This is a genomic window from Kitasatospora sp. NPDC043950 (assembly GCF_056435345.1).
Genome location: NZ_JBWKER010000008.1, coordinates 30,944 through 80,667 on the forward strand (window position 1 = coordinate 30,944; position 49,724 = coordinate 80,667).

51 protein-coding genes, 2 tRNA genes and 1 other RNA gene are annotated in these 49,724 nt (G+C 73.4%); 29 read left to right on the forward strand and 25 right to left on the reverse strand.

The window, feature by feature from the left end:
• Nucleotides 1-319 precede the first annotated feature (319 nt).
• From AC07BF_RS07585 to AC07BF_RS07600, 4 genes are all read left to right on the forward strand, one after another.
• On the forward strand, nt 320-1,189 hold the full coding sequence (locus AC07BF_RS07585; RefSeq protein ID WP_363632450.1) for a sphingomyelin phosphodiesterase: 870 nt from the start codon (nt 320-322) through the stop codon (nt 1,187-1,189).
• A gap of 82 nt (nt 1,190-1,271) precedes the next feature.
• A complete protein-coding gene (locus tag AC07BF_RS07590; RefSeq protein ID WP_478333070.1) occupies nt 1,272-2,435 on the forward strand; it encodes a hypothetical protein in 1,164 nt (387 codons plus the stop codon).
• Nucleotides 2,436-2,694: 259 nt separating this feature from the next.
• A complete protein-coding gene (locus AC07BF_RS07595; RefSeq protein ID WP_478333071.1) occupies nt 2,695-3,234 on the forward strand; it encodes a hypothetical protein in 540 nt (179 codons plus the stop codon).
• 81 nt (nt 3,235-3,315) lie between these two features.
• The gene (locus AC07BF_RS07600; RefSeq protein ID WP_400810407.1) at nt 3,316-4,083 is read left to right on the forward strand and encodes a 2OG-Fe(II) oxygenase; all 768 of its coding nucleotides are present in this window, start codon (nt 3,316-3,318) and stop codon (nt 4,081-4,083) included.
• Nucleotides 4,084-4,096: 13 nt separating this feature from the next.
• Here the strand turns inward: AC07BF_RS07600 and AC07BF_RS07605 are convergent, their stop codons facing one another.
• Nucleotides 4,097-4,669 (reverse strand): SMI1/KNR4 family protein, encoded by a 573-nt coding sequence (locus AC07BF_RS07605; protein WP_363587829.1) that lies wholly within the window; start codon nt 4,667-4,669, stop codon nt 4,097-4,099.
• Nucleotides 4,670-4,832: 163 nt separating this feature from the next.
• Between AC07BF_RS07605 and AC07BF_RS07610 the strand changes: the two genes are divergently transcribed.
• Nucleotides 4,833-5,573, forward strand: coding sequence for a hypothetical protein (locus AC07BF_RS07610; RefSeq protein WP_478333072.1), 741 nt, complete (start codon nt 4,833-4,835; stop codon nt 5,571-5,573).
• Nucleotides 5,574-5,582: 9 nt separating this feature from the next.
• Entirely contained in the window at nt 5,583-6,032 is a 450-nt protein-coding gene (locus tag AC07BF_RS07615; protein WP_400986825.1) for a hypothetical protein, read from the forward strand.
• A gap of 49 nt (nt 6,033-6,081) precedes the next feature.
• Here the strand turns inward: AC07BF_RS07615 and AC07BF_RS07620 are convergent, their stop codons facing one another.
• On the reverse strand, nt 6,082-6,825 hold the full coding sequence (locus tag AC07BF_RS07620) for a class I SAM-dependent methyltransferase (RefSeq protein WP_478333073.1): 744 nt from the start codon (nt 6,823-6,825) through the stop codon (nt 6,082-6,084).
• A gap of 262 nt (nt 6,826-7,087) precedes the next feature.
• On the opposite strand from AC07BF_RS07620, the gene AC07BF_RS07625 reads away from it, so the two are divergent.
• The gene (locus AC07BF_RS07625; protein WP_363587821.1) at nt 7,088-7,402 is read left to right on the forward strand and encodes a hypothetical protein; all 315 of its coding nucleotides are present in this window, start codon (nt 7,088-7,090) and stop codon (nt 7,400-7,402) included.
• Here AC07BF_RS07625 and AC07BF_RS07630 read toward each other — a convergent pair.
• Nucleotides 7,386-7,877, reverse strand: coding sequence for a GPI anchored serine-threonine rich family protein (locus AC07BF_RS07630; RefSeq protein WP_363587819.1), 492 nt, complete (start codon nt 7,875-7,877; stop codon nt 7,386-7,388). The two genes, AC07BF_RS07625 and AC07BF_RS07630, sit on opposite strands and share 17 nt — an antisense overlap.
• A gap of 240 nt (nt 7,878-8,117) precedes the next feature.
• Between AC07BF_RS07630 and AC07BF_RS07635 the strand changes: the two genes are divergently transcribed.
• The 3 genes from AC07BF_RS07635 to AC07BF_RS07645 all read left to right on the forward strand — a co-directional run bounded on the left by AC07BF_RS07635 (nt 8,118) and on the right by AC07BF_RS07645 (nt 11,032).
• Nucleotides 8,118-8,390 (forward strand): hypothetical protein, encoded by a 273-nt coding sequence (locus tag AC07BF_RS07635; protein WP_478333074.1) that lies wholly within the window; start codon nt 8,118-8,120, stop codon nt 8,388-8,390.
• A gap of 156 nt (nt 8,391-8,546) precedes the next feature.
• Nucleotides 8,547-10,499: a S9 family peptidase gene (locus AC07BF_RS07640; RefSeq protein ID WP_478333075.1), complete on the forward strand. Its 1,953-nt coding sequence runs from the start codon at nt 8,547-8,549 to the stop codon at nt 10,497-10,499.
• Nucleotides 10,496-11,032, forward strand: a complete 537-nt coding sequence (locus AC07BF_RS07645; RefSeq protein WP_478333076.1) for a hypothetical protein — start codon at nt 10,496-10,498, stop codon at nt 11,030-11,032. The genes AC07BF_RS07640 and AC07BF_RS07645 overlap by 4 nt, the downstream gene beginning before the upstream one ends.
• Nucleotides 11,033-11,118: 86 nt before the next feature.
• Here AC07BF_RS07645 and AC07BF_RS07650 read toward each other — a convergent pair whose 3' ends face one another.
• From AC07BF_RS07650 to ffs, 10 genes are all read right to left on the reverse strand, one after another.
• Nucleotides 11,119-11,910, reverse strand: a complete 792-nt coding sequence (locus tag AC07BF_RS07650; RefSeq protein WP_363579720.1) for an SURF1 family protein — start codon at nt 11,908-11,910, stop codon at nt 11,119-11,121.
• A gap of 167 nt (nt 11,911-12,077) precedes the next feature.
• Entirely contained in the window at nt 12,078-13,265 is a 1,188-nt protein-coding gene (locus tag AC07BF_RS07655; protein ID WP_478333077.1) for a hypothetical protein, read from the reverse strand.
• Entirely contained in the window at nt 13,258-13,803 is a 546-nt protein-coding gene (locus tag AC07BF_RS07660) for a SigE family RNA polymerase sigma factor (protein WP_063348653.1), read from the reverse strand. Before AC07BF_RS07660 ends, AC07BF_RS07655 begins: the two co-directional genes overlap by 8 nt.
• A gap of 392 nt (nt 13,804-14,195) precedes the next feature.
• Nucleotides 14,196-15,275: an aspartate-semialdehyde dehydrogenase gene (locus AC07BF_RS07665; RefSeq protein ID WP_363579723.1), complete on the reverse strand. Its 1,080-nt coding sequence runs from the start codon at nt 15,273-15,275 to the stop codon at nt 14,196-14,198.
• Complete coding sequence (locus tag AC07BF_RS07670) at nt 15,272-16,552, reverse strand: aspartate kinase (RefSeq protein WP_063348651.1); 1,281 nt, start codon at nt 16,550-16,552, stop codon at nt 15,272-15,274. Before AC07BF_RS07670 ends, AC07BF_RS07665 begins: the two co-directional genes overlap by 4 nt.
• Nucleotides 16,553-16,977: 425 nt before the next feature.
• Entirely contained in the window at nt 16,978-17,727 is a 750-nt protein-coding gene (locus AC07BF_RS07675; RefSeq protein WP_363579724.1) for a DUF5063 domain-containing protein, read from the reverse strand.
• Nucleotides 17,720-18,319, reverse strand: a complete 600-nt coding sequence (recR, locus tag AC07BF_RS07680) for a recombination mediator RecR (RefSeq protein ID WP_363579725.1) — start codon at nt 18,317-18,319, stop codon at nt 17,720-17,722. Before recR ends, AC07BF_RS07675 begins: the two co-directional genes overlap by 8 nt.
• A 181-nt stretch (nt 18,320-18,500) precedes the next feature.
• Nucleotides 18,501-18,839 (reverse strand): YbaB/EbfC family nucleoid-associated protein, encoded by a 339-nt coding sequence (locus AC07BF_RS07685; protein WP_063348649.1) that lies wholly within the window; start codon nt 18,837-18,839, stop codon nt 18,501-18,503.
• A gap of 121 nt (nt 18,840-18,960) precedes the next feature.
• Nucleotides 18,961-21,141, reverse strand: a complete 2,181-nt coding sequence (locus AC07BF_RS07690) for a DNA polymerase III subunit gamma and tau (protein WP_478333078.1) — start codon at nt 21,139-21,141, stop codon at nt 18,961-18,963.
• 88 nt (nt 21,142-21,229) lie between these two features.
• Nucleotides 21,230-21,326, reverse strand: an RNA gene (ffs, locus tag AC07BF_RS07695) — signal recognition particle sRNA small type.
• Nucleotides 21,327-21,433: 107 nt separating this feature from the next.
• On the opposite strand from ffs, the gene AC07BF_RS07700 reads away from it, so the two are divergent.
• Nucleotides 21,434-21,518, forward strand: a tRNA-Ser gene (locus AC07BF_RS07700).
• A gap of 92 nt (nt 21,519-21,610) precedes the next feature.
• Here AC07BF_RS07700 and AC07BF_RS07705 read toward each other — a convergent pair.
• Nucleotides 21,611-22,759 carry a TerD family protein gene (locus AC07BF_RS07705; RefSeq protein ID WP_363579741.1) on the reverse strand — a complete coding sequence of 383 codons (1,149 nt, stop codon included), beginning with the start codon at nt 22,757-22,759 and terminating at the stop codon, nt 21,611-21,613.
• Nucleotides 22,760-23,290: 531 nt separating this feature from the next.
• Between AC07BF_RS07705 and AC07BF_RS07710 the strand changes: the two genes are divergently transcribed.
• The gene (locus tag AC07BF_RS07710) at nt 23,291-23,479 is read left to right on the forward strand and encodes a hypothetical protein (RefSeq protein WP_478333079.1); all 189 of its coding nucleotides are present in this window, start codon (nt 23,291-23,293) and stop codon (nt 23,477-23,479) included.
• Nucleotides 23,480-23,722: 243 nt separating this feature from the next.
• Nucleotides 23,723-24,214 carry a hypothetical protein gene (locus AC07BF_RS07715; RefSeq protein WP_363579742.1) on the forward strand — a complete coding sequence of 164 codons (492 nt, stop codon included), beginning with the start codon at nt 23,723-23,725 and terminating at the stop codon, nt 24,212-24,214.
• Between the two features lie 49 nt (nt 24,215-24,263).
• On the opposite strand, the gene AC07BF_RS07720 is transcribed toward AC07BF_RS07715, so the two are convergent.
• A complete protein-coding gene (locus tag AC07BF_RS07720) occupies nt 24,264-25,223 on the reverse strand; it encodes an aldo/keto reductase (protein ID WP_478317299.1) in 960 nt (319 codons plus the stop codon).
• 165 nt (nt 25,224-25,388) lie between these two features.
• Between AC07BF_RS07720 and AC07BF_RS07725 the strand changes: the two genes are divergently transcribed.
• Entirely contained in the window at nt 25,389-25,805 is a 417-nt protein-coding gene (locus tag AC07BF_RS07725; RefSeq protein ID WP_363579744.1) for a VOC family protein, read from the forward strand.
• A gap of 1 nt (nt 25,806) precedes the next feature.
• Here AC07BF_RS07725 and AC07BF_RS07730 read toward each other — a convergent pair whose 3' ends face one another.
• Both AC07BF_RS07730 and AC07BF_RS07735 read right to left on the reverse strand, forming a co-directional pair.
• A complete protein-coding gene (locus AC07BF_RS07730) occupies nt 25,807-26,514 on the reverse strand; it encodes a helix-turn-helix domain-containing protein (RefSeq protein ID WP_363579745.1) in 708 nt (235 codons plus the stop codon).
• Between the two features lie 109 nt (nt 26,515-26,623).
• The gene (locus AC07BF_RS07735) at nt 26,624-28,147 is read right to left on the reverse strand and encodes an MFS transporter (protein ID WP_400989045.1); all 1,524 of its coding nucleotides are present in this window, start codon (nt 28,145-28,147) and stop codon (nt 26,624-26,626) included.
• A 215-nt stretch (nt 28,148-28,362) separates the two neighbouring features.
• On the opposite strand from AC07BF_RS07735, the gene AC07BF_RS07740 reads away from it, so the two are divergent.
• A complete protein-coding gene (locus tag AC07BF_RS07740) occupies nt 28,363-29,115 on the forward strand; it encodes a TetR/AcrR family transcriptional regulator (protein ID WP_478317298.1) in 753 nt (250 codons plus the stop codon).
• Between the two features lie 7 nt (nt 29,116-29,122).
• On the opposite strand, the gene AC07BF_RS07745 is transcribed toward AC07BF_RS07740, so the two are convergent.
• Nucleotides 29,123-29,896, reverse strand: a complete 774-nt coding sequence (locus AC07BF_RS07745) for an isocitrate lyase/PEP mutase family protein (protein ID WP_478317297.1) — start codon at nt 29,894-29,896, stop codon at nt 29,123-29,125.
• Complete coding sequence (locus AC07BF_RS07750; protein WP_400843079.1) at nt 29,893-30,054, reverse strand: hypothetical protein; 162 nt, start codon at nt 30,052-30,054, stop codon at nt 29,893-29,895. The genes AC07BF_RS07745 and AC07BF_RS07750 overlap by 4 nt, the downstream gene beginning before the upstream one ends.
• Nucleotides 30,055-30,231: 177 nt before the next feature.
• Between AC07BF_RS07750 and AC07BF_RS07755 the strand changes: the two genes are divergently transcribed.
• Complete coding sequence (locus AC07BF_RS07755; RefSeq protein WP_363627836.1) at nt 30,232-30,918, forward strand: ArsR/SmtB family transcription factor; 687 nt, start codon at nt 30,232-30,234, stop codon at nt 30,916-30,918.
• A 171-nt stretch (nt 30,919-31,089) separates the two neighbouring features.
• On the opposite strand, the gene AC07BF_RS07760 is transcribed toward AC07BF_RS07755, so the two are convergent.
• Nucleotides 31,090-31,887 carry a VOC family protein gene (locus AC07BF_RS07760; RefSeq protein ID WP_478333080.1) on the reverse strand — a complete coding sequence of 266 codons (798 nt, stop codon included), beginning with the start codon at nt 31,885-31,887 and terminating at the stop codon, nt 31,090-31,092.
• Between the two features lie 140 nt (nt 31,888-32,027).
• A complete protein-coding gene (locus AC07BF_RS07765) occupies nt 32,028-34,430 on the reverse strand; it encodes a terpene synthase family protein (protein WP_400843086.1) in 2,403 nt (800 codons plus the stop codon).
• A gap of 345 nt (nt 34,431-34,775) precedes the next feature.
• On the opposite strand from AC07BF_RS07765, the gene AC07BF_RS07770 reads away from it, so the two are divergent.
• A complete protein-coding gene (locus AC07BF_RS07770; RefSeq protein WP_350876398.1) occupies nt 34,776-35,411 on the forward strand; it encodes an HhH-GPD-type base excision DNA repair protein in 636 nt (211 codons plus the stop codon).
• Nucleotides 35,412-35,544: 133 nt separating this feature from the next.
• On the opposite strand, the gene AC07BF_RS07775 is transcribed toward AC07BF_RS07770, so the two are convergent.
• Entirely contained in the window at nt 35,545-37,065 is a 1,521-nt protein-coding gene (locus AC07BF_RS07775; protein WP_400989053.1) for an MFS transporter, read from the reverse strand.
• A gap of 150 nt (nt 37,066-37,215) precedes the next feature.
• Here AC07BF_RS07775 and AC07BF_RS07780 point away from each other — a divergent pair, with 150 nt between their 5' ends.
• Entirely contained in the window at nt 37,216-38,181 is a 966-nt protein-coding gene (locus AC07BF_RS07780) for a helix-turn-helix transcriptional regulator (RefSeq protein ID WP_478317329.1), read from the forward strand.
• Nucleotides 38,182-38,723: 542 nt separating this feature from the next.
• Here AC07BF_RS07780 and AC07BF_RS07785 read toward each other — a convergent pair.
• On the reverse strand, nt 38,724-39,242 hold the full coding sequence (locus tag AC07BF_RS07785; protein WP_363579754.1) for a YbhB/YbcL family Raf kinase inhibitor-like protein: 519 nt from the start codon (nt 39,240-39,242) through the stop codon (nt 38,724-38,726).
• 264 nt (nt 39,243-39,506) lie between these two features.
• On the opposite strand from AC07BF_RS07785, the gene AC07BF_RS07790 reads away from it, so the two are divergent.
• Nucleotides 39,507-40,673, forward strand: a complete 1,167-nt coding sequence (locus AC07BF_RS07790; protein WP_478333081.1) for a hypothetical protein — start codon at nt 39,507-39,509, stop codon at nt 40,671-40,673.
• 31 nt (nt 40,674-40,704) lie between these two features.
• Here AC07BF_RS07790 and AC07BF_RS07795 read toward each other — a convergent pair whose 3' ends face one another.
• Nucleotides 40,705-42,270: a helicase HerA-like domain-containing protein gene (locus AC07BF_RS07795; RefSeq protein ID WP_363619500.1), complete on the reverse strand. Its 1,566-nt coding sequence runs from the start codon at nt 42,268-42,270 to the stop codon at nt 40,705-40,707.
• Nucleotides 42,271-42,472: 202 nt separating this feature from the next.
• Between AC07BF_RS07795 and AC07BF_RS07800 the strand changes: the two genes are divergently transcribed.
• Both AC07BF_RS07800 and AC07BF_RS07805 read left to right on the forward strand, forming a co-directional pair.
• Nucleotides 42,473-42,769, forward strand: coding sequence for a type II toxin-antitoxin system VapB family antitoxin (locus tag AC07BF_RS07800; protein ID WP_063348635.1), 297 nt, complete (start codon nt 42,473-42,475; stop codon nt 42,767-42,769).
• Between the two features lie 253 nt (nt 42,770-43,022).
• Nucleotides 43,023-43,703, forward strand: coding sequence for a LytR C-terminal domain-containing protein (locus AC07BF_RS07805; RefSeq protein ID WP_363579930.1), 681 nt, complete (start codon nt 43,023-43,025; stop codon nt 43,701-43,703).
• A 77-nt stretch (nt 43,704-43,780) separates the two neighbouring features.
• Here AC07BF_RS07805 and upp read toward each other — a convergent pair whose 3' ends face one another.
• Nucleotides 43,781-44,416 (reverse strand): uracil phosphoribosyltransferase, encoded by a 636-nt coding sequence (gene upp / locus AC07BF_RS07810; protein ID WP_350876411.1) that lies wholly within the window; start codon nt 44,414-44,416, stop codon nt 43,781-43,783.
• A gap of 164 nt (nt 44,417-44,580) precedes the next feature.
• On the opposite strand from upp, the gene AC07BF_RS07815 reads away from it, so the two are divergent.
• From AC07BF_RS07815 to AC07BF_RS07850, 8 genes are all read left to right on the forward strand, one after another.
• The gene (locus tag AC07BF_RS07815; protein WP_063348632.1) at nt 44,581-44,817 is read left to right on the forward strand and encodes a hypothetical protein; all 237 of its coding nucleotides are present in this window, start codon (nt 44,581-44,583) and stop codon (nt 44,815-44,817) included.
• A 303-nt stretch (nt 44,818-45,120) separates the two neighbouring features.
• Complete coding sequence (locus AC07BF_RS07820; protein WP_363579757.1) at nt 45,121-45,657, forward strand: tRNA adenosine deaminase-associated protein; 537 nt, start codon at nt 45,121-45,123, stop codon at nt 45,655-45,657.
• Between the two features lie 51 nt (nt 45,658-45,708).
• Entirely contained in the window at nt 45,709-46,236 is a 528-nt protein-coding gene (gene tadA, locus AC07BF_RS07825) for a tRNA adenosine(34) deaminase TadA (RefSeq protein WP_363627840.1), read from the forward strand.
• 93 nt (nt 46,237-46,329) lie between these two features.
• Nucleotides 46,330-46,416, forward strand: a tRNA-Ser gene (locus tag AC07BF_RS07830).
• Between the two features lie 452 nt (nt 46,417-46,868).
• Nucleotides 46,869-47,033, forward strand: coding sequence for a hypothetical protein (locus AC07BF_RS07835; protein ID WP_167745863.1), 165 nt, complete (start codon nt 46,869-46,871; stop codon nt 47,031-47,033).
• A 92-nt stretch (nt 47,034-47,125) separates the two neighbouring features.
• The gene (locus AC07BF_RS07840; RefSeq protein ID WP_063348630.1) at nt 47,126-47,419 is read left to right on the forward strand and encodes a Dabb family protein; all 294 of its coding nucleotides are present in this window, start codon (nt 47,126-47,128) and stop codon (nt 47,417-47,419) included.
• Between the two features lie 338 nt (nt 47,420-47,757).
• Nucleotides 47,758-48,540: an RNA polymerase sigma factor SigF gene (locus tag AC07BF_RS07845; RefSeq protein ID WP_244293642.1), complete on the forward strand. Its 783-nt coding sequence runs from the start codon at nt 47,758-47,760 to the stop codon at nt 48,538-48,540.
• Nucleotides 48,541-48,684: 144 nt separating this feature from the next.
• Entirely contained in the window at nt 48,685-49,578 is an 894-nt protein-coding gene (locus AC07BF_RS07850) for an RNA polymerase sigma factor SigF (protein WP_363579759.1), read from the forward strand.
• The last annotated feature ends 146 nt before the right edge of the window (nt 49,579-49,724 follow it).

A 49,724-nucleotide genomic window follows, 5' to 3' on the forward strand; every position in this document is an offset into this window, starting at 1 on the left:
CCCCCCGCGCCCCCCCCCCCCCCCCCCCCCCCCCCCCCCCTCTCCCCCCCCCCCCCGCCCCCCCCCCCCCCCCCCCCCCCCCCCCGCGGCCGTACGCCCCGTCGGTGGGCACGGCCCCGGCGCGGCACCATCCGTGTACGCCCCTTCACGTCCTGCCGTGAGCCGGTGATGCCTCCCCGCGCCCCCGTGGCGTCCGCCGGGGCACCGGCGCGTCGACGCCGGCGGGCGCGGGCCGACCCCCTTGACTTGGGGGGCGGGGCGCCCCGGACCGGTTCCGCCGTGTGTGCGCCCCGCGCCCGCCGGTTCGGAGAGGACGGCCTTGAAGGTTCTGACGCACAACGTGATGTTCCTGTCCTGGCTGACGCAGAAGAGCGAGGGCGACTGGAACAACGCGGCGCGCTCGCGGCTGATCGCCGAGTCCGCGTACGTCGCGGACCACGACGTGCTGGTCTTCCAGGAACTCTTCGACCCCGGCCCCTCCGAGGAACTGATGCAGGGCCTGGAGGACCGGGGGTACCGCCACCGCACGCCGGTGGTCGGGGTGGACGAGTCGGGCTGGGCCGCCACGCACGGCCGGCAGATCTCCCCGCTGCACGCCCGCGGCGGGGTCGCGATCGTCAGCAGGTGGCCCATCCTGCGGATGGAGCAGTACGTCTACGACGTGGCCTGCGGCTGGGACGCCGAGGCCGCCAAGGGCTTCGCCTACGCCGTACTGGAGGTCGCCGGCCGGCGCGTGCACGTGGTGGGCACCCACCTGCAGTCCGACGACGGCGCCTGCCTGACCGGCCAGGCGAGGATCATGCGCCGCTCCCAGCTGCGCGACATCGACGTCTTCCTGACGGACCGCCGCATCCCGGCGCACGAGCCGGTGATCGTCGCCGGGGACTTCAACACCGACCGCCACTCGCCCGACTTCCAGGACGTCCTGGGCTTCGGGAACCTCCACGAGGCGGGCCCCCGGACCGGCTGGAAGTACTCCTTCGACACCATCGCCAACGACGCCGCCCTGCACCGCCACCCGGCCGACCCCGCCGAGGACACGGACCACGTCCTGCTCCGCAAGGGCCACGCCCCGCCGTGCGACGCCTGGACGAGCGAGGTCCTGAAGACCGCCTCGCCGAGCTGGGAGGCGGGCGGCCGGGCCTTCACCGACTACAGCGACCACTACCCGGTGACCGCGGGCCGCTGAGCCCGGGCCGGCCCCCGGACGGCCGCCCGCGGACCGGCACGCCCGCCCGGCAAGCGCGAGCCGTCCGACAGGAGGAGCGGATATGAGCTACTCGGCACCACAGCAGTTCGGCGAACTCACCTTCGTCTTCAGCACCGGCGAGACCAGACCGCCCGAGGGCTACCACGCCCTGTGCAGCGTCATCCCCGACAACGCCCCGATGACCTGGGTGAGGGGGAGCACCGGCGGCTCGGCCGCGCTGGCCGAGCCCAAGCAGTGGCGCAAGGTCACCGACTCCGACGGGGTGCTGCGCGGCCTGGTGCCGGTGGCCCCTCCCGGGTACCGGGCGCTGAGCGCGCTGTGGTCCTCGGACACGGTCCACGGGCCCCATGACGTCCTGCGCGACCTCGGCGGCGCGGCCTTCGTCGCCCAGGGCGACCTGCGCTGCGTGAAGGAGGAGATCGGCGGACGCCCCTACGTGGCCGTCGGCGCCTGGCGCGGGCGCGGCGGCCTGGAGATCCCCGAGACCGTCCGCCCCGAGACGATCCCCGGCGGCACGGGCTGCCTGCTGACCCCCGGCATCGCGACCTGGATCTCCTACTTCGACGGCGACTACGAGGGGGAGGACCCCGGCGACGTCCACGTGCTGGACGTGCCGATGCGGCAGGTCCGGCAGGGGACGGCGAAGGGCCCGGCCGTCACGGACGGAGGCGACGTGCCCGAGCGGACCGAGCCGGTCGTCGACCGGGAGGTGGTCCTCCCGTGCACCGCCGTCCTCGACCGGGGCGCGTCCACGGAGTGGATCCTGCGCAACTCGCCGACGTACACGGTGCGGCGCAAGCGGTTCTACACCCGGGTCGCGGTCACCGACCTGCGGGAGGACCCGGGCCCGGGCACGGTCGGCGCCACCGTCCCGTGGGGGGTGGACGAGGCGCAGGCGCAGGCCTGCCGCGAAGCCGTCGGCCTGTCCGCGGGGTTCGAGGCGGGCGTCGAGATCGAGGGCTCCGGCGCCAGGGCGGGCGCCTCCCTCAGCCGCGAACTCGGCTACGACAGCACGCGTTTCGTCGCCGCCATGACCCCGGAGCGGCAGGAGGTCCGCGCCCCCGCACCGGGCCTGCACCTCACCGCGCTGTACGTCGAGAGCCACCGCATCGAGGTCGTCCGCAACGACCCGGACCACACGCTCCCCTCGGACCGGGCGGGCCTGACGTTCAACGCCCACGCGTCCTGGACGGCGCCCACCTACCCGCCGCGCCCGGCCCGCTGAGGGGCCGGCGCCCCGCGGCGGCCGGCCCCGCTGCGCACCGGCCGGTGCGCCCCGACCGCCGTTGTCACCGCGCCGTTGACTGTTCATCAGATCTTGCGAACTCGTGGTCGTCGGCTGGTTGGGCCGGCCGGGCGGTGGCTACGCTCGGCCGTGTCGTCCGATGGGGGGCGGCACCCGTCGCGTGCCGCACGCGCCCGGCCCTCGTGGCCCTCGGGCGTCGGAGCGGAGCACGCGCGGGCGGTTCCCACGGGAGTGGATCATGAGCTCTGTTGGTCGCAAGACCGTCGCGGTGATGGCCGCGGCCTTGGCCTCGCTGGGCGCGGGGAGCGCGGTCACCGCGTCCGCGGCCGCCTCGCCGGTCCCGCCGTGCAGCGGGGCGGAGTGCCCCAGCCTCAAGCCGACCAGGCTCTCGGCCAGTCAGGCGAGCCTGAACGTCACCCAGATGCAGCTGGAGAACATCCACGCGATGGCCTCGGACGCGGTGACCGGGGAGCCCATCCGAGGCGCCCGGATCGTGTTCGCCACCGTGGGCGGCCGGACGCTGGGCGCGGCCTACACCGACTACGACGGCATCGCGGCGATCACCGCCCCCGAGAACCTGGGCCCCGGCACCCTCCAGGAACTGCTGGGCGGCTACGAGGCCGCGATGGTCGGCGACGGCGTCCACGCCCCGGCCGGCGCCCACGGGGCCATCACCATCGGCACCGACCAGGGCCCCGGCGTCCCGGGCAACCCGTGTGCCGTGTGCAGCGACCGCGGGCTCAAGCAGGACGTGGTCCCGGTGGACTGGAGCCGGTAGGGGCGCGGGTGCGGCACCGGCCGATGCGGCCCCGGGCGTGAGCGCGCCCGGGGCCGCGGGACGACGAGAGGGCGGGACACCATGACGGAGCCGGACACCAGGACAGGGCCGGGCACCGTGACGGAGCCGGACACCAGGACAGAGCCGGACATCATGACAGGGCCGCACACCGTGACGGAGCGGCCGTCGCCGGTGAGTACGGACGCGATCTGGCGGCTCCCGGTGACGGTCTGCCGCATCACCGGGCTCCTGGGCGAGCGGACGGCCGGCGCCCTGCTGGAACGCGCCGTCGCGCTCGCCCGCGCCGGCGACGCGTTGCAGCCCTCCCTGATCGGGGACCGGGAGCTGGTCCCCGGCTTCCGCCGCTCCCGTTCGTGCCGGGAGTTCGCCGCGCCCGAACTGCTGGCGGCCATCGACGAGGTGCTGGAGGCGGTCGAGCACACCCTGGGCGTCTCCTGCCGCAACACCGAGCCCGACTACACCCTCAACGTGCACAACGACGGCGACTTCTACCGGCCGCACCAGGACACCAGCGCCGAGTTCTCCCCCCGGCGCCTGCTCACCTTCGTCTACTACCTGCACGGCACGCCCCGGCCGTTCGGCGGCGGCGCACTGCGCGTGTTCGACGCCGCCCTGCCGCTGTACGGCGGGACGACGGGCGAGTGGGAGAAGCGCACCTGGCGGGACTGGGAGCCCGAGCACGACAGCATCGTGTTCTTCCGCCCCACCGCCTGGCACGAGGTGCGCCCGGTGAGGTGCCCGTCCCGGCGGCCCGAGGACAGCCGCTTCGCCGTCAACGGCTGGCTGTGCAGCCCCGATCCGGCGCGCCGGGGGAGCGGGGCGCTCTGACGGGGCTGCGCCCTCAGTCCTTCAGCATCACCAGCGGCAGGCCGCCGTTGCTCCACGCGCCGCCTGTCTCGTCGACCTGGTAGCGGTCGGCCTCCAGGTCGGCGGCGAAGGCCTCCAGGAACTCCCGCAGGCCGGCGGCCTCGTAGCCGGCCCGCCAGCCCTCGTGCGACCAGTCGATGATCTGGCCGCGGCGCTGCGGGGCGGGCGGGTCCAGGTCGATGCAGATCACGTCGCCGTTGCCGATGCCGATGAAGGGGATCCACCCGGCGGACCAGGCGACGTCCCGGCGGATCACGCTGTCCTCCTCCCGCTCGTCCCAGGGCGGATCCCCGGCGTCGGCGGACCGCTCGCGCCAGTCGTCCACCATCGCGTCGAGCGAGTGGAGCTCGGTGTGCAGACCGATCAGGACCCCCGGCAGGCCGTCGTGGCAGCGGTAGGAGTCCCGGACGTCCGGCGGGAGTTCCACCCCCATCGCGGCCTCCGCCGCCCGGATCTGCTCGTCGGTGGCGCCGGGCGGCATCGCGGCCGCCAACCTCGGGGCGATCCGCCCGAGCACGGCCTCGATCCGCGCCCACAGCTGCCGCATCGGGAACTCCCCTCCGTTGTGACGAGGACCGGAACGTAGCACCCGTCACCGACAGTCGGTCGGCGGGCCCGGGCCCCGGGGCTGATTGTCGGAGCCTCCTGGTAGGAAGGGGCTGATCGTCAGCCGACCGACCGCCGACGCGTGGTCACCGAAGGAGGCCCGGATGCCCGTGGAGGACACCGCCGTGCGCGAGGACGTCATGACGGCCGGGGAGGGCCTGCGGATCTACCCCGACCCGGCGGACGTCTTCGTCGCCGACCAGGCCGAGCTGGCCCGGCACCTGCACCCGCTGGTCTCGATCGACCTGGCCCGGGTCAACCCCGCCTGGCAGGGGTGGATCCACCTGCTGAGCCCGCTGGAGCCGTCGGAGGGCCTCATCGGTGACCACACCTCGGCCTTCCACACGGGGCTCCAGGCCCCCAACTGGCTCGGCTTCACGCTGGAGGGCGACCGCTTCCGCCTGGCCGGCGACCTGCGCTACTTCGCCCGGGCGGCGGGCCCGGACGAAGTCCCCGACCCCTGGCCGGGGTTCCACGCCGGCCTCGCCGAGCACTGCGAACGCCAGGAGCGCAGCTACCGGGCGCACCGCGACAGCTTCCGCCGCGAGGGCAGGCTCGTCCTGCTCGGCGACGACGGCCTGCCGCACCCCGGCTGCACCGGCGAGATGGCCCTCCTGGACCAGCTCGGCGGCTACGCCGACTCCGCCGGCAACTGGATCGAGACCGACCTGTTCCCGCTCGACTACGACGGCGACCGCACCTGGCCCGTCGGCCCGTCCGGCCGCCGCTTCGAGTTCGTGGCGGCGGTGCCCGGCTGGCACTACCGCGGCAGCGGCGCCGACTGGATCATGCTGTTCTTCGAACCCGTCGACCGCCTCGCCCTGTTGACCTTCGACTGGAGCTGAGACGCAGCGATGCCAGCGGACGACCGACCGGGCGGCCGAGGCGGCCGAGGCGGCCAGAGCGGTCAAGGTGCGGCAGGCGCCCGAGCGGCGGCGCAGGACTTCTTCGACGCGATGCGCCGGTGGGAGGAGTGGATGGCCTCCTGCCGGCACGACACCACGGGCGACGAGCAACTGGCGGCGGTGAAGGCGGTGTTCGCCAGGCACCTGGCGGCCAGGGCGCTGGCCCGGCACCAGTCGCGCTACGACCTGCTGTGCTTCGGCACGCCGCCGGAGTTCGAGGCGCCGATCCTGCGCGTCGAACAGGAGACGCCGGGCAGGTGCTGGGTGTACGTGCCGGAAGGGTTGATCGGCGGCGAGGCCCGCTACGCGATGGTGCGCGAGGGCGGTGCGTGGAAGGCCGCGTTCAAGGAGACCGACGTCGCCCTGACGGGCCGGTGGAGGAGGTGGCCGGATCTCTGACACCCGACCGGATCTCTGACACCCGACCGGGCCGGCCGCTCCCGGCCGCTCAGGCGCGGCAGCGCAGCAGTTCCAGCGGCGGGTTGGCGAGGAGGTCGGCCCAGAAGTCCTCGCCGAACTCGCGTAGGCCGGCCTCGGACACCTGTAGCGGGACCCACTCGGCCTCGCTGAACCCGGCCGCCCGCAGGCACTGCTCGTAGACCTCGCGGCGCGGGGCCGCGCCCACGATGCTGATCGGCTGCGGGTCGAGGAGGGCCGTGATCCGCACCCGCGGCCCCGTCTCGCTCTCCTCGCCGGTCGGTTCGCAGCGGAACCCGTACGTGTCCAGGGACGGGCAGTCGAACCGGTAGTCGGGCTTCTGGGTGAGCACGAAGAACTCCCCGCCCGGCACCAGGCCCCGGTGGATGTTGCGGCACATCCGCTCCATCGCCGCGACGTCCTCGGCGTAGTTGAGGCACTGCACTCCCAGCGCGATGTCGAAGCGCCGGTCGAGGGGCCGCAGTTCGGCCACGTCGCCGACCTCGTAGCGCACACCCAGCGGGTCGCGCTGCTCGATCCTGCGCGCGGCGGTGACCATCTCGGCGGAGATGTCGACGCCGAGGACGTCCGTGGCGCCGCGCCGCTTGAACTCCCTGCTGTAGAAGCCGGTGCCGCACGCCAGGTCGAGGACCGACCGGCCGTCCACGTCCCCGACCAGGCCCAGGAAGCTCGGCACCTCCCCGTAGCGGATCAACGGCAGGGACTTGAACCCCTCGAACGCCTCGCCGATCCCGTCGTACTGCTGCACGCCCACGTGCCGCCCCTCCTGTGTGCCGCCCGCCGGGTCGCGGCCGTGGCGGAAAGTCTCCTCCGCCCCGCCGGGCCGCCGTACTGGCAGATGGCACAAAGAAGTTGGCCGGTGGATCGGGGGCGAACCCTCCTATCGCCCAACACCGCTCTTCGGGGACGGGGAAACGCCGTCGAAGGGCCATTCGAGTGACGTCCCGCGTCCTCGCGTGTCCGAACGGCCACACTGGCAGCGCTGAGGAAGCCCGCCGTTCAAAGGAGACGAGTCCGTGAAGAGCCTCGGAAGGACGCTGGTCACCGTCGGTGCCGCTGCGGTTCTGTGCATCGCAGTCCCGGCCAACGCCCAAGCCGCGGAGGGGACTTTCACCTACATCAGCAACAACCAGGAGCACACGCTGGAGAACCCCGAGGGCGACCGGTGCTACGACCTCGGCCGCCGCGTCACCGAGCTGTACAACGACACCGACGCGGAGGCGACCGTCTACCTCGGCGCCGGCTGCCGGGACGAGATCAAGACCATCAGGTCGGGTGGTTCGAGCACCCAGAGCGGCATCGGCTCGGTCAGTTTCACCGACGACGAGTAGCCGGCGCACCCGGCGGCGGGGCGGCCCGTCCGTCCGACGTGATCGTGAAGGGCTCGGACCAGTTGCCGGAATCACCGGACAGGACGACCCGGTAGTCGTCTCCAGGGGGGACGTCCGGCACGGTCACCTCCATCCGTCCCAGCAGGATGTCGAAGTCACGGGCGAGGACCCGGTCGAGGAGGGTGACGCCGCCCGCGCGCAAGGCGATGGACCCCGTGCGGTTGGTGATCTGCGCCGGCGGATCCGAGACGTCCCAGGTGACTTCGACCCGCTCGCCGACCCGCCAGACCGCCCCCGCACGAGGGGAGAGAACGCGCGGCACGTAGACGTCGCGCCGGGACGTGCGCTCGGCGGAGTGGGCGGCCACCGCCGGACCGGTGGCCTGTGCCTGTGCCGGCACCGTGGCGAGCAGGCTCGGCATGGCGGCGGCGGCCAGTGCCACCACGCCCAGGACGGGTCCGTTCCAGATCCTCATGGCCTCAGTGTCTTGGTTCGGCCCGGAGTGAGCGCACGGACGGGCGCCGCTTCCCTCGATCGGGGGAACGGCCGTCGGTGACGGACGGCCCGTGAGGGGGGCGTGGCGCGAGGTCCGAGGGCGGCAAGCGGCCCGTCAGCCGCGTGACGGGGCGTGCGGTGCGGGCGCCACGGCCCCTTTCCCGGTGCAGGTCGGTCGCCTACGGTGGGTCACCCCGAAGACGAGGAACGGAGGTTCCCTGTGGCGGACGAGGTGACGACGCAGTACCGCAGCTACGCCTGGAAGGACGAGCACGGCGTCAAGTACGTGGCCGCCTACCCGGGCGACGAGGAGGCCGACGAGGAGCGCAAGGCAGAGCTGCGGGCGTTGGGCGCCCGCGTGTCGGCGGACCTGGTGGCCGAACAGGAGGCCGAGCGGGAAGCCCAGCGGGAAGCCCAGCGGCCGAGGGCCGGGCGGGTGGCCGGGCGTGCAGGGCCGGCGCTGCGGCTGATCCGTGGTGAAGGCTCGTCCTGAGTACGTGACCGGGCCCGGGGGGGGGGGGGGGGCCGGGAGGGGGGGGGGGGGGGGGGGGGGGGGGGGGGGGGGGGGGGGGGGACGCCGCCCCCCCCCCCGCCCCGTTCCGTCGCCCGCCCGTTCCGTTCTGTCCCCCCGATCGGGTTGGATGGTCGGATGAGCGAGGAGAAGAGCGCCGTACCGGCGTGGGAGCAGCGGTTCAGGGCAGCACGGGTGTCACTCCCCGACTGGGCCGAGGACGCCCCCGACCGGGCGCTGTACGTGTCCAACGCGACCGGCACCTACGAGGTCTACGCCTGGGACCGGGTCACCGGCACCCACCGGCAGGTCACCGACCGGCCGAACGGCACCACCGACGCCGAGCTGTCCCCCGACGGCGCCTGGGTGTGGTGGTTCGACGACCACGACGGGGACGAGTTCGGCGTCTGGCGCCGCCAGCCCTTCGCCGGCGGGCCCGCGGACCGCAGCGCCGGCACCCCCGACGAGGAGGCCGTGCCCGGCCTCGCCCCCTCCTACTCGGCCGGCCTGGCGCTCGGCCGCGACGGCACGGTGGTCGTCGGACGTTCCACCGACGAGGACGGCACCACCCTGCACCTGCGCCGCCCCGGAGCGGCCGAGGCCGTCGAGATCTACCGGCACGCGGAGTACGGCGGCGTCGGCGACCTCAGCTACGACGGCACGCTGCTCGCCATCGACCACACCGAGCACGGCGACGCGATGCACTCCGCGATCCGGATCGTCCGCCTCTCGGACGGCACGAGTGGCACGAGCGGCACGACGGGCGAGCCCGCCGAACCCGTCGAAACCGTCGCCGAACTCGACGAGGTGACCGGTCGGGACGAGCCGCGCGGCGTCGCCTGCCTCGGCTTCGCCCCGGTCGACGGCGACACCCGGCTGTTGGTGGCCCACCAGCGCACCGGCCGCTGGGAGCCGATGATCTGGGACGTCGCCACCGGCGCCGAGACCGCACTGCCGCTGCGCGACGAGCAGGGGCGCGAGCTGCCCGGCGACGTCTCCGCGCAGTGGTGCCCCGGCGCCGAGGCGCTGCTCGTCGAGCACGAGTACGAGGCGCGCAGCGAACTGTTCTCGTACACGCTCGCCGACGGTCGGCTGACCCGGCTGGACATCCCGCGCGGCACCGTCGGCGGCGCCACCGCCCGCCCGGACGGCACCGTCGAGTACCTGTGGTCCTCCGCCGCCGAGCCCTCCGCCGTCCGCTCCACCGCCGGGACGGTCGTGCTGCGGGCGCCCGGCGCGGTGCCGCCCGGCTCCGTCCCGGTCGAGGACATCTGGGTGGACGGGCCCGGCGGGCGGGTGCACGCCCTGGTGCAGCGTCCGGCCGGGGCGGGCGAGGGGCCCTTCCCGACCGTGTTCGAGATCCACGGCGGCCCCACCCACCACGACAGCGACTCCTTCGCCGCCGGCCCGGCCGCCTGGCTGGACCACGGCTTCGCGGTGGTCCGGGTCAACTACCGCGGCTCCACCGGCTACGGCCAGGCCTGGACCGACGCCCTGCACGAGCGGGTCGGCCTGATCGAGCTGGAGGACATCGCGGCCGTCCGGGAGTGGGCGGTCGCCAGCGGCCTCGCCGACCCGCGCCGGCTGGTGCTCACCGGCGGCAGCTGGGGCGGCTACCTGACCCTGCTGGGCATCGGCGTCCAGCCGGACAGCTGGACGCTGGGCGTCGCCGCCGTGCCCGTCGCGGACTACCACGCCGCGTACGCCGACGAGATGGAAGCGCTCAAGTCGCTGGACCGCACCCTCTTCGGGGGCACCCCGGAGGAGGTCCCGGAGCGCTTCACCGCCTCCTCGCCGCTCAGCTACGTCGAGCAGGTGCGGGTGCCGGTCTACATCAGCGCCGGGGTCAACGACCCGCGCTGCCCGATCCGGCAGATCGAGAACTACGTCGGGCGGCTGGAGCAGCTGGGCAAGCCGCACGAGGTCTACCGGTACGACGCCGGGCACGGGTCGCTGGTGGTGGAGGAGCGGATCAAGCAGCTGCGGCTGGAGATCGACTTCGTCCGGCGGCACCTCGCCGCGGCGTCGGAGGCCGAGGCCGTGGCCGTAACCGAGACCGGGACCGAGGCCGGCAACGGGGAGACGGTGTGAGGCGTCTGCTGACGCTCGCGGGGGTGGCGGTGGCCGGGGCCCTGGTGCTCACCGGCTGCTCGGGCGGGCACGGCGCCGAGGCCGCCTGCCCGCCCCCGGCCGGCCCCACGCCGACCACGGCCGCGCCAACCGCACCGGCCGCACCAACCGCCACCGCGACCCGCGCGAGCGCAGCGGGGCCGAACGCGCCGGGGCCGGGGCCCGCCGTCGCCCGGGCGGCGTACGCGCCTGCGGCGGGCGAGGACGCGGTCCAGCTCGCCAGGGGATCCAGCGGGTCGAAGGGCTCGTCCGGCTCGAAGGGCTCCGGCTCCAAGGGGACGAAGACCGGGCGCACCGTGCACCACCACATCGACCGCTACGACTCGAACGACGACGTGAGCGGCGGCCACGGCCGGTGCCACGACGAGCCGGCGTTCACCGAGTCGCCGACGCCGGTGCCGTCCTCCCCGACGGCGCCCGGTAAGCCGACGACCGCACCGGTCGTCCCGGCCCTGCCGTCCGCTCCCTCCGTCCCCGGCAAGCCAACCCGCTGAGGCGGGCCGGCCGAGCAGGGGCTGGCCGAGCAGGGGCCAGCCGAGCGGGGGCGGGCCGGCCGAGCAGGGGCGCCGAACCGCGGAGGTCAGTCCAGGACCGGGTCCAGTCCGAGGGCCCGGTCCTGCTCCGCCTCCCCCTCGCGGCGCACCAGGCGGAACCACATGAAGATGACGAAGCCCCCGAAGACGAACCACTCCAGGGTGTAGCCGAGGTTCTGGAACGCCCGCAGGGTGAGCCCGTCGCCGCCCTGCGGCTGGACCGTCGGCACCGGGGTCAGCCCGGCCGGCACCGCGTCGGCGGCGACCCAGCCGTCGTACCAGCCGTCGTACGCGAGCGCGTTGAGCAGCGCCGCCCGGTTGACCGTGCCGAGCTGACCGGCCGGCAGACCGCCCGCCACGGCGCCGTTGCTGCCACTGGACTCACCGGCCTGCAACCGCCCGGTGACGGTCACCTGGCCGGGAGGCGGCGGCGCGGCCGCGGACGCGCCCTCGGCGGGCGCACCGGGCGCCCAGCCGCGGACCACGGCGGCGAACCGGCCGTCGGCGGTGCGCAGCGGGGTGAGCACGTAGTAGCCCTGCTTGCCGTCGACCATCCGGTTCGGGACGAGGAGCTGATGCTCCGCGTCGTAGCTGCCGGTCACGGTGACGGGCTTGCCGACGGTCTCGGTGGTCACCTGCGGGGTGGCCTGGTTGAGCAGGTCGTCGATCGGCCGCACATCACTCGAAGCGGTGACGGTCTGCTTGGTCTCCTGGTGCGACGAGAACCGGTCCTCGAACCGGCCGAGCTGCCAGGAGCCCAGCCAGACGCACACCGCCACGGCCGCGACGGCCAGCGCGGTGCCGCCGAGCCAGCGCGGAGTCAGGAGGAACCGGTACACACCCCCACGGTAACCACTCCTCACACCCGTCCCGGCCGCAGGGGTCCGCCATCGGCCGCTCCGGACCGGCTGGTCGCCCGTCCGACCCTGCCCGCCCGGCCCCGACCGCCTCCCCTGACCGCCCGCCGCCGGACCGCCCCCTGACCGCCGCCGGACCGCGAAACCCGTCAGCCCGCCGGGGGCGTGTCCGACGGCTGCGACGCCGGTGCGCCCACCGCCTGGACGCCGCCGCGGTACAGGGTGCCGGCGCAGGCCACGGGGAAGGTGGCGGTGGCAACGGCAGGGCTGCCGGGGGCGGGGGTGTGGGCGATGGTGGCGGTGGCCGGCGCGGTGGTGGGGTTGCCGGTCGGGGTGGCGGTGGGGCTGGGGGCGTTGGTGGGCCCGGCGCTGGGGGACGAGCTGGCCTGGGGGTTGGTGCTGGGGACCGCCGAGGCGTCCGAGGCCGCCGGGGCGGCACCGGTGGCGGCGGCGGGTGCCTGGGAGGCCCCGGCGGCCTGGTTGGCGCCGCCCTGGCTGGTGGGGCCGGTGGTGGCGGTGCTGCCGCCGGAGGTAGGGCAGGTCCGGTCGGGGATCCAGTCGAACGACACCCGGTAGCCGGCCTGCGGGGCGAGGACGGGGGGCTCCGCGTCCATCGCGGGCAGGTCGCCGGCCGGGTCGCCGGCGGCGTGGTCGGCGGTGCGCACGCGGCTGCGGTCGATCCCGCTCACCGCCGTGACGGCGACGGCGCCGGGGCCGCCGAGCCGGCAGCTGCGGCCGGAGACGTTGTACACGGTGAACGAGCCGTGGATCCGGCCGTCGGCGTCGGCCGGGCCGACCTGTGCGCCGCCCTGGCCGAGGTCCGCCCGGGTGCAGAGCGGGGTGATCGGGCTGTCGCCGGTACTGGCGGCGGGGGCGGCCGGGGCGGTGGTGCCATCGGCGCGGGTGGTGCTGGCGCCGGGGCTGGGTGAGGCGGTGGGGGTGCCGGAGGGTGACGCGGTGTCGCCGGTGCCGCTGGGGCCGGGCCGCGAGGACGTGCCGGTGCCGGGGGCGCCGCCGGTCCTGGTGCCGGTCGGTGCGACGGGGGCCGGGCTGCTGGCGTCGGCCGAGCCGGGGCCGCCGGACAGGCCCAGGTGCTCACCGTCGTGCAGGGCGGGCAGGGCGACGGCGACGGCGAGGGCGAGGGCGACGGCGCCGGTCCAGGCTCCGCGCCGGGCGGCCCGGCGGCGGGGTACGGCGTACCGGATCCGCGGCAGGCCGCCGGGTTCGGGCTGGATGCCGGCGACGGCGCCGCGCATCAGGTCGCGGACGCTTCGTTCCTCGGCGGAGAGCCCGTCGCCCTCACCGTCCGAGGGCCACCGCCCGGCGCCGTCAGCCATGCCCGGCCTCCATCTGGGTGCGCAGGGCGGCGAGTCCGCGCGAGCCGTAGGCCTTCACCGATCCGAGCGAGATGCCGAGGGTCTCGGCGACCTGCGCCTCCGTCATGTCCACGAAGTAACGCAGCACCAGAACCTCCCGCTGACGGCGTTGCAGACCACGCAGCGCGGCCTTCAACTGGTCGCGCTCCAGCGCATCGTAAGCGCCTTCTTCTGCACTGGCCATGTCAGGCATGGGCTTGGGCAGCAGGCGCAGGCCGAGGATCCGTCGGCGCAGGGTCGAGCGGGACAGGTTGACGACGGTCTGCCGCAGGTAGGCCAGGGTCTTCTCGGGCTCGCGGACCCGGCGCCGGGCGGCGTGCACCCGGATGAACGCCTCCTGGACGACGTCCTCGCAGGTCGAGAGGTCGTCCAGGAGCAGCGCGGCGAGCCGCAGCAGGGAGCCGTAGTGGGCCTGGTAGGTCTCGGTGAGCAGGTCCTCGCTGGTACCCGCGTCGGTACCGGCACCGGAGCCCGCCGCACCGGGTGCGACCGCGGTCATCTGGTCGTCTTCCGGCCTACTCGCCGGCCACGGGGCGCGCGAGGGGAAGGCCACCACGGCTCTCGCCGGGATGCCCGCCCCTGCTCCCACCATCACGTTCGCCACGCCCGTTGGACACTCGATCCCCTGTCATGGTTGCCCAGCCCGGGGGCCATTCTTCCGCATCGGCGGAAGAGGCCTCCAGGGGATTCCATCGGGATTCCGGACAGATTGTGTCGAGGAGCGGACACGTCCTCCCCGGATCGGGGGCCGCGCGGGCCCGGGAGCGGGCGGCTCCAGGCCTTCCCGGGCCATCTCCCAGGCCTCCTACCAGGCCTCTTCCTGCGCCCTCTCCCAGGCCTCTTCCCGCGTCTCTCCCGGGCTTCCTGCCAGGCCTCTTCCCGCGCCTTCTCCTACGCCGCTCCCGGCGCGCCTTCCTGCGTCACCGTCAGCTCACCCGCCACCAGCTCCGCGATCTGCAGCAGGTTGAGCGCCGCACCCTTGCGCAGGTTGTCGCCGCAGAGGAAGAGGTCGAGCGCGGCCGGCTCGTCGAGGGCCCGGCGCACCCGTCCGACCCAGACCGGGTCCGTCCCGACCACGTCGTTCGGCGTGGGGAACTCGCCGGCCGCCGGATCGTCGTACAGCACGACCCCGGGGGCGTCGCGGAGGATCTGCTGCGCGTGCTCCTGGGTGACCTCGCGTTCGAAGAGCGCGTGCACGGCCAGCGCGTGGGTGCGGACGACCGGGATGCGGACGCAGGTCGCGGAGACCTTGAGGGCGGGCAGGCCGAGGATCTTGCGGGCCTCGGCACGGATGCCGACCTCCTCGGAGGACCAGCCGCCGTCCACCAGGGAGCCGGTCCAGGGCACCGCGTTGAGCGCGAGCGGGGCGGCGAACGGCCCGTGGTCGGCGATCACCGCGCGCAGGTCGCCGGCCTGTCGGCCGACCTCGGTGCCGGCCACCAGGGCGGTCTGCTCGCGCAGCGCCGCCTCGCCGATCCGGCCCTCGCCGGAGGCGGCCTGGTAGGAGGCGACGACGAGTTGAACGAGCCCGTACTCGGCGTGCAGGGCGCCGACGGCCGCGATCATCGCGAGGGTGGTGCTGGCGGGGCTGGCGACGATGCCGCGGGCGCGCAGCCGCAGCGCGGCCGCGTTGACCTCGGGGACGACCAGCGGCACGTCCTCGGCGGTGCGGAAGGCGGCGGAGTCGTCGACCACCACGACGCCCTTGGCGGCCGCGATCGGCGCCCACTGGGCGGAGACCTCGTCGGGGACGGCGAACACGGCGACGTCGATCCCCTCGAAGGCCTCCTCGGCCAGCGGGACGACCTCGACCGGCACCCCGCGCACGACCGGCTTGCGGCCGGCCGAACGCGGGGAGGCGACGAGTCGGATCTCGCCCCAGACGTCCTGGCGCAGGGAGAGCAGGCCGAGCAGCACCTCGCCGACCGCGCCGGTGGCGCCGACGACGGCGAGGTTCGGCCGCCGGGTCATCGCCCGGTGCCTCCGTAGACGACGGCCTCGTCCGTCTCGCTGTCCAGTCCGAAGGCGCTGTGCACGGCGCGGACGGCCTCCGGCACGTCCTCGGCGCGGGTGACGACCGAGATGCGGATCTCCGAGGTGGAGATCAGCTCGATGTTGACGCCCGCGGCGGACAGCGCCTCGAAGAAGGCCGCCGTGACACCCGGGTTGGAGCGCATGCCCGCGCCGACCAGGGAGATCTTGCCGATCGCGTCGTCGTAGCGCAGCGACTCGTAGCCGATGCCCTCCTTGACCCGGCCGAGCGCGTCGATGGCCTTCTGGCCCTCCGCCTTGGGCAGGGTGAAGGAGATGTCGGTCAGCCCGGTCGACGCGGCGGAGACGTTCTGCACCACCATGTCGATGTTGACCTCGGCGTCCGCGATGGCGCGGAAGATGCGGGCCGCCTCGCCCGGCTTGTCGGGCACGCCGACGACCGTGACCTTGGCCTCGGACGTGTCGTGGGCGACTCCGGAGATGATGGCCTGCTCCATCTCGCCCCCTTCGGGCTTGTGCGGGTTCTCGTTGCTGACGATCGTCCCGGGAAGACCCGAGAAGGACGAGCGTACGTGAATCGGGATGTTGTAGCGCCGGGCGTACTCCACGCAGCGGTCGAGCAGCACCTTGGAGCCGGACGACGCCAGCTCCAGCATGTCCTCGTACGCGATCCAGTCGATCTTGCGGGCCTTCGCCACCACGCGCGGGTCGGCGGTGAACACGCCGTCCACGTCGGTGTAGATCTCGCAGACCTCGGCCTTGAGCGCGGCGGCGAGGGCGACGGCGGTGGTGTCCGAGCCGCCGCGGCCCAGCGTGGTGATGTCCTTGCTGGTCTGCGACACGCCCTGGAAGCCGGCCACGATCGCGATGTTGCCCTCGTCCAGGGCGGTGCGGATGCGACCAGGCGTCACGTCGATGATGCGCGCCTTGTTGTGGACGGAGTCGGTGATGACGCCGGCCTGGCTGCCCGTGAAGGACTGCGCCTCGTGCCCCAGCGATTTGATCGCCATGGCCAGCAGCGCCATGGAGATGCGCTCTCCAGCGGTCAGCAGCATGTCGAACTCACGGCCGGCAGGAAGCGGTGACACCTGCTCCGCGAGTTCGATGAGCTCGTCCGTCGTGTCGCCCATTGCGGACACCACGACGACGACCTCATGGCCGGCCTTCTTGGCATCAACGATTCGGCGGGCAACGCGCTTGATGCCTTCGGCATCCGCAACGGATGAGCCGCCGTACTTCTGCACGACAAGGCCCACGTGCGCTCCTCGACTTGTGTCGTCTTCCGGGGGCACCAGGCCCCCGCACCCCCGGGGAAAAGGGGCTGTGCGGTCGGCGCCAGTCTACCGAGCAGGGGTGCCACAACCGGCGCTTTCCATATGATGAGACGCCCGTTTCAGCAGGTGGTCGGCGAAACGGGCGGCACCACCGGCAGGTCTGCGGGCAATTCGCCACCGCCCCGAAGAATCGGCGGATCAACGGACGGTGATCCGGCGGGATTTCTTTTCCGCGCGGAATGCTGAGGCATTCGTCACAATCAGCCGACGACCGGCCGATGCCCGGCAGATGCCGGGCCGACGACCGCCGGGGGGCGCACCGAAAACCGGCGCGCGCCGGGGGCGACGTTCGGGCGTGCCGGAATCGCGCGGACGTGCCGGAATGGCACGGGCAGCGGAGGGCGGCGCTACCGCCCGAGGCCCAGCTCCGCCGCCATCAGGTCGCCGGCCTGCTGCTCCAGCTGCTCGTCGGTGAGCCCGTCGTCGTCGGTGTCGGCGCCGTCCGGCACCGCGCCGATCGGACTGTCCAGCCGGACGTGCGCGATCAGCGACTGCAGCGCCCGCAGCACCGCCGTGCAGGTCGTGCCCCAGTTGGAGAGGTACGAGAACTGCCACCACCACAGCGCCTCGCTGACCCGGCCCTCGCGGTAGTGGGTCAGCCCGTGCTGCAGCTCGCCGACCACGCCGGCCAGGTCGTCCGAGATCCGGAAGGCGTTCGGCTTCTCCGGCGGGCCGTACGGGTCGAAGACCTCGTGGTAGACGTCGATCGGCGCGAGCAGCTCGGCCAGTCGCTCGCGCAGCTGCTCGCCGTCCGGCTCCGGCCCCGCGTCGGGCTCGAAGCGGTCCTCCGGGACGACGTCCTCGATGGCGCCCAGCCGGCCACCGGCCAGCAGCACCTGCGAGACCTCCAGGAGCAGCAGCGAGACCGCGCTGCCCGGCTCGTCGCCCTTGGCGACCTCGGTGACGGCGAGCACGAAGCTCTCCACCGAGTCGGCGATCTGCACGGCGAAGTCGTCCGGCTCCGAACCGTGCGCGTGGATGTGCGGGGTGTGGCTCTGCGGCTCCCCGTGCGGCTGTCCGGGGGCCGGCTGGTGGGCCTGCCCGTGGGACGGCTGGTGGGGCGTGTGGGGCTGCTGGTCGAGCGTCCGGTCAGACATCGAGAAGTCGTCTCCCTTCGAAGGCGCGACCGAGGGTGACCTCGTCCGCGTACTCCAGATCCCCGCCGACGGGCAGGCCGCTCGCCAGCCGGGTCACCTTCAGGCCCATCGGCTTGCAGAGCCGGGCCAGATAGGTGGCGGTCGCCTCCCCCTCCAGGTTGGGGTCGGTGGCCAGGATCAGCTCGGTGACCGTGCCGTCCGCGAGGCGCGCCAGCAGCTCGCGGATCCGCAGGTCGTCCGGGCCGACGCCCTCGATGGGGCTGATCGCGCCGCCCAGCACGTGGTAGCGGCCGCGGAACTCGCGGGTGCGCTCGATGGCGACGACGTCCTTGGACTCCTCGACCACGCAGATGACTCCGAGGTCGCGGCGCGGGTCCAGGCAGACCCGGCACCGTTCGGCCTCCGCGACGTTGCCGCAGACCGCGCAGAACCGGACCTTGTCCTTGACCTCCAGCAGCGCGTGCGCGAGGCGGCGCACGTCGGTCGGGTCGGACTGCAGGATGTGGAAGGCGATCCGCTGGGCGCTCTTGGGCCCGACGCCGGGCAGCCTGCCCAGTTCGTCGATCAGGTCCTGAACCACGCCCTCGTACAACGTCGCGCCTTCCCTCGGATGGTCGGTGGTGCTCCGGTGCCATCATCCAACGAATCGGGCGCCGGACACACCGCCCGACGCCCGACTCCCACATAAATCACATGGGTCCGTTGTCTGAACTTCAGAACTTCAGGACCTCAGACCTGCCTGGTCGGAGCCCCCGTCCGGGAGCTCCCCCAGGTCAGAACGGCAGACCGGGGATGCCCCCACCCAGGCCCTGGGTCAGCGGGCCCATGCGCTCGGCCTGCATCTTCTGCGCCGACTGGTTGGCGTCCCGCACGGCCGCCAGGACCAGGTCGGCCAGGGTCTCGGTGTCCTCCGGGTCGACGGCCGCCGGGGCGATGGTCAGCGCCACCAGCTCACCGGCACCGGTCACCGTGGCCTCGACCAGGCCACCGCCCGCCGAACCGCTCACCTTCGTCTCCGCCAGCTCCTGCTGCGCCTGCGCGAGATCCTGCTGCATCTTCTGCGCCTGCTTCAGCAGCTGCTGCATGTTGGGCTGGCCACCACCGGGGAACACGGCTCACTCCTCGCTTCGTGCTTGCTGTCCTGCGTCGCCGTCCTGCCTGCGGTCACGTCCGCTTGCAGTCCCGCTCGCGTCGTCACGGCCGAGCCTACGTGCTGCCGGGGCGGGCCGTCGCTCAGTTGCCGCGGTGGTGGATCTCCTCCAGAACCGTCGCGCCCAGCTCCCGGATGATCAGCTCCTGACCGGAGAACGCCTCCTCGTTGAGGTCCGGGTCGTCCTCCTCCGGGATGTCGTCCTCCGGCGCCACCGCGCGCACCGGACGGGCCGGCGGCGCGGCCACCGGCGGCGGGGCCTGGACCGGCGCGGGCGCCGGGGCGGCCTGCACCTGCGGGGACGGCTGCGACCGGACCGGCGCGGGCACCGGAGCCGGAGCCGGCACCGGCGGCGCGGCGGCCGCCGGACGGGCCGGGGCCCCCCAGCCGCCACCGCTCGGGGCGGCACCGCCCAGGCCACCGCCACCGATGGCCGTACCGCCACCGAGGGAACCGCCCCCGGACGGGTCGACGATGCACTCGATCCGCCAGTCCACACCCAGCGCGTCGGTCAGCGCCTGGCGCAGCACGTCGTCGCTGTTGCTGCCGACGAAGCTGTCCCGGGCGCCCGCGTTGATGAAGGACACCTGGAGCACGCTGCCGTCGAACCCGGCCACCTGGCCGTTCTGGCTGAGCAGGATCCAGGTGAAGCGGCGGCGGTTCTTCACCGCCTCCAGAATCTGCGGCCACAGCTGCCGGACCTGCGCCGCGCCCTGTTGCGCGGCGGCCGACGCCGGCTCGGCGGGCTGCCCGGCCGGGGCGGGCGCGGGCGCCGCGGGGGCGGGGGCGGACACCGGGGCCTCGACGGCCTCGGCGGCCTGGGCCGGCGGCTGCGGCGCGGGGGCCGCGGCCGGGGCCCCGCCCGCCGGCGGGAAGCTGCGCGGGATCGGCCAGGCACCCGGCGCGGGCCCGGCGGGCGCCGCGGGGGCTGCCGGTGCTGCCGGTGCGACTGGCGCAATCGGTACAGGAGCCGTCGCAGGGGCCGTCGCGACCGGCGCGGCCTGCACCGGGGCGGCCTCCGCCACCGGCGCCGGCGCCGGAACGGGCGCGGCCATGGGCGCCGCCACCGGCACCCCCACCGCCATCGGCGCGGCGAACCCGCCGGCCGCCGCCCGGCGCTCCAGCTTGTCCAGCCGCGCCTGCAACGACAGCTCGTCGCTGTACGCGCCCGGCAGCATCACCCGGGCGCAGATCAGCTCCAGCTGCAACCTCGGCGCCGCGTTGCCGCGCATCTCGGTCAGCCCGGTGTTGACGATGTCCGCCGCCCGGCTCAGCTCCGCCGAGCCGAACGCGTCCGCCTGCGCCTGCATGATCGCGACCCGGTCCGCCGGGGCGTCGATCAGCCCCTTCTCCCCCGCCTCCGGCACGGTGGCCAGGATCACCAGGTCGCGCAGCCGCTCCAGCAGGTCGGCGACGAAACGGCGCGGGTCGTGCCCGCCCTCGACCACCCGGTCGATCACCTGGAACACCGTCGCCCCGTCGTGCGCGGCGAAGGCGTCCACCACCTCGTCCAGCAGCGCCGAATCGGTGTACCCGAGCAGCGAGGTCGCCATCTGGTACGTCACGCCGCCCTCGGCGGCGCCGGCCAGCAACTGGTCCATGACCGACATCGAGTCACGCACCGACCCGGCCCCGGCCCGGACCACCAGCGGGAACACCGAGTCCTCGACCTGGATGCCCTCCCGGCCGCAGACCTCCGCCAGGTAGTCGCGCAGCGTGCCCGGCGGGACCAGCCGGAACGGGTAGTGGTGCGTCCGGGACCGGATCGTCCCGATCACCTTCTCCGGCTCCGTGGTCGCGAAGATGAACTTGAGGTGCTCCGGAGGCTCCTCGACCACCTTGAGCAGCGCGTTGAACCCGGCCGAGGTCACCATGTGCGCCTCGTCCAGGATGAAGATCTTGTAGCGGCTGTGGACCGGCGCGAAGAACGCCCGCTCCCGCAGCTCGCGCGCGTCGTCCACACCACCGTGCGAGGCCGCGTCGATCTCGATCACGTCGATCGAGCCGGGCCCGCCGGTCGCGAGGTCGCGACAGGACTGGCACTCCCCGCAGGGCGTCGGCGTCGGCCCCTGTTCACAGTTCAGACAGCGGGCCAGGATGCGCGCACTCGTCGTCTTCCCGCAGCCGCGCGGCCCGCTGAACAGGTACGCGTGGTTGACCCTGTTGTTACGCAGGGCCTGCTGGAGCGGAGCGGTCACGTGCTCCTGCCCGATGACCTCCGCGAAGGTCTCGGGGCGGTAGCGGCGGTACAGGGCTAGGGACACACCCCCGACGATATCGGGACGCGCCGACAAACGCGTCGCCCCTCGCCTCACCGCCGTCCCCCACCGCCCCCCGGCGACCGCCCGGGAACGCAAAGACCCCCCGTGCACCCGCCAGAGCCCTCTTACCCTTGCTGCCTTCCGGCCCTGGGGGGGTTCAGAGAGATAACGCCACACGAGGGGCTGACCCCCACACTACCGGATCCGAGCCCCGACGATCCACAGGCAACCCCACCCTCCCGCCTACGGGATCGCTGGTCGCGACCACCCCCGAACATGTACTAAGCTCTCCCACGGAGGATTCGCCTAGAGGCCTAGGGCGCACGCTTGGAAAGCGTGTTGGGGGCAACCCCTCACGAGTTCGAATCTCGTATCCTCCGCCGGCAGAAGGCCCGGACCGTTTCGACGGCCCGGGCCTTCGTCGTTTTCCGCCTCCGGGCGCCGTGTCAGCTGGAGTGGGCGGGCGCTTCCCTCACTTGGTCTTGAACTCGACCGGGCCGGTGCTCATGCGGAAGTTGCCGTTGGAGTACAGCATCGGGCGGGCTTCCTGGTGGTTGCCGCTGTACTTCTCGACGTGGCGGATCTCGATGCCGCCGGGAGCGGTGAAGTCGATGAGGGCGATAGCGACCCAGTAGGACAGGTTGCGGTTGTTGAACAGCGGGACGGTGACAGTGGACCCGCGGCCGTCCGTGACGACAGCCCTGGCTCCGTAGGACTTGAAGGAGCCGGTGCCGTTCTCGACCGCGCTGTAGGCGCAGATCAGGACGTAGCCCTGGAGGTCGGGTCGGCGGATGGTGACGGTTTCGCGCCCGGGTGTGCGGGCGTCACCGTCGAGGGCGATGTACGGGGGTGCGGAGGGGGAGCCGAGTTGCCGGTAGTACACGACCTCCTCGGACCTGTTCGGCCTGGGGCCCTTGGGGGTGACGAGGCTGCGGGGCACGTGGAGGGCGTAGAGGTCGAGGTCGGCACCGGCCCGGCGGCGGTTCGCGCTGCCGCCGTTCCATTCCAGGCTGGCGGTGACGACGGGGGACGGATCGTCCTTGCGCATGCTGATCGTGGCCTGGCCGCCCTTGACGAGGGTGACCTTGCCGAGCGGCACGGGCGGGGGCGAAGCAGGGGCGGGGGCGGGGTCGTCAACGACGATGCCGAAGTCCGCCGCCAAGCCCGCCAGCCCGCTGGCCCAGCCCTGTCCGACCGCCCGGACCTTCCACTCGCCCTGGCGCCGGTACAGCTCGACGAGGACCGCCACGGTCTCCCCGCCGTCCATCGGCGGCGGAACGAACTTGAGCCGCGTGGACCCGCACTCGACGTCGGCGCGCGGGGTGCCCCCGGCGTCGAACCGGGCAGCGGGGTGGCCGACGTCGATGCTCGTCACAACGGCGATGCGCTCCACCGAGGCGGGGACGTGTCGGAGGTCCGCCGTGACGGTGCGCCCGGTCACCGTCACGCCGTCCTGCGACCGGTGGTTGTAGAACACCAGGTCGTGGTCGCCGCGGACCTTGCCGTCGGACCCGAGCAGCACGGCGGAGACGTCGAACGGCACACCCGAAGCCGCGACGGTGACCAGGCAATGGGCGCCGGGCAGGGGGGCGTTCGCGCCTTTGGGCAGCGTGATGGCCATCTGAGCCTCCTGTGGTGATCCGTCCATGGTGGCGGCAGTGGCTCGATCATGCAGGAGAACGACCAACCAGGGATCGGCTCCTTGGTACTCACCGGTCTCCCGCACCGATGGGCGCCGGAGGTCCCCTGGTCCCATTTCTGGTCTCATTCACCCCCGTCCAGCAGGGTTCAGCCGCCGCCCAGCGGTTGGCCCAGCTGCAGTTCAGGACAGGTGTGAACCCCGGCGGACGGCGTTCGGGAGAATTGGAAAGCGTGTTGGGGGCAACCCCTCACGAGTTCGAATCTCGTATCCTCCGCCGGCAGAAGGCCCGGACCGTTTCGACGGTCCGGGCCTTCGTCGTTCTGCGGTGCGGGGACACCACTGGGTGAACTCCGCGCGCCGGGCGGTTCGACTGCTGCATGACTTTGAGTTATGAGGCTTCACTCTTCGCGCACGAGGTTCTGGGGGCGGGTCTGCGCCGCGGCAACGTCCTCATCAGCAACTTCAACAACGCGCAGAACCAGCAGGGCACCGGAACCACCCTGGTCCAGGTTGACCCGGACAGCGCCGTCGGCGTGTTCGCCCGGATCGACCCGGCGAAGCTGCCCGGGCCCCGCCCCGGCGGCACCGAGCGGGCCCCCGCCCGGTGCCGGCGCCCCGTTCGGGCTCGCGGTCGACCTCGACCACGACGCCGTGTACTTCGTCGACGACGCCACCAACTTCCCGGACGTCCTCCACTGACCTGGACCGCCCACGCGGAGGGCCAGGACCGCCTCACACGGTCCGGGCCCTCGCCGGTTCCACGGCTCCGACCGGTCGACCGGTGCCGGAAGCGGCTTCCGCCCTCCCGCGCTACGCCGCGAGGGAGACTAATCGATCCATTAGCCCCGGAATTAGTCCAGGTTAGTACCTGGACACGTGGAGACATGACGTGCAAGTATCTGTCCTGCCGCCAGACAGGCGACACGTCGGAGGGGAAGAAACATGACGCAGGACAACCAGCAGTTCATCTCGGTGCCGGTGCCGGCTCAGTACGTCACGCAGGTGTACGCGTTCCTCGCGGAGCTCTCGGGAGCCGCTGCGGGGCCCGCGGTGGCGGCGCCGGCCGAGGGGGGTCCGCAGGAGGACGGCGAGTGGCCGTTCGTCGAGTGGACCGTGCAGGATCTGCGCCGGCTGACGGCCGATCCGCTGGACTCGGTGCAGGCGGTGACCGGGGTGCTCGACATCCTGGCGAAGCAGCCCGGCGAGCGGGTGAGTTACACGTCCCTGGTCGAGCTGCTCGACGTGGACCGGAAGCGGCTGCGCGGCGTGCTGTCCGCGTTCACCCGGGTCGTGCACAAGCACTACGGCCGGCGGAACTGGCCGATGAGCTGGGTGGAGGCGCTCAGTGACGGCGCCGAGTTCAAGTCGGAGTTCTTCTACACGGTGAGCGAGACCACCGCCAACCGGTGGCGGGCGGTCCGCGCGCAGGGCTGACGGCGCTCAGGACTGACGGCGCGCAGCCGGTTCGAGGCGGACGCCGCGGTCAGGCCGCGGTGTCCAGCCGTCGGCGCTGGTCCTCGTCGAGCACCAGGTCCAGGGCGGCCAGGCTCTCGTCCAGCTGGGCGACGGAGCTGGCGCCCACGACCGGGATCGTCGGCACCGGGTGGCCCAGCAGCCAGGCGAGCACCACCTGGTTGACGGTGGCCCCGGTCTCCTTCGCCACCTCGGCCAGGGCGGCCAACTGGGCCTGCACCACCGGCCACCGGTACTTCTCGGACAGCGGCCGGTCGGGCCGGCAGTACGCGCCGCCGAGCAGTGGGGAGTACGCCAGCAGCAGCAGCTCCGGCCGCCGCGCGACGTACGACAGCAGCTCCTCGTCGGCGTGCTTCTGGATGCCGAAGTCCGCGTCCGGCCGCGGCCGGAGGTAGCTGTGGCGCTGCTGGACGCACCGGTAGCCGGGCCAACTCCACTGCTCGGCGAGCTCGTTGGCGGTGGCCAGGTCCGCGGCGCTGTGGTTGCTGCAGCCGAGCCGGCCGACCTTTCCTTCGGCCACCAGCTCGGCAAAGGCCCCGAGGGTCTCCTCGACCGGGGTGGACGGGTCCGTCACGTGGGCGTAGTAGACGTCCACGCGGTCGGTGCCGAGCCGGCGCAGGCTGCCCTCGGCCGCGTTGCGCAGCGCGGCGGCGGACAGCCCCTCCATGTGCGCGGGGAAGGGGAGTTCGGGCACCGGGCGGGCTCCCGCCTTGGTGGCGAGCACCAGTTCGTCGCGGTTGCGCCGGCGGGCGATCCAGCGGCCGAGCAGTTCCTCGCTCTCGTACCCCGTCCCGCCGGGGGCCCAGAAGGCGTAGTTGTTCGAGGTGTCGACGAAGGTCCCGCCGGCCTCGGTGAACCGGTCGAGGATCGCCGTCGCGGTCTGCTCGTCCACGGTGGTGCCGAAGGTCATGGCGCCGAGGCACAGCGCACTGGCCTTCGGTCCGTCAACTCCGACACTGCGGTACAGCATCAGTCATCCCTCCCAGGGGGTCGTCGGCAACGGTGGTGCGCGCCGGGATCGGGTCACCGGAATCATTACCCCGGTCATGCCCGACTCGGCCAGTGTGCAGACCAGCCGGGAGACCGTCCGATTCGTTCAAGACGGGGCGTCCGGGCGCCGCCTACCGTGACGGGCATGAACAGCACACCAGCACCGCAGTTCGCCGTCGTGGGCCTCGCCGTCTCGGACCTGGCCGCCTCGATCGCCTTCTACCGGCGGCTCGGACTCGCGTTCCCCGACGGGGCCGAGCAGGAGCCGCACGTCGAGGCCGTGCTGCCGGGCGGGCTGCGCCTGGCCCTCGACCCCGACTCCACCATCCGCTCGTTCCACCCGGACTGGCGTCCGCCGGCGGGCGGCGGCCGGACGGCACTGGCGTTCCGGTGCGCCGACCCCGCCCAGGTGGACGCGGTCTACGAGGACCTGGTCGGCGCCGGGTACCACGGCGAGCTGAAGCCGTGGGACGCCTTCTGGGGCCAGCGGTACGCCGTGGTGCACGACCCGGACGGCAACGGCGTCGACCTGTTCGCGCCGCTGCCGGACGCCGCGGACTGAGTCAACGGGGCAGCAGGACGGTCGCCGGCACTCCCGCCAACTCCCGTACGTCACGCGCCAGATGGGCCTGGTCGGCGTAGCCCGTCCGGGCCGCCGTCTCGGCGAGGGGCACGCCGGAGCGGGCCAGCGCGAGGGCGCGCTGCAAGCGGAGGATCCGGGCCAGGGTCTTGGGGCCGTAACCGAAGGCGGTCAGTGAGCGGCGGTGCAGTTGCCGCGCGCCGAGGCCGACCGCCTCGGCGGTCGCCGCGACCGAGCGGCCGGCCGCCAGGGCATCGGCGACCGCCAGGACGAGCGGGTCCACCGGCCGCGCGTCGGCCGCCAGGCGCAGCGCCAACTCCTCCAGGGCCACGACCGGGTCGGGCGCCGCGTCGATGCGTCCGGCACGGCGGCGCACCTCGGCGCCGGGCCGGAGGTCCGCCAGGTCGACCCGCCGGTCGCGCAGTTCGTACGCGGGCACGCCCAGCAGGGCGGGGGCGGCGCCGGGCGGGAGGCGGACGCCCGCCCACGGGCCGCGCAGCCCCGGTCCGAGTTGGAAGGCGCGGGTGTCCGGCCCGGCGACGAGGAGCCGGCCCTCGGTCCAGAGCAGGTCCATGCAGCCGTCGGGCAGGACGAGCCCGGCCGCGCCGCCGCCCGTGCTCCCGACGGCCCGGCGCCTCCACACGACCGCTCCCGGCAGCTTCGACGCCCGCTCCGCGTACTCGGGGGACATGGGGCCCAGGCTACGCACCGCCGCCGGGGGTCGCCGGGGGGCGGCGACACACCGGCGGCACGCCGACGGCCCCGGCCGCACGGGGCGGGCGGGGCCGGGGCGAGCAGGCTCAGCCCACCCGCTGGACGACCTCCGCCTCCGCCGCGTCCTCCACCGGGCCCGCCACCGGAGCGGCCTTCCGGCCGTCCCGCATCAGCACCAGGGTCAGCCCCGCGGCCGCCAGGACGGAGATCCCGCCCGCCGTGAAGGTGACGGAGGCCGCGGTGTTGAACGCGTCGCGGGCGGCGGCGGCCAGTCCGCCGTCCCCGGTGCTCGCGGCGAGGGCGAGCGCGTCGGTGATCGCGTGCTTCCCCGCCGTGGGCGCGTCGGTGGGCATCGCGCCGGTGTAGGTGCTGGACAGGACGGCGCCGAGGATGGCCACGCCCAGCGCGGAACCGGACTGCTGGATGGTGTCGTTGAGCGCGGAGCCGACGCCGGCGTGCTCGCCGGGGATCGCGCCCATCAGCGCGTTGGACGCGGCCGGCATCCCGAGGCCGGAGCCGGCGCCCAGCACCAGCATGGCCAGGGCGACCTTGACGAAGCCGTCGCCGACCGAGAGCGTGGCCAGCAGCCCGAACCCGGCCGCGATGACCAGCATGCCGACCGAGGTCAGCACCCGCGGGGCGACCTTCCTGCCGAGCGCGGCACCGACGGCGTTGAACACCAGCGAGGCGACGGCCAGCGGGATGAACGCCAGGCCGGTGTCGGTGGGCGAGAACTTCAGCACGAACTGCAGGTACTGGGTGAGGACCAGCATCAGGCCACCGGTGGCGAAGGTCAGCAGGACGAGCGAGAAGCTGGCGCCGGTGAACACCCGGTTGCGGAACAGCCCGAGCGGGACCATCGGCGAGTCGGTCCGGACCTGGCGGACGGCGAACCCGGCCAGCGCGAGCACCCCGACGGCGAGCGTGCCGAGCGTGCCGGGGCTGGTGATGCCGTCCCGGGGCAACACGATGATCGACCAGACCAGCGCGGTCATCCCGGCCATCGAGAGCACCATGCCGGGCAGGTCGGGCCGACGCCACGGCCCCTTGGACTCCGGCATCAGCACGACCGCCGCGATGATGGCGACCGCCGCGACCGGCACGTTGAGCAGGAAGACCGCGCCCCACCAGAAGTGCGCGATCAGCGCACCGCCGAGCACCGGCCCGCCGACCAGGCCGATCATGGCCACCGCGCTCCAGGCGGCGATCGCCTTGGGCCGTTCCTCGTCGTCGAAGACGGTGATCAGGATGGAGAGCGTGCTCGGCATGACCAGGGCTCCGCCCACCCCCATCAGCACGCGTCCGGCGATGAGTTGGCCGGGGCTGTCGGCGACGGCCGCGACCAGGGAGGCGGCGCCGAACAGCACCAGCCCGATGATCATCACCTTCCGCCGGCCGAACCGGTCGGAGAGGCTGCCCGAGGTGAGCAGCAGCCCGGCGAAGACCAGGATGTACGAGTCGATGATCCACTGGATGTCCTGGGCCCCGGCCTTGAGGTCCTCCGCGATCGGCGGGATGGACACCGTGAGCACCATGTTGTCGACCACCAGCACCAGGCTGCTGAGACAGAGCACGACCAGGATGAGCCAGCGACGCGGCTGACGGTCCACCGCGGTCCCCCTTCGAAGTGAGCGCGCCGGCCGCAGCCGGACGGAAGTCGTCGCGGGCACGCCGCACCCCGTCCCCACGGGGGCGGCGCGCTCCGCTCCGCACACTGTACGGAGACCGCACACTGTTCGCAAAGCCGAACAGTGTGCGGTGCGGCTTATGCTGAACGGAACAGCCGAGCCGAGCACAGGCGGGCGAAGACCGAGAGGAGGGCCGGATGACGGCCAGGTCGAAGGGCGTGCCCGGGACACCGTGGAGCCGCCCCGAGCGCCCCCGGCGCGAGCAGCCCGCGCTCAGCCGGACCCAGATCGTCGCGGAGGCCCTCGCCATCCTGGACGGCGACGGCATCGAGGCCCTGAGCATGCGCAAGCTCGGCGCCCGCCTCAACGCCGGCGCCACCTCGATGTACACCCACGTCGCCAACAAGGACGAACTGCTCGCCCTGGTCGTCGACGAGGTGTTCGGCAAGATCTGGATCCCCACGGTCACCGACACGGACCCGGCGGACTGGCGCACCACCCTCGCCGAGTGCGCGGCCAGCACGCGTGAGGTCGTCCTGCGCCACCCGTGGATGGTGTCGGTGATCGGCGACCTGGGGCTGGTCTACTTCGGGCCCAACTGGATGCGCCTCTCCGAGGCCCTGCTCACCTTCCTGGATGCGGCCGGCTTCACCCCGACGGAGGCCAACGACGCGATGGGGGCCCTGCTCGGCTACGTCATCGGGACGGCCAGCGTGGAGGCCTCCTGGCTGAGCGCGCTGGCCCGGCAGGGCCGGGACGAGCAGGGCTGGATGGACGAGCTCGTGCCCGCCGTCATCGAGGCCACCCGGGACTTCCCGCGCCTGCACCACCTCTACACCACCGAGGTCGGCTCAGCGACCGACGGCGGCCGCGACAGCGGCTTCACCAACGGCGTCCGACTGATCCTGGCCGGCATCGAGGCCACCCGGCAGGACCGACCCGACGGATGACGCACCGTCACTTTCCGCTCAGCTCCTGGACCTCGGCGTAGCCCGGCACCGGACCGACCTCATCGCCCGCACCGACGGCCGCCGCCGTGGCCACCGCCGCCGCCAGCGCGGAGCGGTACAGCAGCGAGCCGAGGCTGACCCGGGCCACCCCCAGCGCGGCAAGCTCGGCGAAGCCCGGACCGGTCGGCGTCCAGAGGACGTTGAGCGGGGCGGCCAGCCGTTCGACCAGCGCCACGATGGCGGCCGGATCGGCCAGCCCCGGGACGAACACGCCGTCCGCGCCCGCCTGTTGATAGGCCTCCAGGCGGCGGACCGTCTCCGGCCCGGGGTCGTGGCGCCCGGCCCAGCAGGTGTCGGTACGGGCGTTCACGAAGAGCTCCGGCACGGCCGCCTTCACCGCCGCGATCTTCGCCGCGAGGACGGCGGACGGCGCCAGGGTGCCGTCCGCCCGGCCGTCCTCCAGGTTGATGCCGACCACCCCGGCCTGCGCCAACTCGACGGCCAGGCAGGCGACTTCCTCCGGATCATCACTGAACCCGGACTCGGCGTCCACGCTCAGCAGGAACCCGCTACGGCCCAGCCGGCGGGCCAGCCGCACGGTCTCCGCGCGGGTGACGGCCACGCCGTCGGGCAGGCCGGCGGCGGCGGCCACGCCCAGGCTGGTGGTGCCGATCGCGGCGTAGCCCTCGGCGGCGAGGGCCGCTGCCGAGGCGTGGTCCCAGGCGTTCGGCAGCAGCAGCGGCCGGCCGGGGCGGTGGTGCAGGGCGGCGAAGGGGGTCATCGGGTCACCTCCGGGGAGTGGTCGCCGACGGCGCCCGCGCAGAACGCGGACCCGACGACGTGGTGGACGAGTCGGCGCAAGCCCCAGCCGGTGCCCGGCGAGTCGTCCAGGGCTGCGGTCACCTCGCCGCGGCGGGAGAACACCGTGGGATCGCCCATACCGGCCATCCTGGCTCCGGCTCGTTTCGGCCCGCGCCGAACCGTGCCGCCCCCGACCGCCCCGCCCCGCGGCGCCGACGGTTCGGCCCGCGCCAAACTGCGCCGCCCCCGACCGTCCCACCCCGCGCCGCCGACGGTTCGGCCCGCGCCGAACCGTGCCGGGGCGACCATGGAGGCATGTCGCTCGCCGCCTTCGCCGCCCTGCTCGCCGACCCCACCCGCGCCGCGTTCTGCACCGCACTGCTCGACGGCCGCGCCTGGACGGCCGGCGAACTGGCCCGGCACGCGGGCGTCGCGCCGTCCACGGCCAGCGAGCACCTGTCGCGGCTGATCGCCGGCGGGCTGCTGGCCGAGGAGCGGCAGGGGCGGCACCGGTACGTCCGGCTGGCCACCCCGGAGGTCGCCACCCTGATCGAGGACCTCACCGCCTTCGCCGGCCAGGGTGACCGGCCCACCCCGCACGGCCTGCGCGAGGCCACCCGGCAGAGCGCCGAGGCCCGCGCCCGCACCTGCTACGACCACCTGGCCGGCCGCCTCGGCGTGGCCGTCGCGGACGCGCTGCTCGCCCGCGGCCTGCTCACCGACGACGCCGGGCTCGCCGTCACCGGGCGCGGCCGGGCCTGGCTGGCCGCGCAGGCGATCGAGCTGCCCGAGCGGGCGGGCCGCCGGGGCGGGCGGCCGGTGGTGCGCAGCTGCCTGGACTGGACGGAGCGCCGCAGCCATCTCGGCGGGGCGCTGGGCGCGGCGCTCTGCCGGACGGCGCTGGACCGGTCCTGGGTGGAGCGGATCGGCTCCGGCCGGGCCCTGCGGGTCACCCCGGACGGCGACCGCGCACTGCGCGAGCTGCTCGGCGTCGAGCTCTGAGCGATCGGGCCGCCGGGGCGGGCCTCGGCATCAGCCGGACCTCAGGACCGGACGCTCCTCGGCCCCGGACACCCCTCGGCCCCGGGCGACCTCAGCCGTTGACTTCGCCCCGTCCAGCGCGGCAGATCGCGGTGTCCGTCCAGCGGCTCGACGAGTTCCTCCCGCTCCCCCTCAGGCGTCCGCAACCTCGGGCGGCTCGCCCGAGGTCCGGCCGAGGTCGATGATCCCGAAGGCCGCGCCCTGCTGGTCGCCGACAGCGGCGAACCGGCCGAACGGGCTGTCCATCGGCCCGAAGTGCACCGTGCCGCCGCGCGCCCGCAGCCGTTCGAGCGCGGCGTCGGTGTCGTCGACCGCGAAGTACACGCTCACGTACGAGGGCGCCTCGGGCGGCAGGAAGTCGCCCTCCGCCCCCATCCGGCCCAGCACGGGGCGGCCGTCGACCTGGAACATCCGGTAGTCGAAGTCCCCGGCGTCCATCCGCTTCACGCCGAACGGGAAGACCGCGGGGAAGAACGCGTCCGCCTTCGCGGGCTCGCGGGTCACCACCTCGGCCCAGCTGTACGCGCCGGGCTCGCCCTGCTTCTCGAAGCCCTGGTGGCGGTCGCCCTGCCAGACGCCGAACACGACCCCGCCCGGGTCCCTGGCGATCACCATGGTGCCGAAGTCGCCGATCTGCATCGGCCCCATGACCACCTCGCCGCCGTTGGCGCGGATCCGCCCGGCGGTGGCGGCGGCGTCCGGCGAGGCGAGGTACAGGCACCAGGCGGACTGCGCCTGCGCGCCGGGCATCGACGGCACGATCGCGGCGACCGCCTTGCCGTCCGAGTACGCCTGCGTGTAGTTGCCGTACTCCGACGAGCTCTCGCCGAAGGTCCAGCCCAGGACGTCACCGTAGAACGCCTTCGCGCCCTCCGGATCGGTGAACATCGCGTCGACCCAACAGGGCGTGCCCTCAGGTGGCGCTGCCATCTCCTCCGCCCTCTCGCCTGGCGACGTGCGCCCGCGATCCGGAGCGCACCCGGCCCCCGTCCGGCCACCCTAGCCAGTACCGGGCGCACCCGCGCGGGATCGGCCCGCACGGGTGCGCCGTGGGCTGGTCCGCCCGCCGGTCAGCCCAGGGCCGCCACCCCGGCGGCCGGGGCCGCACCGGCTCGCGGCACGCGCAGCGAGGCCGTGCCCAGGCCGGTCGGGCCGACCGGGAAGGCGGCGGGCCCGGGCAGTTCCTTCACCGCCGCCCCCGCTTTGAGCTCCCGCTCCGCGCCGAAGTGCCGCAGCAGGTCCTCCTCGCGGTACCGGCGGCAGTCTCGGTGCCAGACCAGGATGCCCGCGAGCCAGTTCTCCAGCTCCTCCACGTACCCGTCCAGCAGCTCCCTCGCCTCCGGCTCCAGCGCGAAGTCGTCGTACAGGACGGGGAGTTCCTTCCCCGCGACGTGCTGGAACTGGTCCAGCCGGGAGTGCATCAGGTCGTCGACGATCCGGACCGCCGACGGGTAGTCGCAGTTGAAGAAGTTCTGCACCACCAGGACGGCGTTGTGCACCTCGCCCTCGTACTCGATCTCCTTCTGGTACGAGAACAGGTCGTTCATCATGCACGCGTAGTCCGCGGCCGAGTTCTCCAGCGAGCGCATCGAGCCGTGCTCGTACACCGCGGGCGGCACGACCTGGCCGTGGGCGAGCCGGCACAGGCTCATGGTGAGGTCGGAGCCGAAGGTGGCGCGGCGCATCTCCAGGTAGTCCACCGGGTCCGGGATCCGGTTCTGCACCTGGTTGTTGAGCTCCCAGATCCAGCTCGCGGTCATGTCCTCGACGGTCTGGCGGAACTTCCGCCGGGCGTCGGCCGTCATCGGGCCGGCGGTGCGCTCCCAGATGTCGGCGAGGCCGCGTTCCAGGGCGTTGGCGGGCTCGGGCGCGGGGCTGCCGTCCACCGGCATGAACAGCGGGAGCCGCTCGGTGGCGAGCTTGGCGCCGGCCAGGTCGCGGGTGCGGCCGAAGACCACCGGGTAGTAGTCGTCGGCCCAGGTGCCCCAGGCCAACCAGGCGGAGGAGACGTCGAGTTGGTCGGCGGTGGCGTCCGGGTGGATGCCGGCCGCGCAGAGCGGGAGGTCGTAGTCCCGCATGGACTCGGCGTCCCAGATGCCGGATCCGGGGATGCCGGGCTGCTCTTCCAGCAGGCCCATCCGCGCGGCCCACTCGATCACCCGGTCCCGCGCGCCGTCCAGGTGCGGGCTCAGCGTGGCCTCGAACGGCAGCTTGAACTCCGGCAGTTGGGACGGCCCGACGGCCTGGTACGGCACGTGGCCGTGCGACCGGGCCCGCCGAACGGCCGGTCCGACGCCGCCCGGGCCGCCCGAACCGGCCGGACCGGCCGCAGGTCCACCGCCGCCCATCGCCCCGCTGCGCAGGATGTCCAGCGCCGAGGTGCCCACCCCGCCGATCGCGAACGGGTCCCACCAGTTGCCGGTGCCGGGCAGCGCGCCGCCCGTCCCCGCCGCGACGCCGCCGCCCGAACCGGCCGCCGCACCACCGCCGTTCATGTACCGGCTGGAGCGCATGTGCCACTCGTGGCCGCCGGACTGCCAGTCCTGGAGGCCCTTGACGTACGCCAGCACCCGGGCGCGGCCCTCGGGAGCGAGCCCGGTCTCGGCGAACAGCACGGGCAGTTCGGTGAACACGGTGTTCTCGAACTGCTGGAGCCGCGAGGTGAGCAGGTCGTTGACCGCCTCGGCGGCTTCCTGGGTGGAGCACTCCAGGAACTTCTCCAGCACCAGGATGCCGTTGCTCAGCTCGCCCTCGTCCTCCACCTCCCGCTGGTAGGAGAAGATGTCGTTGCGCAGGTGCACGCCGTCCGAGAAGGCGTCCATCAGCACCCGCAGCGCGCGCGAGCCGGAGACCTCCTTCGGGACCTCGGCGCCGGCCGCGTACTCGACCAGTTGGGCGGACCAGGGCGCACCGCCCACCTTGCGGCGCATCTCGATGTACTCGACCGGGTTGGAGACCCGGCCGGCGTTGATGTTGGCGAGCTCCCAGAGCGACTCGTTGAGCAGGTTGCGGGTGCTCTCGGCGAAGCGGATCCGCCAGTCCTCGCCCATCACCGGCACGGTGCGCCGCCACAGGTCGGCCAGGCCCGCCTCGACCGGGTTCTCCGGCTCCGGCATCGGGGTGGCCGGGTCGGCCGGCATGAACAGCGGCAGCCGGTCGAGGTGCGCCTTGCCGGCCTCGCGGTCGTTGGTGCGCTTGAACATGTCGAGGAAGTGGTCGTCGAAGAAGAAGACCCACACGTACCAGTCGGTGACCAGCGAGAGCGCCTCGGCGGAGGCGTCGGGGTGGGTGTAGGCGCAGAGCAGACCGTAGTCGTGGGCGTCCAGGTCGGCCTGGTCCCAGATGCCGGAGCCCTCCAGCATGCCCATCTCCCGTGCCCAGACGGAGGAATGGGCCCGGGCCTCGTCCAGGTGGGGGTTGAGGCGTGCCGGGTGCGGCACGTAGAAGGACGGCAGTTCGAACGGCTGGGTCACGGCGGGCGAGCCTTTCTGGACGCGTCGATTGCACCAAGAATGACCCGCCGGCAGGTCGCCGCACCGGCGCAACAGAAACAGTCATACAAGATGACCTACCTCCCTCCAGCCCGCCCGCGCCGCCCGCCTCCTCGCCACCCGAAGCGGGCAAAAAGTATTCCGTCGGCTCTCCCGACCGCCGGAGCTGGTATCCCAGGCGGTCGCTCCGCCAACGAACAAGCCAGCTGCGCCAAGGCCCTGGAACTCCAAGACTTCCCCTGCTACGGGCGTGTTGACCGCCCCCGCCCCCGCCCCGTCCACCAGACTGGGCGCCGACCCGACGTCAACTCCGAGGAGGGCAAGCCCATGAACGTCACCGTCCGGCTCGCACAGCAGCCCGAGGCCGACGAACTGCTCGGACGGAGTGCGCTGGCCGCGCTCGTCGGCATGTTGCTCGACCAACAGGTGCCGATGGAATGGGCGTTCACCGGTCCGCTGACCATCGCCCAGCGGCTCGGACGGAACGACCTGGACGCCCGGGAGATCGCCGTGTACAACCCGGAGGAGTTCGTCGCCCTGCTGTCCGCGAAGCCCGCCGTGCACCGCTACCCGGCCGCGATGGCCAAACGGGTCCAGCAGCTCTGCCAGTTCCTGGTGGCGCAGTACGACGCCGACGCCGCCGCACTCTGGAAGGACACCCGCACCGGCAAGGAGCTGCTCAGCCGCCTCAACGCCCTGCCCGGTTTCGGCAAACAGAAGTCGCAGATCTTCCTGGCCCTGCTCGGCAAGCAGTACGGCGTGCGGCCGGAGGGCTGGCGCGAGGCGGCCGGCGTGTACGGCGAGGAGGGCGCGCACCGCTCGGTCGCCGACATCACCGGGCCCGAATCCCTCGACCTGGTCCGGGAGTTCAAGCAGGAGATGAAGCGCGCCGCGAAGGAGGCCAAGTCCGCGGCGAAGACCACGCCCCGGACGACGGCGGTGAGCACGGCCGGGGCGCGCTGAAAGCCGATCGCCCGGCCGGCCGGGAGCCATTGCCGAGCCGCCGAGGAGTCCACCGCCGTACGGTCCATGGCCCTCCCAGGATGCGCCGAGGGCCCCGGTCGCACCGCGCGACCGGGGCCCTCACCAGTGCCCGTCAGGCCAGGACGGGCTCCCGCTCGTCCGTCGGATCCGCCGCACCCGCCGTCGCCTGCGCATCCCCCGCACCCACCGCATCCGCGTCGGCCGGCGCGACCGCCTTGCGCCGCGGCAGCGCGAACATCAGCAGGAACACCACCAGCAGCGCCCCCGCGACCCACCACATCGCGTGGACGAACGCCCCGCCGAACGCGGTGCCCATCGCCTCCGGCGCGACCACGTCGTCCATCGCCCCGAAGAAGGCCACCGACACCAGCGCGAGCCCCAGCGCGTTCCCCATCTGCTGGACGGTGTTGATCAGCCCCGACGCCGAACCGGCGTGCGCGCGCGGCACCTCCGCCAGGATCGCGTCGGTGATCGGCGCGACGATCAGGCCCATCCCCAGGCCCATCACCACCAGTGGCAGCGCCATCTGCCAGGGCGCGATCGCCGTCCCGTACCGGTCCGCCTCCCAGATGTACGTCAGCACACCCGCCGCCATCACCAGCGCGCCGGTCTGGAGCACCCGGCGCCCGAACCGGGGCACCAGCTTCTGCACGGACAGCCCGGCCGCGGCCGAGACGGCGAGCGAGAACGGGATGCCGGTGGAACCGGCCTTGAGCGGGCTCCAGCCGAGGCCCAGCTGCATGTACAGCGTCCAGACCAGGAAGAAGATCCCGCAGACCACCCCGAAGGCCAGTTGCACGCCGATACCGGCCGCGAAGCTCTTCACCCGGAACAGCGACAGCTCGACCAGCGGCGAGCCGTCCCGCCGCGTCTTGGCCTTCTCGTACGCCACGAACAGCGCGAACACCACCAGGCTGCCGGCCATCGACAGGTAGCCCCAGAGCGGCCAGCCGGCCTCCCGCCCGTGCGTCAGCGGGTAGATCAGCATCAGCAGGCCGACGCTCGCCAGCGCCACCCCGACCAGGTCCAGCTTGAGCGCCCGCTCGGCCTTCGACTCGTCGATGAAGCGGCGCCCGAGCAGCAGCCCGGCGATGCCGACCGGCAGGTTGATCAGGAAGATCGGGCGCCAGGCCAGGCCGAACAGGTCCCACTCGGTGAGCAGCGCGCCGATCAGCGGCCCGGAGACGGCGCCCAGCCCGACCACCGCTCCGAACATGCCGAACACCTTGCCGCGCTCCTCCGCCGGGAAGGTCGCGTGGATGATCGACAGCACCTGCGGCACCATCATGGCCGCCGTGCCGCCCTGGAGCACCCGCATCCCGACCAGCATCTCGGGGCCGGAGGCCAGGCCGCACAGCGCGGACGCCACGGTGAACCCGCCGATGCCGATCAGGAACAGCCGCTTGCGGCCGTAGATGTCGCCCAGCCGGCCGCCGGTGATCAGCCCGATCGCGAAGGCCAGCGCGTAACCGCCGGTGACCCACTGGATGGCGCTGAAGGAGGCGCCGGTGTCCTCCTGGATGCTGGGGATGGCGATGTTGACGATGGTGACGTCCACCAGGTCCATGAAGGAGGCGACCATCACGATCGCCAGCGCGATCCACCTCCGTCGGTCCGCGTCCGCGGTCTTCATTCGGTACTCCTCATTCGTCCTGCTCGTCCTGCTCGTCCTGCTCGTCCTGCTCGTCCTGCTCGTCCTGCTCGCGCTGCTCGTCGGCACGTCCACGAGGGTACGGGGCATATAGGTCAGATCCTGTCCCAGTTGTCCGGCATCCTGGACGGCATGACGGACACCCCCGCACGGCTGCTGAACCTGCTGTCCCTGCTGCAGACCCCGCGCGAGTGGCCCGGCAGCGAACTCGCCGAACGGCTCGGCGTCAGCCCCCGGACGATCCGGCGCGACATCGACCGGCTGCGCGACCTCGGCTACCCGGTGCAGGCCACCATGGGCGCGGTCGGCGGCTACCGGCTGGTCGCGGGGACGGCGATGCCGCCGCTGCTGCTGGACGACGACGAGGCCGTCGCCATCGCGGTCGGACTGCGGGCGGCCGCCGGGCACGCGGTGGTCGGCATCGAGGAGGCCTCGGTCCGCGCCCTCGGCAAGCTGCTCCAGGTGCTGCCGGGCCGCCTGCGGCACCGGGTGGGCGCGCTCAACACCGCCACCGTGCCGCTGCTCACCGGCGACGGCCCGACCGTCGACCCGGACGACCTCACCGTGCTCGCCGGCGCCGTCACCAACCGGGAACGGCTGCGCTTCGCCTACCGGGCCGGCGACGGCGCCGAGACCAGGCGCAACGTCGAACCCGAGCGGCTGGTCTCGGCCGGCCGCCGCTGGTACCTGGTCGGCTACGACCTGGACCGGGACGACTGGCGGCTCTTCCGCGTCGACCGGCTCAGCGAACCCCGCGCCACCGGCGCCCACTTCACCCCGCGCCCGCTCCCGGCCGAGGACGCCGCCGCGTACGTGGCGGGCAAGCTGCGCCGCCAGTCACCGGCCCGCGCCGTGATCGCCACCGTGCACGCCCCGGCCGCGAACGTCCGACGGCACTTCGACCGGGGGGACTCCGAGATCGAGCCGATCGACGAGCACCGCTGTCGGCTGCGCTCCCGCACGGACTCCTTGGAGTGGACGGCGGTGCGGCTGCTGACGCTGGACTGCGAGTTCGACGTGCACGAGCCCCCGGAGCTGATCACCCACCTGCGCACCCTGGCCGCCCGCGCCGACCGGGCCACCCGCGTAGACGGTTAGGCCTCGATCCGGTACCAGACAGTCCCCCGCGCGGAACCACAGCGCGCCGTCCCGGCCGTGCGCCCGCACCCGGTCGAGCGCGCCGGGCACGCTCAGCTGCCGGCGCCGGGTCTGCTTCCACTCCTCGCCGATCAGCTGGTACCAGGTCAACTCGCCGCTGCTGGACAAGAAGACGCCCTGACCGCCGTGGACCGCGAAGCCGACCGGCAGCCGGACCAGGCACGGCAGGGTGGTCGACCGCCGGTCGACCGCGTCGATCCAGCAGCACCCGGCCGCCCGGCAGCAGCCCGAGGTGGTCGGGCGAGCAGGAGACGCCGGACAGCGGCACCCGCCACTCCCCCTGCGGCGCGGCCACGACCACCTCGCCGTCGAACGGCAGCCGGACCGGCGGCCAGGATCCGGCCGGCGCCAGGTGCTGCTCCGGCACCACCAGGAGGGCCGGTTCCCCGGCCGGCCCGACCGTCCAGGCCACGGCCCTGCGACCGGCCGACCGGGCCTCCTCGGGCAGCCGCCGGACCTCGACCGGATCGTGGCCCCCGTGCTCAGACCCCGTACTCGGCGGTGAGCAGCGCCCGCCCCAGCGTGTGGAAGGTCAGGTGGAAGCCGATCTGGGCCGCCGGGGTGTCGGCGGAGACGTCCAGCTTCTCGACGTCCAGGGCGTGCACCGCGAACACGTACCGGTGCGGGGCGCCGGGCGGCGGGGCGGCGCCGTCGTACTGGTGGCCGGGGAAGTCGTTGCGGCCGTGGAAGGAGGCCGCGCCGGGCAGGTCGTCGTCCGAGGAGCCGGCGCCGCGCGGCAGTTCGACCGTGTCGGCGGGCAGGTTGAGGGCGAGCCAGTGCCACCAGCCGGAGCCGGTGGGCGCGTCCGGGTCGTAGCAGGTGACGGCGATGCTCCGGGTTCCCTCGGGCAGGCCCGACCAGGCCAGCTGCGGCGACCGGTTGCCTCCGGCGTGGCTGAACTCCCCGGCCAGTGTGCCGCCGTCGGTGATGTCCTGGCTGGTCAGCGGGAAGGACGGCACCTGCGGCAGGAAGTCGTACGGCAGCGGCGGACGAACGCTCATGGGGTGGTCACCTCTCAACGGGCCGTGAACGGCCTCGGGCTGAAGGACGCTGAAGGACGCTGAAGGACACGGTCCGACGGGCACGCACTGTCGGACACGGCCTGACGGACACGGCTCACTGTAGTGGGGGCCCGTCCGGTCCGGCCGCCCCGATCCGGCCGCCCCTCGTTCGGGCCCGGTCCGCTCGAATTGCCAGGTATAGACCAATCAGGCGCCTGCGGCTAGCGTGGACAGCGCACCCGCCCCCAGCTCCGGAGCCGCACCGTGGAGTCGTCCGTCCTCGCCTTCGCCACCGACCTGCTCGACGAGGGCGCCGACACCTTCTTCGGCAACCTCACCGACCGCGCCGGGGTCGGCGGCGTCACCCTCGCCTCGGTCTACCACGAGGCCCGGGACGTCTTCCCGCACAACCCCCGCCGGGTGATCCGCTACCTGGAGCCGGGCGCGGCCTACTTCCGCCCCGATCCGGCCCGCTGGCAGGGCCGTCGGCTGGCGCCCGTGCCCTCCACCGCGATCGGCGACCGCGACCCCTTCGCCGAGGCCGCCGCCGAGACCCGCCGCCGGGGGCTGAAGCTGCACGCCTGGACGGTGTTCTGCCACAACGACCGGCTCGGCTTCACCCACCCGGACTGCGCCCCGGCCAACGCCTTCGGCGACCGCCACCTCACCGAGCTCTGCCCGGCCCACCCGGAGGTCCGGGAGTACGCACGGACCCTGGTCACCGAGCTGGCCCGGTACGGCGTGGACGCGATCCGGGCCGAGTCCCTGCACTTCCACGGTCTGCGCCACGGCTACCACCACGAGCGCTACTTCGAGGAGCTGGGCGCGGGCGCCGAGGCGCTGCTCGGCATCTGCTTCTGCCCGCACTGCCGCGCCGCCGCCACCCGCGCGGGCGTCCCGGCGGAGGAGGTCGCGGAGGCCGTCCGCACCGAGCTGCGCCGCCGGCTGGCCGACGAGGCGGCCGCCGCCGAACCCGCGGACCTGAGCGCGCTCGCGGACGGCGCCCTGGCCGCCTACCTGGACGCCGCCACCACCACCGTCACCACGCTGGCCGCCGAACTGACCGAGGAGGCCCGGCGCCACGGCATGCGGCTGAGCTTCATGGACGGCGCCGGCCCGGGCAAGGGCTGGCTGTCCGGCATCGACCTGCCCGCGCTCGCCAAGGCGACCGACCAGATCGAGACGCTCGGCTACGCGAAGACCCCGGAGGCCGTCCGGGAGAAGGTCGCCGCGTTCGCCCTGCACGGCGTCCGCCCCCAGGACATGGCGGTGATCCTGCGGCCGATGGCCTCGGACTGCGACGGTCCGGCGAACCTCGCCGCCAAGATCGCCACCCTGCGCGAACTGGGCGTCCCCGAGGTGGAGTTCTACAACTACGGCCTGATGCGGCTGTCCTCGCTCGACCGGATCGGCGCCGCCCTGGCCGGCTAGGCGCCCACCCCCACCGTGCGGGGCCCGGCCGCTACCGCCGCCGCTTGGACGTCCCGAACAGGCTGCGCGAGATCTCCTGCCCGAGCTGCTTCCCGGCCGAACGCGCCAGGGACTTCACCGTCGGGTTGCTGAGCAGCGAATCGAGCAGCCCGCCCGCCCCCTTCGGCTCCTCCCGCCGCGGGGCGGGCTCCCGCTCCTTCGGCGCCCTGGCCGGTGCGGCGGCCTCCGGCCTGGGCGCCCGCGCCGCCCGCGCCGCCAGCTTCTCGTACGCCGACTCCCGGTCGATCGCGTCCCGGTAGCGCGCCGTCAGCGGCGAGGCGTCGACGACGGCCCGCAGCGCGCCCGCCTCGATCGGCCCCATCAGGGACTGCGGCGCCCGCAGCCGGGTGGCCGCGACCGGCGTCGGCGCGCCCTTCTCGGAGAGCACGGTCACCACGGCCTCGCCGGTGCCGAGCGAGGTGAGCACCGCGCCGAGGTCGTAGGAGGAGCGTGGGAAGGTCGAGACGGTGGCCTTGAGCGCCTTGGCGTCGTCCGGGGTGAAGGCGCGCAGCGCGTGCTGCACCCGGTTGCCCAGCTGCGCGAGCACGTCGGAGGGGACGTCGCGCGGGGATTGGGTGACGAAGAAGATGCCCACGGCCTTCGAGCGGATCAGCCGGACGGTCTGGGTGATGGCCTCCAGGAAGGCCTTGGAGGCGCCCTTGAACAGCAGGTGCGCCTCGTCGAAGAAGAACACCAGCTTGGGCTTGTCCAGGTCGCCGATCTCGGGCAGTTCCTGGTAGAGGTCGGCGAGCAGCCACATCAGGAAGGTGGAGAACAGCCGCGGCCGGTCCTGGACGGCGGGCAGTTCCAGCACCGAGACGACGCCCCGGCCGTCCGGGGCGGTCCGCAGCAGTTCGGCGGTGTCGAACTCGGGCTCGCCGAAGAACGCCCCGGCGCCCTCGTTCTCCAGCACGGTGAGCGCGCGCAGGATCACCCCGGCGGTGGCCGACGAGAGGCCGCCGATGGTCCTCAGCTCCTCCTTGCCCTCGGGCGAGGCGAGGAAGGCGATGACGGCGGTGAGGTCCTTGAGGTCGTACAGCTCCAGGCCCTTGGTGTCGGCGTAGTGGAACACCAGGCTGAGCGAGGACTCCTGGGTCTCGTTCAGGTCGAGCACCTTGGCGAGCAGCAGCGGCCCGAAGCTGGTGACGGTGGCGCGGATCGGGATCCCGGCGCCCTGCCCGCCGAGCGAGTAGAACTCGACCGGGCAGCCCTGCGGGGTCCACTGCTGCCCGACCTCGGCCGCGCGGGCGGCGGTGCGCTCGCTCGGCGCGCCGGGCGCGGCGACGCCGGAGACGTCCCCCTTGACGTCGGCGAGGAACACCGGCACGCCCTGGGCGGAGAGCTGTTCGGCGATCAGCTGGAGGGTCTTGGTCTTGCCGGTGCCGGTGGCGCCGGCGACCAGCCCGTGCCGGTTGAGCACCCCGAGCGGGATGCGCACCTGGGCGTCCGGGTAGGCGGTGCCGTCCAGCAGCACCGCGCCGAGGTCGAGGGCGGGCCCGGTGAAGGCGTACCCGTCGGCGATCTCCCGGACGGCCGGCGGGGTGGGGGCGGAGGACATCGGGGCACTCTCCTGGGCGGTGCGGGGAGGCGGGGCGGGCCCGGAACCCGGTCCCGGGCGGGCCGTGTCCCGATCGGAACCGGGCGATGTTCGCGACATTTCCCATCAAACAGCCGCAATCGCCCTCCCGCAGCTCACACCCGAGTGCGTGGCGGCGTCGCGGCGGCTGCGCCATCCGCCGCCCAAACGGTAGGCTTTCCGTGTGATCTTCAAGCGCATCGGCAATGGGCGGCCGTACCCGGATCACGGCCGGACGAGCACCCGCCAGTGGGCTGACGTCGCCCCACGCCCGGTGCGGCTCGACCAGCTGGTGACCACCAAGGGGCAACTCGACCTCGAAACCCTGCTCGCCGAGGACTCGACCTTCTACGGGGACCTCTTCGCGCACGTGGTGAAGTGGCGCGGCGACCTGTACCTGGAGGACGGACTGCACCGGGCGGTGCGGGCCGCGCTGCAGCAGCGCCAGGTGCTGCACGCCCGGGTCCTCGAAATGGAATGACGGACCCTCTGCACGGGCTCCTGGACCGCCCCCTCGCCATCCGGCGGAGGGCGGTCCGCGCGTACCCGGGTACCTCCTTTCGGGTACCGGCGTACTCCAGATGATGATCATTTAGTACCTTCGCAGCCTGACGGCACTACGCTGCTGACTACGGCCGCGACCAGGGGATCCGCCCGCACCACGGGATCCACCCGCACCAGCCGATCCGTCATCCCGACCCCGCCCTGGCACGAGGGGGAGACAAACCGTGAGCATGTTGACTCCCCAAGGCCTCAAGGGGAAGCAGTACCGCGTCACCGGCAACGCCTATCCACGACTCGGCCGGCCCCCGAGGAAGAGCCGCAAGGTGATCTCCGGGCTCGCGAGCCTGCTCGCCCTGGCCCTGATCGGCCTCGGCGGCGTCCAGCTCTACGACATCTTCAGCGGGAAGAACAAGAACTCCTCCGCCCAGGCCTGCGTGACCCCGTCGGGCAAGCCGCTGGCCGCCCCCTCCCCGGGCGCCACGCCCGGTGCGCCCACCGCCTCCGGCGCCCCCGCTGCCCCGGGCGACCCGCACGCGATCCCGCAGCCGGCCGGCGTCACGGTGAACGTCTACAACGCCACCACCAAGGGCGGCCTGGCCGGCCGGACCGCCGAGGAGCTCAAGAAGCGCGGCTTCACCATCGGCAAGGTCGGCAACGCCCCGGCCGAACTGGACAAGAAGGTGCCCGGCACCGCCCAGGTGATCGCCGGCCCGGCCGGCGCCGGCGCCGCCACCCTGCTCGGCTCGCAGATCGCCGGGGCCACCACCACCGCCGACGCCCGCACCGACGGCACCGTGGACTTCGTGGTCGGCGACAGCTACAACGCCCTGCTGGACGAGACCCAGGCGGCCGCCGCCCTCGCCCTCGCGACCAAGCCGTCCCCCACCCCGACCGCCACCGGCAGCTGCTGAGGCCGGTCGTGCCGCGCGACAACAGGAGAGCCCCCCGGCACCGCGCCGGGGGGCTCTCGTCCGTTCGGGGGATTCGCTCAGCCGGCGGTGCCGTACAGGCGGTCGCCCGCGTCGCCGAGGCCGGGCACGATGTAGCCGTTCTCGTTGAGCCGCTCGTCCAGGGCGGCGGTGACGACGGTGACCGGCAGGCCGGCCAGCTCGCGCTTCATCACCTCGACGCCCTCGGGGGCGGCCAGCAGCACCACGGCGGTGACGTCGGTGGCGCCGCGCTCGATCAGCATCTTGATCGCCGCGACGAGGGTGCCGCCGGTGGCCAGCATCGGGTCGAGCACGTAGACCTGGCGGCCGGAGAGGTCGTCCGGCATCCGGGTGGCGTAGGTGGAGGCCTCCAGGGTCTCCTCGTTGCGCACCATGCCGAGGAAGCCGACCTCGGCGGTCGGCAGCAGTCGGGTCATCCCGTCCAGCATGCCGAGACCGGCGCGCAGGATCGGCACGACCAGGGGGCGGGGGTAGCTGAGGCGGGTGCCGAGCGTGACCGCCACGGGGGTGGTGATCTCCACCTCGTCGGTGCGGACGTCCCGGGTGGCCTCGTAGGCGAGGAGGGTCACCAGCTCGTCGGTCAGGCGACGGAAGGTCGGCGAGTCGGTGCGCTCGTCGCGCAGGGTGGAGAGCTTGTGGGCCACCAGGGGGTGGTCGACGACGTGGAGACGCATGTATCGAGGTTAGCCCGGGTCTGCACGCCTGTACGACTCGCCGCGTGCCGACCGCCCCGTCGCCGGGGTGCACCCGGCCGTGCCGCGCCGTGGCGCCCCGCGAATGTCCGGACGGAAGCGCCTCCTGTGGTATCAACCGGGCTGATCTGGGAATGTCACGTCTTATGACGAGCAACCCGAACGCCGGGGACGGCTCGGCGGACGAGCCCGCAGGCCGGTCGGGCAATCGCCCCGGCCCGCCACAGGACCCCCCGGAGACCGAGGCGGACCGCCGCAGGCGGCGGGCCGTCTTCCTGCGCGAGCTCACCGAGGCCCGCGAACTCCGGGAGCGGGTCCAGCCCCGGCGGACCAAGGAACGGCGGATGCGCGAAGCCATGCGGATGCGAACCTTCCGGATCTGACGAGGATCCGAAGCGGTTCCGGCGCGGCGCCCTCCGCAGCTCCCCTCGCGGCTCCGCCGACCGGCCGGTCCGGATCCGACGGGCCCCGGGCGGTGGCGCCGGCGCCACACCGGCCGCCGGCCGGACCTTCCGACACGACCTGCAAAGACGCGCTGCCGAACACCCCCCGCAAGGGCGGGCTTTCTGTCACGATTCCGATGGGACGGTCCGAACGAGCGGACCGCCTCTGGCGCGGGGGCGGCCAGATTTTCGCGTTGCCCGAGCGCGCCGACAGCCGAGACCGAGATCTTGGGAGTGTCCCTGGTGGCGTACTTCGCTGCAGTGCTTGCTCGCACCGAGGACGGGTGGGATGTGAGCGAGACGGAGCTCGACGACGTCGAAACCCTCGCCGACCTGACCGAACTGGCCCGCGACTCCACGCAGGACGACGACAGCGTCCTGATCTTCATCGAACAGGAGGACGCCTGGTTCGCCATCGTCCGGGTGGACGGCGAGGAGGACCCGCGGATCTTCGTGTCCGACGGCGCCGCCGCCGCCCGCAGCTCCTACGGCTCCGTCCTCACCGACGAGCTGGTCGACCAGGCCGGTGAGAGCGAGTTCGGCGACCTGGACCACCTGGTCGTCGAGCTGGAGGAGGACGAGGAGACGCAGGAGCAGGACGAGGACGCCCGCAGCGGCGTCCCGGTCGGCCCGCTCGGCGACGCCCACCTGCTCACCGAGTTCGGCCTGGCCGCCGAGGAGCTGCTCGCCCTCAGCGGCGAGGGCGCCGTCCCGGGCGACGCCCTGGAGGAGATCGCCGAGGCCCTCGGCTGCGGCGAGGTCCTGGAGGCGGTCCGGTAGCGGGCGGTGACCAGGCCGGTGCCCACCGCCGGATACCCGACACTGGATGCCATGCAGTCCGCATCCGCCCCGCAGGCCGTCCCCCGCATCGCCCCGCTGCCCGCCCCCGTCCGCCCCGACCCGGTCCGTGACCGCTGGGCGGCGCCGATGCGCCTCGCCATCGCCGAGGCCGCCCTGGCGCCGGCCACCGGCGACGTCCCGGTCGGGGCGCTCGTCCTGGGCCCGGGCGGCGAGGTGGTCGGGCGCGGCCACAACGAGCGCGAGGCGGTCGGCGACCCGACCGCGCACGCCGAGGTGGTCGCGATCCGGCAGGCGGCCGAACGGATCGGGGAGTGGCGGCTCAGCGGCTGCACCCTGGTCGTCACCCTGGAGCCCTGCACGATGTGCGCCGGCGCCATCGTGCTGTCCCGGATCGACCGGGTGGTCTACGGCGCCCTCGACGAGAAGGCCGGCGCGGCCGGCTCGCTCTTCGACGTGATGCGCGACCGCCGGCTCAACCACCGCCCCGAGGTGGTCTGGGGCGTCCTCGCCGACGAGTGCGGCGAGCAGCTGCGCGAGTTCTTCGAGTCCCACCGCTGACGTCCGGCGCCGACTTCCGCCGCCGGCTCCCCCGTCGGCCGCCCGGCCATACGGATTTCGTGACCGCGCCACCCGTCCGGTAGAGTTCCCCTCGGTAGCGTGTCCGAGCGGCCAAAGGAGCACGCCTCGAAAGCGTGTGTGGGGGCAACTCCACCGTGGGTTCGAATCCCACCGCTACCGCTGTAGAGCCCGAGGGCCCGTCCGATCCGGACGGGCCCTCGGCGTTTCCGCGCACCCTCGAACGCGAAAAGGGCTCCGTACTCCGGGCTGATGACCACCAACGCCCGGAGAGTACGGAGCCTGGAAAGGGGGAGCGGCTCGGGGGGACGACCGCTCCCCCGGCGGAGTCCCACAACCGGCGCCGCGTCGGGGGGAAGCCGCGGCGCCCGGTCCCACAGCGGGGAACTCCGGATCCACGCACCGGGGATTCCTGCCAGATCCTCGGCACGTCTCCCATCCTGCCGCCCGGGACGTTTCCGGGCATCCGGAGAAAGGCCCCACTCACGGGGACCTTCGTCCCGCCGGGCAAACGCGTCGCACACTTGATAGCCCGTCCGATGGATAAGCTGCTTCCGCAGGGCCGCTCGGGGACCCGGATGGCGGCGGCCCACAGCAGGAGAGGACGACACCCGATGGCGCAGGCGAAGAAGATCGGCATGGCCCTCCTGCTCATCTTCGTCCTCTACTCGATCATCAGCTCGCCGGCCCGCTCCGCCCAGCTCGTCCAACTGGGCTTCGAGGGCATCTCGAACGCGGCCAAGGCGGTCGGCACCTTCATGACCGGGCTGATCAAGTGAGCCGTCCGGTCGCGTAGGGCCCGTCGTCCCGCCCCGGCGCACCGGCTACGGTGTGCGGGACCCTCTGTCCCCGTCCGCGAGGAGCGGCAATCGTGATCCGGCATCTGGTCCTGTTCAAGCTCAACGAAGGCGTCCGCAAGGACGACGAGCGCGCGCTCGCCGGCGCCAAGGCGTTCGCCGAGCTGGGTTCGCTGATCCCCGAGCTGCGCGAGTGGGAGTGCGGCTGGAACACCACCGAGCGGGACATCGCCCACGACTACGCGATCAACAGCCTGGTCGAGGACCGCGACGCCCTGCACGCGTACCTGACCCACCCGGCCCATCAGGCCGCGGCCGGTCAGTGGCGCGAATTCGCCACCTGGGTGATCGCCGACATCGAGGTCTGACACCCGAGGCACCCGGGTCCGTCCCTCGGACGGCCCGCCGCGCCCCGTCCGGCCACCGGACGGGGCGCCTTGCTCCACCCCGGAACGATCCGTGCGGCGCCTGGGCGGGAAGCCCGGTGAAGCCCCGACCCCGCACCAACACACCTCCGCCGGGTGCTTGCCCGACCTGCGCCCGCCTTGTGATGCTATGACCGGTTTTGCCGGACATGGCGAGGTGGTGAAGCAGCCGCGACACCCGATCCGCAGGGCCCTTCGTTATCGACTGAGGGAGGGGTGACGTGTCCGACGAGGTACTGGCGTCGATCATCAGCCCGGCCGGCGAGCTCCGCCCGGACGGTCTGCGCGGCCCCGGCGGCCGCCCCGCGGTGGACGTCCGGACGCTGACCCGGGTGCTGTTCGAACGGCTCGCGGAGCTGCCCCCGGGCACCCCAGAGCGGGAGCGGGTCCGGGCCGCCCTGATCGAGGTGAACATCCCCCTGGTCCGCTACGCGGCCACCCGCTTCCGCAGCCGCAGCGAGCCGATGGAGGACGTCGTCCAGGTCGGCACCATCGGCCTGATCAACGCGATCGACCGCTTCGACCCCACCCGCGGCGTCCAGTTCCCCACCTACGCACTGCCGACCATCCTCGGCGAGATCAAGCGCTACTTCCGGGACAACGTCCGCACCATGCACGTCCCGCGCCGGCTCCAGGAGCTGTGGGTCCAGGTCAGCGGCGCGATGGAGGAGCTGACGGTGCTGCACGGCCGGGCCCCCAAGGTGCCGGAGATCGCCGCCAGCCTGCGGATCCCCGAGGAGGACGTCCGGGCCTGCCTGGACGCCGGGCGGGCCTACAACGCGGCCTCGCTGGAAGCGGCGCAGGAGCACGAGGGCGGGCTCGCCCTGCTGGACCGGCTCGGCTACGAGGACTCCGCGCTGGCCGAGGTCGAGCACCGGGACATGGTCCGCCACCTGCTGGTCCAGCTGCCCGAGCGGGAGCGGCGGATCGTGATGCTGCGGTTCTTCGCCAACCTGACCCAGTCGCAGATCAGCACCGAGCTGGGGATGTCCCAGATGCACGTCTCGCGGCTGCTCTCCCGCATCCTGACGAGGCTTCGGACCGGCAACTCCTGGGAAGACTGAGATTGCAGCGCGTTACCCTCGCGTGACATCTTGCGACGTTCGGGTTTGCCGTGGACCGTGTTCCGGTATGGAGGGGGAGGGCCCCCGCCGGGAACCTCCGTGCGACGGCCCCCGTTCAACTGTCAGTCACAAGGGGGTGGGCGCATGTCCGGAGAGCTGGGCACTGCGGAGATCCACGCTGGTCAGGCCAACGGTACGGCTGTCGCCGAGGACCGGATCCCGCTCCAGCGGGTCCCGGCCGCCGCGCCGCCCGGGCCCGAGGCGCCGCCCGGCTCCGGGCTGGACACCCGGACGCTGTCGCGCTCGCTGTTCCTGCGGCTGGCCGCCCTGGAACCGGGCAGCGCGGAGCACACGTACGTCCGCGACACCCTGATCGAGCTCAACCTGCCGCTGGTCCGGTACGCCTCGGCGCGCTTCCGCAGCCGCAACGAGCCGATGGAGGACATCGTCCAGGTCGGCACCATCGGCCTGATCAAGGCGATCGACCGGTTCGACCCCGAGCGCGGGGTGGAGTTCCCCACCTTCGCGATGCCCACCGTGGTGGGCGAGATCAAGCGCTTCTTCCGGGACACCAGCTGGTCGGTCCGGGTGCCCCGGCGGCTCCAGGAGCTGCGACTGGCGCTCACCAAGGTCGGTGACGACCTGTCCCAGCGGCTGGACCGCTCCCCCACCGTCGCCGAGCTGGCCACCTGCCTGGGGGTCAGCGAGGAGGACGTGGTCGAGGGCCTCGCGGTGGGCAACGCGTACACCGCCAGCTCGCTCGACTCCAGCCCCAGCGAGGAGGACGGCGACGGACCGCTGGCCGAGCGGCTCGGCTACGAGGACCTCGCGCTGGAAGGCGTCGAGTACCGGGAGTCGCTGAAGCCGCTGCTGGCCAAGCTGCCGCCGCGCGAGCGCCGGATCATCATGCTGCGGTTCTTCGGCAACCTCACCCAGTCGCAGATCGGCGAGGAGATCGGCATCTCCCAGATGCACGTCTCCCGGCTGCTCACCAGGACGCTGACCCAGCTCCGTGAGGGCCTGATCAGCGAGGGCTGACAAGCCCAGGGAAGCCCTCCGTCGCCGTCCTGGGGGGGGGGGGGGGGGGCCGGGAGGGGGGGGGGGGGGGGCGGCCGGGGGAGCCAACGGGGGGGGGGGGTTGGAGGGGGCGTTGGGGGGGGAGGGGGGGGGTGGCGGAGGAAATT

What these genes read in the sequence shown, in the direction of transcription:
- AC07BF_RS07775 (WP_400989053.1), bottom strand. Translation starts at nt 37,065, where the DNA reads ATGAAGACCGCGGACGCGGACCGACGGAGGTGGATCGCGCTGGCGATC.
- AC07BF_RS07760 (WP_478333080.1), bottom strand. Translation starts at nt 31,887, where the DNA reads ATGGCAGCGCCACCTGAGGGCACGCCCTGTTGGGTCGACGCGATGTTC.
- AC07BF_RS07640 (WP_478333075.1), top strand. Translation starts at nt 8,547, where the DNA reads ATGAGCGAGGAGAAGAGCGCCGTACCGGCGTGGGAGCAGCGGTTCAGG.
- AC07BF_RS07660 (WP_063348653.1), bottom strand. Translation starts at nt 13,803, where the DNA reads ATGACCGCGGTCGCACCCGGTGCGGCGGGCTCCGGTGCCGGTACCGAC.
- AC07BF_RS07740 (WP_478317298.1), top strand. Translation starts at nt 28,363, where the DNA reads ATGACGGCCAGGTCGAAGGGCGTGCCCGGGACACCGTGGAGCCGCCCC.
- AC07BF_RS07850 (WP_363579759.1), top strand. Translation starts at nt 48,685, where the DNA reads ATGTCCGGAGAGCTGGGCACTGCGGAGATCCACGCTGGTCAGGCCAAC.
- AC07BF_RS07730 (WP_363579745.1), bottom strand. Translation starts at nt 26,514, where the DNA reads ATGTCCCCCGAGTACGCGGAGCGGGCGTCGAAGCTGCCGGGAGCGGTC.
- AC07BF_RS07630 (WP_363587819.1), bottom strand. Translation starts at nt 7,877, where the DNA reads ATGAGGATCTGGAACGGACCCGTCCTGGGCGTGGTGGCACTGGCCGCC.
- AC07BF_RS07720 (WP_478317299.1), bottom strand. Translation starts at nt 25,223, where the DNA reads ATGCTGTACCGCAGTGTCGGAGTTGACGGACCGAAGGCCAGTGCGCTG.
- AC07BF_RS07705 (WP_363579741.1), bottom strand. Translation starts at nt 22,759, where the DNA reads ATGGCCATCACGCTGCCCAAAGGCGCGAACGCCCCCCTGCCCGGCGCC.
- AC07BF_RS07725 (WP_363579744.1), top strand. Translation starts at nt 25,389, where the DNA reads ATGAACAGCACACCAGCACCGCAGTTCGCCGTCGTGGGCCTCGCCGTC.
- AC07BF_RS07595 (WP_478333071.1), top strand. Translation starts at nt 2,695, where the DNA reads ATGAGCTCTGTTGGTCGCAAGACCGTCGCGGTGATGGCCGCGGCCTTG.
- AC07BF_RS07605 (WP_363587829.1), bottom strand. Translation starts at nt 4,669, where the DNA reads ATGCGGCAGCTGTGGGCGCGGATCGAGGCCGTGCTCGGGCGGATCGCC.
- AC07BF_RS07745 (WP_478317297.1), bottom strand. Translation starts at nt 29,896, where the DNA reads ATGACCCCCTTCGCCGCCCTGCACCACCGCCCCGGCCGGCCGCTGCTG.
- AC07BF_RS07610 (WP_478333072.1), top strand. Translation starts at nt 4,833, where the DNA reads ATGCCCGTGGAGGACACCGCCGTGCGCGAGGACGTCATGACGGCCGGG.
- AC07BF_RS07755 (WP_363627836.1), top strand. Translation starts at nt 30,232, where the DNA reads ATGTCGCTCGCCGCCTTCGCCGCCCTGCTCGCCGACCCCACCCGCGCC.
- AC07BF_RS07805 (WP_363579930.1), top strand. Translation starts at nt 43,023, where the DNA reads ATGTTGACTCCCCAAGGCCTCAAGGGGAAGCAGTACCGCGTCACCGGC.
- AC07BF_RS07615 (WP_400986825.1), top strand. Translation starts at nt 5,583, where the DNA reads ATGCCAGCGGACGACCGACCGGGCGGCCGAGGCGGCCGAGGCGGCCAG.
- upp (WP_350876411.1), bottom strand. Translation starts at nt 44,416, where the DNA reads ATGCGTCTCCACGTCGTCGACCACCCCCTGGTGGCCCACAAGCTCTCC.
- AC07BF_RS07815 (WP_063348632.1), top strand. Translation starts at nt 44,581, where the DNA reads ATGACGAGCAACCCGAACGCCGGGGACGGCTCGGCGGACGAGCCCGCA.
- AC07BF_RS07785 (WP_363579754.1), bottom strand. Translation starts at nt 39,242, where the DNA reads ATGAGCGTTCGTCCGCCGCTGCCGTACGACTTCCTGCCGCAGGTGCCG.
- AC07BF_RS07675 (WP_363579724.1), bottom strand. Translation starts at nt 17,727, where the DNA reads ATGTCTGACCGGACGCTCGACCAGCAGCCCCACACGCCCCACCAGCCG.
- AC07BF_RS07750 (WP_400843079.1), bottom strand. Translation starts at nt 30,054, where the DNA reads ATGGGCGATCCCACGGTGTTCTCCCGCCGCGGCGAGGTGACCGCAGCC.
- AC07BF_RS07795 (WP_363619500.1), bottom strand. Translation starts at nt 42,270, where the DNA reads ATGTCCTCCGCCCCCACCCCGCCGGCCGTCCGGGAGATCGCCGACGGG.
- tadA (WP_363627840.1), top strand. Translation starts at nt 45,709, where the DNA reads ATGCAGTCCGCATCCGCCCCGCAGGCCGTCCCCCGCATCGCCCCGCTG.
- AC07BF_RS07770 (WP_350876398.1), top strand. Translation starts at nt 34,776, where the DNA reads ATGAACGTCACCGTCCGGCTCGCACAGCAGCCCGAGGCCGACGAACTG.
- AC07BF_RS07780 (WP_478317329.1), top strand. Translation starts at nt 37,216, where the DNA reads ATGACGGACACCCCCGCACGGCTGCTGAACCTGCTGTCCCTGCTGCAG.
- AC07BF_RS07835 (WP_167745863.1), top strand. Translation starts at nt 46,869, where the DNA reads ATGGCGCAGGCGAAGAAGATCGGCATGGCCCTCCTGCTCATCTTCGTC.
- AC07BF_RS07655 (WP_478333077.1), bottom strand. Translation starts at nt 13,265, where the DNA reads ATGGCTGACGGCGCCGGGCGGTGGCCCTCGGACGGTGAGGGCGACGGG.
- AC07BF_RS07715 (WP_363579742.1), top strand. Translation starts at nt 23,723, where the DNA reads ATGACGCAGGACAACCAGCAGTTCATCTCGGTGCCGGTGCCGGCTCAG.
- AC07BF_RS07665 (WP_363579723.1), bottom strand. Translation starts at nt 15,275, where the DNA reads ATGACCCGGCGGCCGAACCTCGCCGTCGTCGGCGCCACCGGCGCGGTC.
- AC07BF_RS07600 (WP_400810407.1), top strand. Translation starts at nt 3,316, where the DNA reads ATGACGGAGCCGGACACCAGGACAGGGCCGGGCACCGTGACGGAGCCG.
- AC07BF_RS07590 (WP_478333070.1), top strand. Translation starts at nt 1,272, where the DNA reads ATGAGCTACTCGGCACCACAGCAGTTCGGCGAACTCACCTTCGTCTTC.